43 protein-coding genes and 1 pseudogene are annotated in these 51,870 nt (G+C 39.9%); 28 read left to right on the top strand and 16 right to left on the bottom strand.

Features of this window, described 5'->3' with window-relative positions:
- The first annotated feature begins 1,090 nt into the window (after positions 1 to 1,090).
- Positions 1,091 to 1,741 (top strand): sugar transferase, encoded by a 651-nt coding sequence (locus NI455_RS08830; RefSeq protein WP_253113674.1) that lies wholly within the window; start codon positions 1,091 to 1,093, stop codon positions 1,739 to 1,741.
- A gap of 244 nt (positions 1,742 to 1,985) precedes the next feature.
- Here the strand turns inward: NI455_RS08830 and NI455_RS08825 are convergent, their stop codons facing one another.
- The 6 genes from NI455_RS08825 to NI455_RS08800 form a co-directional block, all read right to left on the bottom strand.
- Complete coding sequence (locus tag NI455_RS08825; RefSeq protein WP_253113669.1) at positions 1,986 to 3,440, bottom strand: capsule assembly Wzi family protein; 1,455 nt, start codon at positions 3,438 to 3,440, stop codon at positions 1,986 to 1,988.
- A 143-nt stretch (positions 3,441 to 3,583) separates the two neighbouring features.
- Positions 3,584 to 5,770, bottom strand: coding sequence for a polysaccharide biosynthesis tyrosine autokinase (locus tag NI455_RS08820; RefSeq protein WP_253113666.1), 2,187 nt, complete (start codon positions 5,768 to 5,770; stop codon positions 3,584 to 3,586).
- 16 nt (positions 5,771 to 5,786) lie between these two features.
- Positions 5,787 to 6,215, bottom strand: a complete 429-nt coding sequence (locus NI455_RS08815) for a low molecular weight protein-tyrosine-phosphatase (RefSeq protein WP_253113665.1) — start codon at positions 6,213 to 6,215, stop codon at positions 5,787 to 5,789.
- Positions 6,215 to 7,270 carry a polysaccharide biosynthesis/export family protein gene (locus NI455_RS08810; RefSeq protein WP_253113664.1) on the bottom strand — a complete coding sequence of 352 codons (1,056 nt, stop codon included), beginning with the start codon at positions 7,268 to 7,270 and terminating at the stop codon, positions 6,215 to 6,217. The genes NI455_RS08815 and NI455_RS08810 overlap by 1 nt, the downstream gene beginning before the upstream one ends.
- Before the next feature lie 193 nt (positions 7,271 to 7,463).
- Entirely contained in the window at positions 7,464 to 8,273 is an 810-nt protein-coding gene (locus tag NI455_RS08805) for a glycosyltransferase family 25 protein (RefSeq protein WP_253113663.1), read from the bottom strand.
- A gap of 1 nt (position 8,274) precedes the next feature.
- On the bottom strand, positions 8,275 to 9,228 hold the full coding sequence (locus NI455_RS08800; protein ID WP_253113662.1) for a polysaccharide pyruvyl transferase family protein: 954 nt from the start codon (positions 9,226 to 9,228) through the stop codon (positions 8,275 to 8,277).
- 326 nt (positions 9,229 to 9,554) lie between these two features.
- Between NI455_RS08800 and NI455_RS08795 the strand changes: the two are divergent.
- From NI455_RS08795 to galE, 26 genes and pseudogenes are all read left to right on the top strand, one after another.
- Positions 9,555 to 9,802: pseudogene (locus NI455_RS08795) on the top strand (transposase); the annotation flags it as partial.
- A 364-nt stretch (positions 9,803 to 10,166) separates the two neighbouring features.
- A complete protein-coding gene (tviB, locus tag NI455_RS08790; RefSeq protein WP_253113661.1) occupies positions 10,167 to 11,444 on the top strand; it encodes a Vi polysaccharide biosynthesis UDP-N-acetylglucosamine C-6 dehydrogenase TviB in 1,278 nt (425 codons plus the stop codon).
- 18 nt (positions 11,445 to 11,462) lie between these two features.
- On the top strand, positions 11,463 to 12,494 hold the full coding sequence (locus NI455_RS08785; protein WP_253113660.1) for an NAD-dependent epimerase/dehydratase family protein: 1,032 nt from the start codon (positions 11,463 to 11,465) through the stop codon (positions 12,492 to 12,494).
- A gap of 157 nt (positions 12,495 to 12,651) precedes the next feature.
- Positions 12,652 to 14,451 carry an ABC transporter ATP-binding protein gene (locus NI455_RS08780; protein WP_253113659.1) on the top strand — a complete coding sequence of 600 codons (1,800 nt, stop codon included), beginning with the start codon at positions 12,652 to 12,654 and terminating at the stop codon, positions 14,449 to 14,451.
- Positions 14,452 to 14,487: 36 nt separating this feature from the next.
- Positions 14,488 to 15,678, top strand: coding sequence for a UDP-N-acetylglucosamine 4,6-dehydratase (locus NI455_RS08775; protein ID WP_253113658.1), 1,191 nt, complete (start codon positions 14,488 to 14,490; stop codon positions 15,676 to 15,678).
- Positions 15,678 to 16,826 carry a LegC family aminotransferase gene (locus NI455_RS08770; RefSeq protein ID WP_253113656.1) on the top strand — a complete coding sequence of 383 codons (1,149 nt, stop codon included), beginning with the start codon at positions 15,678 to 15,680 and terminating at the stop codon, positions 16,824 to 16,826. The genes NI455_RS08775 and NI455_RS08770 overlap by 1 nt, the downstream gene beginning before the upstream one ends.
- 5 nt (positions 16,827 to 16,831) lie before the next feature.
- Entirely contained in the window at positions 16,832 to 17,968 is a 1,137-nt protein-coding gene (neuC, locus tag NI455_RS08765) for a UDP-N-acetylglucosamine 2-epimerase (protein ID WP_253113654.1), read from the top strand.
- The gene (locus NI455_RS08760; RefSeq protein WP_253113649.1) at positions 17,958 to 19,052 is read left to right on the top strand and encodes an N-acetylneuraminate synthase family protein; all 1,095 of its coding nucleotides are present in this window, start codon (positions 17,958 to 17,960) and stop codon (positions 19,050 to 19,052) included. Before neuC ends, NI455_RS08760 begins: the two co-directional genes overlap by 11 nt.
- Positions 19,053 to 19,694, top strand: coding sequence for a PglD-related sugar-binding protein (locus NI455_RS08755; RefSeq protein ID WP_168416794.1), 642 nt, complete (start codon positions 19,053 to 19,055; stop codon positions 19,692 to 19,694). It abuts the gene before it with no gap.
- Positions 19,687 to 20,763, top strand: coding sequence for a nucleotidyltransferase family protein (locus NI455_RS08750; protein WP_253113646.1), 1,077 nt, complete (start codon positions 19,687 to 19,689; stop codon positions 20,761 to 20,763). Before NI455_RS08755 ends, NI455_RS08750 begins: the two co-directional genes overlap by 8 nt.
- The gene (gene pseF / locus NI455_RS08745; RefSeq protein ID WP_253113643.1) at positions 20,738 to 21,427 is read left to right on the top strand and encodes a pseudaminic acid cytidylyltransferase; all 690 of its coding nucleotides are present in this window, start codon (positions 20,738 to 20,740) and stop codon (positions 21,425 to 21,427) included. Before NI455_RS08750 ends, pseF begins: the two co-directional genes overlap by 26 nt.
- Positions 21,428 to 21,467: 40 nt before the next feature.
- Positions 21,468 to 22,397 carry a glycosyltransferase family 52 gene (locus NI455_RS08740; protein WP_253113640.1) on the top strand — a complete coding sequence of 310 codons (930 nt, stop codon included), beginning with the start codon at positions 21,468 to 21,470 and terminating at the stop codon, positions 22,395 to 22,397.
- 20 nt (positions 22,398 to 22,417) lie between these two features.
- Entirely contained in the window at positions 22,418 to 23,374 is a 957-nt protein-coding gene (locus tag NI455_RS08735) for a glycosyltransferase family 2 protein (RefSeq protein ID WP_253113638.1), read from the top strand.
- Between the two features lies 1 nt (position 23,375).
- Positions 23,376 to 24,104 (top strand): capsular polysaccharide synthesis protein, encoded by a 729-nt coding sequence (locus tag NI455_RS08730; protein ID WP_253113635.1) that lies wholly within the window; start codon positions 23,376 to 23,378, stop codon positions 24,102 to 24,104.
- Positions 24,101 to 25,201: a glycosyltransferase family 4 protein gene (locus NI455_RS08725; protein ID WP_253113632.1), complete on the top strand. Its 1,101-nt coding sequence runs from the start codon at positions 24,101 to 24,103 to the stop codon at positions 25,199 to 25,201. Before NI455_RS08730 ends, NI455_RS08725 begins: the two co-directional genes overlap by 4 nt.
- A 5-nt stretch (positions 25,202 to 25,206) precedes the next feature.
- Complete coding sequence (locus NI455_RS08720) at positions 25,207 to 26,298, top strand: glycosyltransferase (RefSeq protein WP_253113630.1); 1,092 nt, start codon at positions 25,207 to 25,209, stop codon at positions 26,296 to 26,298.
- 243 nt (positions 26,299 to 26,541) lie between these two features.
- Positions 26,542 to 27,726 carry a hypothetical protein gene (locus NI455_RS08715; RefSeq protein ID WP_253113628.1) on the top strand — a complete coding sequence of 395 codons (1,185 nt, stop codon included), beginning with the start codon at positions 26,542 to 26,544 and terminating at the stop codon, positions 27,724 to 27,726.
- An 8-nt stretch (positions 27,727 to 27,734) separates the two neighbouring features.
- Entirely contained in the window at positions 27,735 to 28,877 is a 1,143-nt protein-coding gene (locus tag NI455_RS08710; RefSeq protein ID WP_253113625.1) for a glycosyltransferase family 4 protein, read from the top strand.
- Positions 28,878 to 29,489 (top strand): sugar transferase, encoded by a 612-nt coding sequence (locus tag NI455_RS08705; RefSeq protein ID WP_253113623.1) that lies wholly within the window; start codon positions 28,878 to 28,880, stop codon positions 29,487 to 29,489.
- Positions 29,482 to 30,138, top strand: coding sequence for a NeuD/PglB/VioB family sugar acetyltransferase (locus tag NI455_RS08700; RefSeq protein ID WP_253113620.1), 657 nt, complete (start codon positions 29,482 to 29,484; stop codon positions 30,136 to 30,138). The genes NI455_RS08705 and NI455_RS08700 overlap by 8 nt, the downstream gene beginning before the upstream one ends.
- Before the next feature lie 31 nt (positions 30,139 to 30,169).
- Entirely contained in the window at positions 30,170 to 31,345 is a 1,176-nt protein-coding gene (locus NI455_RS08695) for a DegT/DnrJ/EryC1/StrS family aminotransferase (RefSeq protein WP_253113618.1), read from the top strand.
- 118 nt (positions 31,346 to 31,463) lie between these two features.
- Positions 31,464 to 33,338: a polysaccharide biosynthesis protein gene (locus NI455_RS08690; protein WP_253113617.1), complete on the top strand. Its 1,875-nt coding sequence runs from the start codon at positions 31,464 to 31,466 to the stop codon at positions 33,336 to 33,338.
- A 12-nt stretch (positions 33,339 to 33,350) separates the two neighbouring features.
- Positions 33,351 to 34,226 carry a UTP--glucose-1-phosphate uridylyltransferase GalU gene (gene galU, locus NI455_RS08685; RefSeq protein ID WP_253113616.1) on the top strand — a complete coding sequence of 292 codons (876 nt, stop codon included), beginning with the start codon at positions 33,351 to 33,353 and terminating at the stop codon, positions 34,224 to 34,226.
- 24 nt (positions 34,227 to 34,250) lie between these two features.
- On the top strand, positions 34,251 to 35,507 hold the full coding sequence (locus tag NI455_RS08680) for a nucleotide sugar dehydrogenase (RefSeq protein WP_253113615.1): 1,257 nt from the start codon (positions 34,251 to 34,253) through the stop codon (positions 35,505 to 35,507).
- On the top strand, positions 35,507 to 37,165 hold the full coding sequence (pgi, locus tag NI455_RS08675) for a glucose-6-phosphate isomerase (RefSeq protein WP_253113614.1): 1,659 nt from the start codon (positions 35,507 to 35,509) through the stop codon (positions 37,163 to 37,165). Before NI455_RS08680 ends, pgi begins: the two co-directional genes overlap by 1 nt.
- A gap of 1 nt (position 37,166) precedes the next feature.
- The gene (gene galE, locus NI455_RS08670) at positions 37,167 to 38,183 is read left to right on the top strand and encodes a UDP-glucose 4-epimerase GalE (protein WP_253113613.1); all 1,017 of its coding nucleotides are present in this window, start codon (positions 37,167 to 37,169) and stop codon (positions 38,181 to 38,183) included.
- Between the two features lie 78 nt (positions 38,184 to 38,261).
- On the opposite strand, the gene NI455_RS08665 is transcribed toward galE, so the two are convergent.
- The 10 genes from NI455_RS08665 to NI455_RS08620 all read right to left on the bottom strand — a co-directional run bounded on the left by NI455_RS08665 (position 38,262) and on the right by NI455_RS08620 (position 49,637).
- Positions 38,262 to 39,632, bottom strand: a complete 1,371-nt coding sequence (locus tag NI455_RS08665) for a phosphohexomutase domain-containing protein (RefSeq protein WP_180040433.1) — start codon at positions 39,630 to 39,632, stop codon at positions 38,262 to 38,264.
- Positions 39,633 to 39,691: 59 nt separating this feature from the next.
- A complete protein-coding gene (gene glmS, locus NI455_RS08660) occupies positions 39,692 to 41,530 on the bottom strand; it encodes a glutamine--fructose-6-phosphate transaminase (isomerizing) (protein ID WP_253113612.1) in 1,839 nt (612 codons plus the stop codon).
- Between the two features lie 11 nt (positions 41,531 to 41,541).
- Positions 41,542 to 42,906 (bottom strand): bifunctional UDP-N-acetylglucosamine diphosphorylase/glucosamine-1-phosphate N-acetyltransferase GlmU, encoded by a 1,365-nt coding sequence (gene glmU / locus NI455_RS08655; protein ID WP_253113610.1) that lies wholly within the window; start codon positions 42,904 to 42,906, stop codon positions 41,542 to 41,544.
- 20 nt (positions 42,907 to 42,926) lie between these two features.
- Positions 42,927 to 43,448, bottom strand: a complete 522-nt coding sequence (locus tag NI455_RS08650; RefSeq protein WP_253113608.1) for a phosphatidylglycerophosphatase A family protein — start codon at positions 43,446 to 43,448, stop codon at positions 42,927 to 42,929.
- Positions 43,426 to 44,343, bottom strand: a complete 918-nt coding sequence (gene thiL, locus NI455_RS08645) for a thiamine-phosphate kinase (RefSeq protein ID WP_253113605.1) — start codon at positions 44,341 to 44,343, stop codon at positions 43,426 to 43,428. The genes NI455_RS08650 and thiL overlap by 23 nt, the downstream gene beginning before the upstream one ends.
- Before the next feature lie 17 nt (positions 44,344 to 44,360).
- Positions 44,361 to 44,810 carry a transcription antitermination factor NusB gene (gene nusB / locus NI455_RS08640; protein WP_004280924.1) on the bottom strand — a complete coding sequence of 150 codons (450 nt, stop codon included), beginning with the start codon at positions 44,808 to 44,810 and terminating at the stop codon, positions 44,361 to 44,363.
- Positions 44,811 to 44,814: 4 nt separating this feature from the next.
- A complete protein-coding gene (ribH, locus tag NI455_RS08635; RefSeq protein WP_004280926.1) occupies positions 44,815 to 45,285 on the bottom strand; it encodes a 6,7-dimethyl-8-ribityllumazine synthase in 471 nt (156 codons plus the stop codon).
- 18 nt (positions 45,286 to 45,303) lie between these two features.
- On the bottom strand, positions 45,304 to 46,419 hold the full coding sequence (gene ribBA, locus NI455_RS08630; protein ID WP_253113603.1) for a bifunctional 3,4-dihydroxy-2-butanone-4-phosphate synthase/GTP cyclohydrolase II: 1,116 nt from the start codon (positions 46,417 to 46,419) through the stop codon (positions 45,304 to 45,306).
- A 398-nt stretch (positions 46,420 to 46,817) separates the two neighbouring features.
- A complete protein-coding gene (gene exaC, locus NI455_RS08625) occupies positions 46,818 to 48,329 on the bottom strand; it encodes an acetaldehyde dehydrogenase ExaC (protein WP_253113601.1) in 1,512 nt (503 codons plus the stop codon).
- 345 nt (positions 48,330 to 48,674) lie between these two features.
- A complete protein-coding gene (locus tag NI455_RS08620; RefSeq protein WP_216986412.1) occupies positions 48,675 to 49,637 on the bottom strand; it encodes an alpha/beta hydrolase in 963 nt (320 codons plus the stop codon).
- A 293-nt stretch (positions 49,638 to 49,930) separates the two neighbouring features.
- On the opposite strand from NI455_RS08620, the gene NI455_RS08615 reads away from it, so the two are divergent.
- The gene (locus NI455_RS08615; RefSeq protein ID WP_253113599.1) at positions 49,931 to 51,631 is read left to right on the top strand and encodes an NAD-dependent malic enzyme; all 1,701 of its coding nucleotides are present in this window, start codon (positions 49,931 to 49,933) and stop codon (positions 51,629 to 51,631) included.
- Positions 51,632 to 51,870 lie beyond the last annotated feature (239 nt).

Below are 51,870 nucleotides of genomic sequence, written 5' to 3'. Positions count from 1 at the left end.
TGGTTGTGCGGTAGATTTTGTGTGTAGGCTTCTTCATTTGAAAATTATATCGCTGAAAAAGCCTTTACAGATAGGTTTGTGCAACAAAGCCCCTTACAGATAGAACTTTATTTTACAAGCCCGTAACTACAGGATTTTTCAAACGTCATTATTGAGTGATTTAGCTTGTAGCTATAATTTAGCTGAGCTAACTCCTCGTTCTTCTTCTATTCAAGCAAATAACTCACAAGATTTAAATAAAATCTATTTTTATGCAGATGTATGAAAGCATACAAACATCAGTCTAGAGATAATTCCTAATAGTAAAAATGACATATTTGATACAAATATTAAAAATATAAGTTTTTCAGTTATATAGAAAAATTTTAGGTGCTTGTTGATGCTATACACTTGCTAAATCAGTCTCTTAACGTTTTTGATGTAGTCAAAATATGGAGTCAATTGGTGAATTTAATCACAGTCTTCTTTGTTAAATCACATTTTGTCACATTTTTTTAGTGTGAGCTGTGTTGTATTTTATGAATTTTTATTTAAAAAAATTACCGCTACTTTTCTATATTTATTGAGGATATTTAATGGATACTATGAAGTGCTAATCATTCACGAAATAGCTTATTTTATTGATAGGAGAACAAAGATTTTATTGCAATATCAAATAAATTTTCATTTATAATATTTAAATTAAGGTTTTAATAAAAAAATACTAATATAAGATTATTTTTAGGTCGATAATTCCATCTAAGATATATTGCTACTTAAGAAATAAAACCCTTGATATGATTAATAAAAAATAGACATATCGAGGTGTTTATTAATGTATCTAAAAAAAGAAAAAGCTAAGATCAAAAATAATGAAGAAAATACTATTTTAATATATAAGCCTTTATCTGATAGAAAAAATACTATTATATTAAAAAAATATTCTAAAAATAAAGGAGAGTGTAAAAGTAAAATAATAAAATTTTCTTCAAAAAAAGATCAATTAGATAAAATGGGTAAAATAAAATCTAGACATTTTGTGCATAAAGATAATTGGATATCAAAAGAATCTTTCACGCCTCAAATTTATTTTTATTCTATTGCTGATTTAATGAGGAGTAAAGGAGAGGTATCTAAGCGGGTGCTTGATATAGTGATTGCATTCATGGCTTTGCTTATATTATTCCCGGTTTTTATTATTATCGCTTATAAAGTACGAAAAAATTTGGGTTCGCCTATTTTCTTTTACCAAGAACGACCGGGTAAAAATGGCAAATTATTCAGAATGATTAAATTTCGTTCTATGAGAAATGTACTAGATCAGGAAGGTAATCCTTTACCTGATAAATTTCGTATCACTGCATTTGGACAAAAGTTACGTTCTTCAAGTTTAGATGAAATGCCACAGCTGATTAATGTTTTGAAAGGAGAGATGAGTATTGTTGGGCCTCGGCCTCAAATGAAAGAATTTCTAGAGCATTATACTGATGAACAAATGCGACGGCATGAAGTTAAACCTGGTATGACAGGGCTTGCTCAGGTAAGTGGACGCAATAATTTATCCTGGGAAGAAAAATTTGCATTAGATGTACAATATGTTGAACAGCATAATATGTGGTTAGATTTTAAAATCATGTTTAAAACAGCTCAAGTGATGTTGAGCCAAGAGGGAATTAATGCTCCTAATCAGGAAGTCGGTGCTGTGCGGTTTTCGACTAAAAGTATTATCGATACCGATTTACTTACAAAAAAGTTGAAATAATTCCAATTATGAATAGGGTCTGTTGCCATTTCATAATGGCAACCAAATACAAGTAATATGCTAAAAAGACTGCCGATACATAACGTGACCCAAATAAATTACTGCCAAACCGCTGGAAACCTGATCAGAATTAAAAAAACAGGTAGGGGGTTCAGCGGATGCTTACATTAATCCTGATCTTTTTGGGTTTATAAGCATAGGCATCATTATAGTCATCACTTGAATTCTCCATTTTAAAGAAGACTTAATAGGAAAATAAGTCTTTTTCTAAGGGGAGTTCAATACCAATCGATATACCGCTATCATTGCCATGCACATCTGAGTCACTCACCCAGCCATTCAGTTTTAGTGGGATATCTGGGTGTAGATAATGTGTCCAGGTTAGATCTAGCGCTTTTAATTCATCTTGTTCTGGAAATGCGTAATTAGTAATACCTCTATCAGGTCTATTGGAAGCTTGGTCAAATTTCACAAATAATACCCGGGCATTGACACGGTTTATACGATCAAAATGAATATCGCCACCTAAAGACAGCATTTGGCCATCACCACCCATGGCATGCGCTAGGGGGTAGCCATGTTGGTAGAAACCATCAGTATAGTTGGTGTGATTATATGAAACCCCTAATGCTTTACCATTGGTACGGGTATCTGCCCATTCGGTATAGAGCTGGAAGGGCAGATTGTTATAGCTTGAAGAGTAATCTATCCCAGCCAAATACATTTTTTTGGCCGGCAAGCCTCCAGCTTCATCTTCCCCCACATATTGTGCATATATACCCATCGGAATTTGCATGAGTGGTTGTAGGTTTAACCGTGCATCAAAACCGGCAATTTGGTTTGATGGATCAGGTTCGCCTGTACCACCATTATCTTTATTGCCAACAAACGCATCCCAAAGTGAGCTCAGGCTTTCAGGCCTGTTTTCACCGCCCCACTGAATAGCACGCGATGCACCGAGTTCTAAATAGGGCACAGGTTGTGCAGTTAGGCGCAACCCAATCAGTTTTGCATCAGGTAAAGCATCGTAGTCATCCAGTTGTCCGGCAAAAGCTTGATATTGCCAAGAACCCATCCAGGACAGCCATTTGTTTGCAAAAGCATTCTGTTCGGCACGCTGCAGCGTCACCCCATAAACAGGGCGGCTGGCATCACCGCGAATTAAACTACTATCATGACTTGGTCCCCAATAGGCGGGAATCTGTCCAGCAATCAGCCATTGGTTCCATAATTTTCCAGCGATATAGGAACTTTCTACATTGATATCTTGATCAGATTCAATCTGTGGATCTTTTTCCGCATTGACACGAATTTTGGCATCCCAGTTCTGGTTACCTGCATTGAGTTCTACGCCTGACTGATATTGCGCTTTTTGCTGATCACCAAAGGCTTGAGGCATATTCTTCTGCTCAGTCTCTGCAAATAACGATACTTTGAGCAGTTGGTTATTGGCATTCAAGTGTGCCAATACCGTATCAAGCACTTTTTGTTGAGTATTATTGTTGATTTTAGCCTGAGCAAGGGCACGTTGGATTTCATCACCACTCATTGGCCAGGTTGAAGTGCTAATTTGAATCACCCCTTGCTGATTCAGCCAGTTTAAATCAGTGCGGAGGTTCTGCTCATTTAAAACGATGCCTTGGGCAAAGGCCAATGAAGAGCTTAATGCTAGGGTAGCCATCAGTGTTTTGGATAACATTCTTATCTATTCTCAGTAGTTTTAGACGGTAAGCACGATAGGGTTTTTAGTTGATTTTTTCAGCAATGATCATTTGAATTAAATATAATAAAGGGGCATTTCACACCCTGCTGAAGCAGAGTGTGAAATTTTAATAAAGTAGATTAATCCTTGTCTTTTGAAGCTTTATAGGCATAAGCATAATTATAGCCATAGCCATAGCCTGCACTTGAACGCTGAATATCATTCAAGATCACGCCATTGACCTTGACACCCACCTGTTCAAAACGATTGACTGTTAATTCCAGCTCTTTCATCTGAGTTTGTGCATAACGTGCAATCAATAAATTCACACCCGCGTGTTGCGAGATAATAATCCCATCAGTGACTGCCAGAATCGGTGAGGTATCAATCAGGATGTGATCATATTGACTGGATAATTGATTCAGCATTTCACCAAATAGTGGGGTACTGAGTAACTCTGATGGGTTTACCGGACTTTTACCCCGAATTAATAAATCTAATCCTGGAATATCAGTTGCTTTGATGACCTGATCTAAACTGGCTTGCGTATTTAAATATTCTGCCAGACCGGGTTGATGATCCTGCTTAAAGTATTTATGGATATAACCCCGACGTAAGTCTGCATCGATCAATAGCACACGTTTTTGACTTTGTGCCAATATTGCAGCCAGGTTGGTGGAAATAAACGATTTCCCTACTTCAGGTGCGGGACCTGAAATCATCACAATATTATTGCGAGCATTGCTCAAGGCAAAATGAATGGCTGTACGCATACTGCGCAGACTCTCAATCGCAATATCATCACTGTTTTTAACCGCCAGGATAGGAATATATTTTTTCTTCTTGGCCAGCTTGATATAGCTATTTTGTACAGGTGAGCGTGGTACTGTCGCATAGACAGGTAAATCCAACTCATTTTCAATTTGACTTGAATCTTTAATACCCGAATGCAACATGTGACGCAGTAGAGCCAGCAAGGTGCCCAGGAAACCGCCTATAAATAATGAAATGACTATAGTTCGCATTTTCTGAGGATTGATTGGTCCAAGTGGCTCGACTGCTGTATCTATGATACGTACATTACCAATCTCGCCTGCTTTGACAATACGAAGTTGTTGGTATGAGTTTAGAAGTGCGGTATATAGTTGCTGTTTTACTTCAACTTCACGGAATAATTGCAAATATTGACGCTGTAATTCTGGCAAGCGTTTTAAAGTACCATTTAATTCTACAATTTTCTTGTTAACAGCAGCCAGTTGAGCATTCATTTGTTGCATGGTTGGATGTTCAGTTGTATATTTGGCTGACGTTTCTGCTATTTGTTGTTCAAGTGTAGCTTTGGTGGATTCTAGTCCAATACTCTGTGAAATATAAAGGTTGGATTCTTGTGTCACATCAACAGTGTCATATTGCTCACGGAATCGGTTGAATTCACGTTCTGCAGTATCAAGTTGTTGTTTAAGTTCAGGTAGCTGATCTTCAAGGAATTTTAAAGTTTGTGCTGTTTCTGCTGTTTTTCGTTCAATATTTTGTTGACCATAAACGGCTAGAATAGCATTTAGTACTTGAGTAATATGTTCCTTATCAGTTCCTTGATAATTCAAACTAAGAATACCAGCTCCTTTACCTTTTTCATAAATTTGAAATTGGGAAAGAATAGTTGAAACAGCAGCCGGTAGATTCTGTTTACGAATATTATAGGTTGTATCAAAAGTATCTTGACTGAAAATTCCTACTTTCCATATACCATCTTCAGACTGAATTTGGCTGATCTTATTTAGGGGAGCTGAAAAAACTTCCTGCTGTGTAGATGTATCTGTAAGAATATATTGACCCTGTTCAAAACTCAAAGAAAGATTTTTGTTTGAAAACTTTGCGGGAATATCGAATTCTTGAACTTCAAAACTTTTTTGATTATCCTTGAATAATACTGATTTTTCTGAATATTGAGTTGTATATGTATTTGTTTTCAGTAAACGATTCCAAAATGAATTTTCTATTCCGGAAATTTTCATATCAAGATTTAGATGATCGATGACAGTCCCTAAGACTAAGCGTGATTTTAGAATCTCAATTTCTGCCTGAGCAGGTGACATTTGGTCAATTGCAGAAGAAAGACCTCCAGATAATACAGCTGAAGCTCCTTTACTATCCTCAACTTGTATTAGTGCATCGACATTATAAGTATAGGGAGTAATTCTCAAAGAGAGTAAGGCACATATTAAACTCAAAATAATACATAGTGTAATTAATTTCCATTGTGAAATTAGGGAAAAGAATAGTTCTTTTAAGTCGATGCTGTCTTCTGTATCAGTATTTTTGCTCATAATCGTCTTTCAGAAATTAAATATATTTTTTCCAGTCTTCAACACACTGTTGAATCAGCTGGCATGTGTCATTAAATACATTTTGGTCATATTGATAGGGGTCAGCAATATTTTGAGATCTCCAGTGGCCGAGAAGAAATGTTTTTCCTTTCGCAAAAGGCCACTGCTGCTCAATATGTTTTTGTTGGTTTTGACTCATCACGAAGATTAAGTCGGCCCATTTAATCATCTCGGTATTCAGTTTGCGAGCAACATGAGGACTCAAATCAATCCCCAAACGTTGCATGCATAAGCTGGCTTTTTCATCCGCTGCATGCCCAATCAAGCCAGCAATACCTGCAGACTCAATCTGTAAATGCGGATACTGCTGTTTTAAAAAGTATTCGGCCATAGGACTACGGCAAATATTGCCAATACAAACCACCAAAATACATTTAATCTGCATTATTGACCTAAACGCTCAAAACCTAAGAAGGTATTAGATAAAGGTAAAATTTGGTTAATAATACGTTGCCAGCGAACTAAACCAGTAGTATCTACATATACAATATCATTACTACGCATTTTAAACTGACTGGCTAAGCCAAAGTCACCAATATTACTTAGATCTAGTTGATATATTTGTGTCATTTTCTGGTTTTGTTGGCTGCGAAGGATATAAATTTTACTGCGGCTTGCAGTAAAAGGATTAATTCCTAAACTTTCACCTAATACGTCAGTCAAACTCATCTCTTCTACACGCATTTGTAAAGCCTGGTTTTTACCAGATTCACCCATGACATAAATTTTATGATTTTCTCTAGCATTCACATAAATTGTATCATTTGGCTGTATAAGTAAATTATGTAGGGAATAGCCAGCCTTTTCTAATTCAATAGTGTTTAAGCTGTAATTTCGGCCCTGTCTTATTAAATTAATCGATGCATTATCACCAATACCACCCGCCATGCCTAAAGCACTATATAAACTGACAGGTTGATCAGTTAAGTAATAGATACCACCTTTTCCAGCACTACCTTGAATCGAATAGTATTTACCTTGATAAGACAACACCCGAACAATTACATCTGGGGTTTTTAGGTAACGTGATAGCTGGTTGCGTAATTCGCGGTTAACTTGAGTCAGGGATTTGCCCGCCGCTTTGTAGTGGCCAATCATCGGGAAGTTAATAGAACCCCTTTGGTCAATTTGGTAGCCTTCACTTCCTGAAATCTCTGGATAGGCCCATAAGGAAATAGATAAAATATCACCTGGACTTAGGCTGTAGTGACGATGTGGCGTACTAAATAAATGCGCATAGTCTTGTTGAATGTTGTGTACAGCAGGCTGAACCGCAAGCATAGAATCCTGGGTGAGTTTAATCACATTGACCGACGTGCCGAGTTCGGTTTGATAAACACCTTCTACCGGTAGATCATAAGTTTGCAGACCAGAAGTCACTGCACAGCCAGTCAAAGCGAGACCATAAGTCAGAAAAAAAGCCAGTTGAATTTGTCGCACATGAGGTTCCATTATTAAATTTTTAAAATCATTTTAAATAAATTAAAGACATTTTACCGGATTTATAAAGTACGTACATAGCGATTTGAACCGTACCGGGTTTGTCAGAGACTTTTATTTAAGTTCGGCTACCTGACCTAACGGGTTAATCTTATCATAGTATATTGCCTCAAAATCAAAAGGTTATACAAAATTACAAAGGATCTTTTTTCTCTATGTATTTATAGAGTTTTAAAATTAACACCCTAAGTTTACTTTTTAAAGATCTTTTCACAATTATAGAAAAAGAGTTTTTAGCTTTGGGATAATTTATTACTTTATTTAATCCAGCAAGTTCTCTCTCTTTTTGTATGTGACTTGTAGAGAGATCTAAGGGATGATCTACAAAATCAGACAAATATATTTTCTTAATAATGCTACTTTTTGATAAATAACCCCAATCATCAGCAATTATAAAATTTGACTGAGACAACTCAATCATTTGATTAGCCAAACATGAGCTCATAAGATAACAGCAAGTTCTACATATAACATATTCACTTTTAATGGTTTTATGAAACTTTTGCCCTCCAATAAAATGATAATTTTTATTACTTTTAGTAATATGAGTTTGATTTAAGCCATTTTGCCCCCCTAGGATATAAAGCGCTTTTGGGTCTAATTTAGTATCTTGAAAAGTAGTAATAAATTTCTTGAATCTTTCATCTAAAATAACATCATCTTCTAAAATACATGCCCAATTAAGTTTGTTATCCAATATCTTTTGGTATGTTTTAATATGACTTAGTGTACATCCTATTTCGCCGGGTGTGGCCCTCTGTCCTCTCGTAAGAATTGCTCCTGTGCTTTTAGCTCTAATCGAATTCAATTCATTTTCAGAAAGCTCTTTTCCATAAACTGCATCAATAAATTCATACTGAAGGCCAAAGTCATCTAAAATCTTACCGATAGTCTTTCTTCTTTCTGTATCCTTCCTTAAGGAAACTATATAGATATTGAGCATATTATTTCTCTGCAATAGAAGTTATTTCTAAATCTTTAGTCCAGACTTTATAATATTCCGTGTTTTTTCCATAACTATTATCAATAATAGAAGAGGGTACATCGACTAAACAAGATAAAATATGACCATGTAAGCGTGATGTTACAATACTTTCATAACTTGAGAAAAATTTTGATGCTTTAAAAGTCAATGAGCAGGCATGTTTATACCAAATTTTAAAAATTAGTTTATTTAATGATTGTAGCTTTAGTATACGATTAATTTGAATTAGTCTATATGTGATAGAAAAAAATATTCTATCAAATTTAGTAATTAAATCATCCCAATCTAGACAATCATTTCCTTTAATTTTGTCTTGAATTTCAGATTGAATGGGGTTTTTTTCAATATCTTTCCTTAAAAAGTATAAAATATTTTTATTTTTTTTACTTTTGGGTAGTTCTCCATAAAGCGCATGAGCCATATCTGGCATTAAATATGTATAATTTGTGAATTCTTTAAAAATTTCATACGTCACCTGATCCCTGGCAAACATAATTATATTATTATGTTTTTGAAAAATTTTTCTTGATTTTTCTTGATTTTCATTATTGTTAAAAAAAACAGTTTGAGGCAAAATAATGATTTTATTGTCTGGGAATTCTTTTACTATCTTTTCTCTTAAGTTTTGGTGAGCGGTATAAATATCTCCAAAATTACCCCCACCCTGACATATTATCGTAATATTTTTAGTAATTATATTGGCTATATTAATATCATTAAAATTAATAGTTGATAAATATAATTTCACATTAATAGAATTTTTCTTAAAAAAGTTTATTGTTCCTGCCAATATCAGCAAATCTCCAACATTGTAGTAAAATGGGAAATCTACAAAAATCACATCATTCTTATCTTCTATAAAATCTAAAATTTTATTAAGACGTTCCTTTAATACAATCATATTGTTGAGCAAGATTATCTCCATTTTAAAAGATTAGCGTATTCAAATACGAAATACGACACATTTATATTTAGCTGAAAAAGTTAAGTGTATTAGAGTTATTGGGATTTTTTCAATTTATAATTGTAAAACACCCCATGAAACAATACGCCCAATGTTTTCAAGAAGAAAGATACGAAATTTATGTTTCTTTTAAAAGTAATTTTTCAGTTTTAACTCTCACAAGAGAGCTAAGTCTGAATAGCCACTAGAAATTCTAGCGTACATAACCATCTTTTGGACTGCCACCATTCTCCTAGACAAATATCGTCTATTCTTTTTGCATAAGAGAGAACATTATGAGTGGACAACGATATACTCCAGAATTTAAAGATGAAGCTGTTAAATTGATTACTGAACGTGGCTGCTCTGTCCCAGATGTCGCAGAACGTTTAGGTGTATCACAGCACAGATTTATAAATGGCTAAAGGCAGTACAACCTTTAGGTAACAACCCTGATGAACATGAATTGCTCGAAGCAAAGAAAGAAATCCTTCGTCTTAAAAGTCAGCTTAAACAAACTGAAGAGGAGTGGGATATCTTAAAGTGAAAGCACTGCTTTCACCCCGCATTTCAAGCCTGCTAAAGTAAAGTATCAGTGTATCCTTGAATACACCATCAATTTAAAATGATATGTAGAGTTCTAAAGATTGCTCGCGTTGGCTATATGAACAATAGACTTCTTGCGTTAGTCAAAATTTAAACAGCCCAAAGCTACATTTTATAAGGTTTTAGCCAATTCAAGAATTAGGTAAAACGATACTTTCGCAAGAGGTCTAATACGCCCTATACATTAGACCTATTTTTTGTTTTTTGGTGTTAAATCACAACAGAATTTTCATGTTTTTCTGCTAGTATACCTACCGAAAGATTTGCTCTTTATAAGTACAGTATATTAATAAGGCGTTGAAATGCTATCTATTGCAGATTTGAAAATTGCGGTGATTGGTTTAGGTTATGTGGGCTTACCACTTGCAGTTGAATTTGGGAAAAAAGTACTAGTGGTCGGGTTTGATATCTATCAAAAGCGGATTGATGAACTAAAAAGTGGTCAAGACCATACCCTTGAAGTTTCCCCAGAAGAACTCAAACAGGCAAATCAGCTCAGTTATTCAGCAAATCTAGAAGATTTAAAAAGCTGTAACTTTTTTATTGTCACTGTACCTACCCCTATTGATGAATTCAAACAGCCAGACTTAACGCCACTTGTTAAGGCTTCGACTAGCATTGGTCAGGTGCTTAAAAAAGGCGATGTGGTGGTGTATGAGTCTACTGTCTATCCGGGTGCAACTGAAGAGACCTGTATTCCGGTTCTGGAACAGGTATCAGGCCTGAAGTTCAATCAGGACTTCTTTGCCGGTTATAGTCCGGAGCGAATTAACCCGGGCGATAAGCTGCACCGTGTCACCAATATTCTGAAAATTACCTCAGGTTCTACGCCTGAAGTCGCTGAGTTTGTCGATCAGGTGTATAACCTGGTGATTGAAGCAGGTACGCATAAAGCAACTAGCATTAAAGTGGCTGAAGCAGCAAAAGTCATTGAAAATACCCAGCGTGATGTCAACATTGCCCTGATTAATGAGCTGGCCGTGATCTTTAATAAAATGGGAATTGATACGGAAGCAGTTTTGCAGGCTGCCGGTACCAAATGGAATTTCTTGCCATTCCGTCCAGGACTGGTAGGTGGACACTGTATTGGTGTCGATCCCTACTATTTAACGCATAAAGCGCAGTCTATCGGTTATCACCCTGAAATTATTCTGGCAGGCCGTCGTTTAAATGACGGTATGGGGGCTTATGTAGTGACCCAGCTGGTCAAGGCAATGATCAAGAAAAAAATTCAGGTCGAAGGTGCCAAAGTTCTAGTTTTAGGCTTAAGTTTTAAAGAAAACTGCCCGGATATTCGTAATACCAAAATTATTGATATTGTCAATGAGCTGACAGAATACAATATTGCTGCCGATGTGTATGATCCATGGGTAGATGCAAGCGAAGCTCAACATGAATACGGAATTACTCCAGTCGCAAATCTGGAACAGGATCAGTATGATGCTGTGATTCTGGCCGTTGCCCATGATCAGTTTAAAGCCATGGGTGCTGAAGCATTACGTGCCTTGGGCAAGTCCGCACATATTTTATATGACCTGAAATATGTACTGGATCAATCTGAATCTGACCTTCGTCTGTAATTTATAGGGACCCTAAACATGAGCCAATATCAAACTGTATGTGAGCAATTACAACAAGCACCAAAAACCTGGTTAATTACCGGTGTGGCAGGCTTTATTGGCTCAAATTTACTGGAAACCTTGTTAAAGCTGAATCAAAATGTGGTGGGTCTGGACAATTTTGCCACAGGTCATCAGCATAATCTGGATGAGGTGCAAAGTCTGGTCAAGCCTGAACAATGGGAAAACTTCAAGTTTTATGAAGGTGATATTCGTAATTTTGCAGACTGCCAGACCGCATGTGCAGGGGTGGGCTATGTCTTACACCAAGCCGCTTTAGGTTCTGTACCCCGTTCGATTGCGGACCCGATTACCACCAATGCAGCCAATATTACCGGCTTTTTAAATATGCTGACCGCTGCACGTGATGCACAAGTCAAAAGCTTTACCTATGCCGCCAGCAGTTCAACTTATGGTGACCATCCGGCATTACCTAAAGTCGAAGAAAATATTGGAAAGCCACTTTCGCCTTATGCAGTCACCAAATATGTCAATGAGCTGTATGCTGAAGTATTTGCACGGACTTATGGTTTTAAAACCATTGGCCTGCGTTACTTTAATGTTTTTGGCAAGCGCCAGGACCCGAACGGTGCCTATGCAGCTGTGATTCCAACGTGGACCGCGGCCATGATTGCTGGTGATGACGTTTTCATTAATGGTGATGGTGAAACCAGTCGTGATTTCTGTTTTATTGAGAACACTGTTCAGGCCAATATTCTGGCAGCTACTACACAAAATGATGAAGCTAAAAATCATGTCTATAATGTGGCAGTGGGGGATCGTACTACGCTGAATGATTTGTTTAATGCCATTAAAGCTGCATTAAATGAAAATGGTGTGATTTATGCAAAAGAACCAATATATCGTGAATTCCGGGCAGGAGATGTACGGCATTCGCAAGCTAGTATTAACAAAATTAAAACCTTATTAGGTTATGAACCTGAGTTTTTGATTTCTCATGGTATAGAGAAAGCAATGCCTTGGTATATACAGTTTTTAGGAACAAAGTAAAAGAGTTGTATTTGTTCTATAACTCATTTTTATATAGTTGGCTATTATGATTCCATGTTTAAATAACAACCTTTTTAGCTTTGATATCTTAATTTATGTATTTAAAGAATGTATGTGTGTTATTAATAATTTAGTTATTTTAAAATAGAGTTGTAGAATGTTGAAAATGATTCAAGAGCTATTTTCTCTCCTTAATGCTCGCCAACGAAACCAGTTTTATATTTTGCAAGTTTTAGTAGTAATTATGGCATTCGCAGAGCTTGTAGGTATTGCATCTATAGCTCCTTTTATGGCATTGGTTGGTGATATCAGTTTGCTAGAAAAAGAGGGTATCTATTCAAGTTTGTATCAGTTATCCGGTCTTAATAATCCAATGGATTTTTTATTCTATTTGGGTTTGTCTGTATTATTTGCTCTTGGATTTTCGACAATTATTTCTATGTTTACTGTTTGGCGATTATCTTTATTTGGTGCAAAAGTCGGGGTGGAGATCGCAGATCGATTGTATGAGCACTATATGCAACAAAATTGGTTGTTCCATGTAGGTGGAAGTAGTGCTCAATTGACAAAACAAATTTCAACAGAAGCAACACGAGTTACCAGTGGGATAATTCAACCATTAATGCAATTCAATGCAAAAATGGTGTTGGTTATCTTTATTACAATTACAATACTTATGATTGATCCCGTAATTGCACTCACGGGGTTGATGATATTTGTGAGCGCATATATTTTATTATACAGGTTGGTAAGAAAACGCTTACAAAAAAATGGAAAAAATTTATCTAATGTCTCTACTGAGCGTTTTCGATTAATGAATGAAGGCTTTGGTGGTATCAAAGATGTTTTGCTGCTTAATCGTCACTATGATTTTATTGAGCGTTTTCAAAAAACTGGACAAATATTTGCCAATGCTCAAAGTGGTAATGCTTCAATAGCTATGTTGCCTCGCTATTTTATGGAGCTCATTGCATTTGGTGCAATGATAGGCTTGGTATTATTGCTCATTAAATTGCACCAAGGCAATTTGGGGGAGGTGCTTCCAATATTAGCAGTTTATGCTTTAGCATCTTTTAAGTTACTTCCTGCATTGCAGCAGATTTATGGGAGTATTACCCAAATGAAAGGAAGTGCAGCAGCATTTGAGTCGATTAAAAAGGATCTTGAGCTGTCTCTAAAAACTCCACAGTCATCAATAAAGGACTCCGCATTACAACATATACAGCTAAAAGAAAAAATTAGTCTGCAAAATATAACCTTTAGTTATCCAGGTAAATCAAAGCCTGCCGTTCATAACTTAAATATGGTAATACCTGTCAATAGTGTTATAGGAATTGTTGGGTCATCAGGCTCTGGAAAATCAACAACAATAGATCTGTTGCTTGGCTTACTCACTCCGCAACAAGGCGATATCTATATTGATGACATACCTATTACAGAAGTTAATAAGTGTGCATGGCAACAATCTTTAGGCTTTGTGCCACAAAGTATTTATTTAGGTGAGGGAACAATTGCAGAAAATATTGCATTTGGTTTACCTGCCAAAGATATTAATCTAGATCAAGTACAGAAAGCTATTGAGTTAGCTAACTTAACCGAATTAGTAAAGCAATTGCCTAATGGTGTAAATACAAAAGTCGGGGAGCGTGGTGTACAGCTTTCAGGGGGGCAACGCCAGCGTATTGGTATCGCAAGGGCACTTTATCATGAGGCGAATGTACTTGTTTTTGATGAAGCAACTAGTGCTTTAGATGGAATTACTGAAAAAATTATTATGGATGCGATTCATGATTTTAGTGGTAAAAAAACGATTATTATGATTGCCCACCGACTAAAGACAGTGCGTAAATGTGACGTTATTTTCATGATGGAACAGGGTAAAATTGTTGATCAGGGGACTTATCAGCATTTGTTAGAAACTAACCCAAAATTTAAAGAAATGGCTGAGCATGCTTAGTCGTTATATTCATACAACTTTTATTAATGGTCTATTATGAGCAGTATTTTAAATTTAATTGGTCGCTCACAAGAACTTTTTACAAATGATATCCAAGCATGGGATGAAAAATTAAAAGAGATTGTCGCATCTTCGAAGTTTTTAGTACTTGGCGGTGCTGGATCTATTGGTCAGGCTGTAGTTAAAGAGATTTTTAAGCGTAACCCGGAAAAACTTCATGTAGTTGATATATCAGAAAACAATCTCACAGAAGTTGTCCGAGATATTCGTAGCTCTTATGGGTACATAGACGGCGATTTTCAAACTTTTGCATTGGATATTGGATCTGATGAGTATGATGCTTTTATCCAAAATGATGGTGAGTTTGACTATGTTCTTAACTTATCGGCATTAAAGCATGTACGTAGCGAAAAAGATCCTTATACTTTGATGCGCATGATTCATGTAAATATTCTGAATACTGAAAAAACAATAAGACAGTCAATAGAGAAAGGTGTTAAAAAATATTTTTGTGTTTCAACTGATAAAGCGGCTAATCCTGTCAATATGATGGGTGGCTCTAAACGTATTATGGAAATGTTCCTAATGCGTCAAAGCCAATATATTGATATTTCAACTGCTCGTTTTGCAAATGTTGCATTTTCAGATGGTTCTTTATTACATGGTTTTAACCAGCGTATTCAGAAAAACCAGCCAATTGCTGCGCCAAATGATATTCGCCGTTATTTCGTTACTCCAAAAGAGTCAGGTGAGCTGTGTCTCATGTCTTGTTTACTAGGTGAGAATAGAGATATTTTTTTCCCTAAACTTAGCGAGCACTTACACCTCATTACTTTTGCTGATATTGCAGTCAAATATATTAATAACCTTGGATACGAGCCGTATTTGTGTGAGTCTGAGGATGAAGCGCGTAGCGTAATTGAGACTTTACCAAAACAAGGTAAATGGCCATGTTTATTCACAGGAAGTACAACGACTGGTGAGAAAGATTTTGAAGAGTTCTTTACCAACAATGAAACTTTAGATATGCAACGTTTTCATAATTTAGGTGTTATTAAAAACGAACTAAATGTTGAAGAAGACAAGTTGCATGTATTTGAAGAAAAAATTCATGCAATGCTTTCAAATAAGCAGTGGAGTAAAGAAGAAATTGTTGATCTATTTAACTATATGATGCCTAACTTTGGACATAAAGAAACAGGTTTATATTTAGATGGAAAAATGTAATGGATACTTCTAAATTTAATCAATTTGTTCGGGATATTTATTGTACTAATAATTTTATTCCCTTACATGAACCTCGTTTTCTTGGTAATGAAAAGAAATATGTATTAGATACGATTGATAGTACTTTTGTTTCTAGTGTTGGTGCCTATGTAAATGACTTTGAAGCCAAGGTTCAACAATTTACAGGCTGTGCTAAAACTATTGCGACTGTGAATGGAACAGCTGCATTACATATTGCTCTTTTACTCGCTGGTGTAAAGCGCGACGATATCGTAATTACCCAAGCTTTGACTTTTGTCGCAACGTGTAATGCCTTGTCTTATATCGGTGCAGAGCCATTATTTATTGATGTTTCATTGAAGACACTTGGTTTGTGTCCAAAGGCATTAGATGTTTATTTGCAAGAAAATGCTTTTATTGATGACCAAGGTGTATGTAAACACAAAGCAACTAATAAGCGTATTTCTGCAATCGTTCCAATGCATACATTTGGTCATCCTGTTGAAATTGATGAGCTTCAACAGGTCGTAACCAAGTGGAATATTGCATTAGTTGAAGATGCTGCTGAAAGTTTAGGTTCTTACTACAAAGGTAAACATACTGGAACTTTTGGTCTAGTTTCAGCACTTAGTTTTAATGGAAATAAAGTCATCACTACAGGTGGTGGTGGTATGGTCTTGTGTCAAGATGAAGAACTTGGCATAAGAGCGAAGCACATTACGACAACTGCAAAAATACCACATCCGTATGAATTTTATCATGATGAAAATGGTTTTAACTACCGTTTACCTAATTTGAATGCTGCTTTAGGTTGTGCACAAATGGAAGGCTTGGAAGGTTTTCTGGCTAAAAAGCGTGATTTAGCTCAGCAATATCAAGATTTCTTTAAAGATAGTGATATTTCATTTGTTGTGGAACCTGAAGACTGCCGATCTAACTATTGGTTAAATGCCATTGTTTGCAAAGATAAGGCTCAACGAGATTTGATTTTGGATGAAACCAATTCAAATAAGGTTATGACTCGCCCAATCTGGACTTTAATGACCAGATTGCCAATGTACCAAACTGCATTACAAGGCGATTTAACTAACTCATTATGGTTGGAAGAAAGAGTTGTAAATATTCCAAGTTCGGTTCCTTTGGAGTAATGAGAATGAAAAAAATAGCCGTTTTTACAGGAACTCGAGCTGAATATGGTTTGCTGTATTGGTTAATGCGAGATATTCAGCAAGATTCAGAGCTAGAGTTACAAATTCTAGCTACGGCTATGCATTATTCACCTGAGCACGGTGAAACTTGGAAAACTATTGTTCAAGATGGTTTCGAAATTACCGAATCGGTAGAAATGCTACTGTCATCTGATACATCGTCTGCTGTTGTGAAATCAATGGGTGTTGGCTTACTTGGATTTGCAGATGCATTGAAACGAATGCAACCTGATTTATTAGTTGTTTTGGGTGATCGTTTCGAAGCTTTAGCAGTAACGCAAGCTGCTTTAATCATGCAGGTACCTGTTGCACATTTGCATGGTGGTGAAATCACTGAAGGTGCATATGACGAATCAATTCGTCATGCGATCACTAAAATGTCTAATATTCATTTTGCCGCGGCAGAGGAATATAAGAAACGAATTATTCAGTTAGGCGAGCAACCAGAAAAAGTATTTAATGTCGGCGCACTAGGCTTAGATCATATCCAGCGTACAACATTTAAAAATAGTGCAGAATTGAGTGAATTATATGATTTTGATTTTTCAAAACCATATTTTCTCATTACTTATCATCCTGAAACTAATTTACTAGAAGAAAATGTTGCACCGTTATTTGATGCACTTAAGCAAATAAAAGATGTCAATTTTGTCTTTAGTTATCCAAATGCAGATAATGGTAATACTAATATTGTGAGAGCAATGCTTGATTTAAAAGCACAATTGCCAGATCGAGTATTGCTTGTAAAGAGTTTTGGTATTCAAAACTATTTAAGTGTTTTGAAAAATGCTTTAGCTATGGTTGGAAACTCATCAAGTGGCTTATCAGAAGCTCCAGCATTACAGGTACCAACAGTAAATATTGGTGATCGTCAAAAAGGACGCTTACGTTGTGAGTCTATACTTGATGTTAGATTAGACGAAAGTGAAATTTTAGAAGCATTGCAAAAAGCAATTAATTTCCCAGACGATGAATTGAGTAAAGTTGTTCCACCATTAGGGTTAGGCAATACTTCTCAGAAAATAATTGAACTTATTAAAACGACGGATTTTAAAAAGAAGGCACCATTTTATGATCTTTAATCAAGACGAAATTTATGTCATTGCAGAAATTGGTGTAAATCATAATGGCTCTGTAGAGTTAGCAAAAGAGCTTATTTTAAAAGCCAAAGAATGCGGTGCGAATGCCGTCAAATTTCAAACATTTAAAGCAGATAGTTTGTTATCTGATCAAACTGAAATGGCTGCATATCAAAAAGAAAATACTGGTTCTAGTCAAAGCCAATTAGAGCTTGTAAAAAGTTTAGAGCTCACTTATGAGCAGACAGAAGAAATACAGAAATTTTGTGATGAGCATCAAATTACTTTTATTTCAACGCCGTTTGACGCTGATAGTTTGAAGTTCTTGGTGAATGAGATCGATGTACCTTACTTGAAAGTATCATCTGCTGATATTTCAAATTTACCGTTTCTCTATGAAATTGCATGTTCAAAAAAGCATGTCATTTTATCTACAGGAACAGCTAGCCTAGGTGATATTGAACAAGCATTATCAGTATTTGCTTTTGTTATCGATAAGGGAACGGAAGTTCGACCATCTCAGCAGTTATTTAGAGAAGCTTATTCTAAAATTTCAGTACGTAAACAGTTGAAAGAACAGGTTTCTATTTTACACTGTGTGACTCAATATCCAGCATTATTTGAAGAAAGTAATCTTAAATCCATTTCAACTTTAAAAAATGTATTTGATTTGGCAACAGGTTTTTCTGACCATACGCTTGATGAATATGCAGCGGTTATTGGTGTAAGTCTTGGTGCTCGCATCTTTGAGAAGCATATTACATTAGATAAAACGATGGCTGGTCCAGACCACGCAGCATCAATGGAACCAGATGAGTTTAAACATTATGTCGAAATTTTGCATAAAACATATGCAGCTTTGGGCGATGGTATTAAATTTATGCTAGAGCAAGAGAGCGATAACTATTATCTAGTACGTCGTAGCATTGTGGCTAAAACAGATATTGCGGAAGGGGAGCTTTTAACCTCTGACAATGTCACAACAAAACGAGCAGGTCGCGTTTGTTTAGAACCAAATAAGTATTGGGATGTTGTTGGTACAAAAGCAAAACGTAGCTTTAAAAAGAACGATTTTATTGAAATTTAAATGAAAAAACTGGCAATTTTTGGTTCAGGTGGCTTTGCAAAAGAGCTAGTAGATTTAGCAATAGATCAAGGCTACCGCCATATATTTTTTTTAGAAAGAAATGCCAAAGATGGCGACACCTTACTTGGTTTCCCCATTTTGCCAGAATCAGCAATATCGACATTAACGGATACGGTATATGCGATAGGTGTTGCTGATCCAAAGATTCGTAAAAGAATATATGAAGCTTATCCCGATTTACCTTATCCCAATTTGATTCATTCTCAATCATCACTTGGGTATGGTATTCGAGAGCTGTTAGAACATAGTAGAGGTGTGGTAATTGCGGCTGGAGCGAGAATTACAAATTCATGTCGTTTTGGTCATTTTATTATAGTAAGTTTTAACAGCACAATTGGGCACGACTGTATTCTAGAAAACTACGTTTCTGTCATGCCAGGTGTTAATGTGTCTGGTTGTATTCATTTGAAGCAAGGCACTTACATTGGAACAAATGCAGCTATTTTGCCGGGCAAAAGTCCAGAGCAATTGAAATATTTAGGTGAAAACTCCGTTATAGGCGCGGGTGCTGTGGTTGTGAAACATACGGAACCGAATAAGGTCTATATTGGATCACCTGCTAAGGAATTAAGTCGTGACTAGAGATGTTAATAATATAATTTTGCATAAAAATGATTCAATTTTGAAAGCATTAGAGCTACTTGATTTATATGCTTTAAGAATTGTTTTGGTCGTTGATGATCATAATCAATTGATCGGAAGTATTACAGACGGTGATATTCGTAGAGGGCTTTTAAAAGGCCAAGATGTGCATGCAGCTGTTGAAACAATCATGCATACTAATCCTTATAGTATTGAAGAAGGTAGCTTAAATAACCGCCAGATTTTCGAGATTATGCGTGAAAAAAGCTATCTGGCATTACCTGTAATTAAAAATAATCAACTCGTTAATATTATTACGCTTGATGATTTGATTCGTAAAAAACGTAAAGAAAATCCAGTGTTTATTATGGCTGGTGGTTTTGGAACTAGATTACGCCCTTTAACAGATAACTGTCCAAAACCCATGCTTCCTGTGGGGGGGAAACCTTTACTAGAAACAATTATTTCTAGCTTAAAGATTCAAGGTTTCTATAAGTTTTATATTTCAACCCATTATTTGCCTGAAATTATTCGTGAGCATTTTGGCAATGGCGAAAAATTTGATGTTCAAATTCAATATGTGCATGAAAATGATCCACTGGGCACGGGTGGAGCACTTGGTTTATTGCCAAAAGATAGACCTAACTTACCGATTATTATGATGAATGGTGATGTTCTAACTAAACTAAATTATGCAGAGCTGTTGAGTCACCATGAAAAAAATAAATTTGATGCAACTCTTTGTGTGCGTGAAGATGAGTATCGAGTACCTTTTGGGGTTATAGAAACAGAAAATCAACTGATTATTAATATGGTCGAGAAACCGACGTATCATTATAAAATCAACACAGGTATTTATGTTTTAAACCCTGAAATTATTGATAGTGTACAAGTAGACCAATATATTGATATGCCTACCTTGTTGGAACAGCATAGGAAGGATAATAAGCGTATTGGAACTTATACCAGTTATGATTACTGGTTAGACATCGGGCAAATGAAAGATTACCATAAAGCGCAACTAGATATTGAAAGGCTTTTTAATGAAGATAGCGATTATTCCTGCTAGGGGCGGGAGCAAGCGGTTACCAGGAAAAAATATTAAGTTATTGGCAGGTAAGCCAATGATTGCTTGGACAATTGAAGCTGCATTAAAAAGCAATGTGTTCGATCACGTATTTGTGAGTACTGATGATCAGGAAATACTAGATGTATCTAAAAAGTATGGTGCTGAAGTACCTTTTTTAAGACCTATTGAATTAGCATCAGATGATGCAACGACTAATGATGTAGTAACTCATTTAGTCGAATGGTTTGAGCAAAGTAGTGGTCAACAAGTAACGACAGTCACGATTCTTCAGCCAACATCCCCATTAAGGAACAGTCAGCATATAAAAGAAGCTATGCAATTAATGGAAGATAAAGCTAGTAAGGCTATTATTTCAGTTTGTGAACTAGAGTATCCAATACAATTTTGTAATCAACTTGGATTTAATCACTCTATGGATGGTTTTGTTAAATCAGAGAATATTAAACGTACACAGGAATTAGATTCTTATTATCGATTGAATGGGGCTATATATATATTTGATAGAAAATATGTCGGTCGATTAATTGACCTATATAGTAAAGGAACACATGCTTTTATTATGCCTACAAAATTTTCTATTGATATTGATACTGAAGACGACTTTTCTTTGGCAGAATTCTATTTTGAAAGGGTAATAAATTAGTGTTCACTTTTGATTTATTAAAAATATTAGGCTTTGAAAAATGAAAGCACTCTTAGTGATTAGAACCCCATTTCAAGCTTGGTTAGCTCAGAAGGTTTTAGAAAAAGAAAAAGTTAGCAATTTTGATCTTGTATACTTTACTCAGAATAACTCTGATGAAGATAAATATTATTATGCTCAGCTTTCTATACAAGCAAAAAGATCACAATATATATTTATTCAACGTCAACGTTTTGATATATTCTCTCATCTTTTATTTAAGATAAAAGCAATAAAATGGTATTTTTTTAAAAATTATGATCTTGTAATGTATGCTAGTATTAATGCATTAGTTCCCAATTCTTTAGTATCTAAATATAATCAATCAGAACTTATTACGTTTGATGATGGTGCTGCGAATATAGTTAAGCAGGGTATTTTTTATAATGAACCAGATACATTAAGAGCTAAATTATACCGGATTATTTTAGGTGCTAAATCACTTGATTCTATAAAAAAAAGAATTAAAAAGCATTATTCAATTTATCCTCATAATCCAAATATAGTTGAGTCCGACAGATTAATTCATATTGATGGTTGGGAGAGTGATTCTAATAGATTACCAGTTGAGATACGTACTTATTTTATTGGAGCACCATTTGAAGAAGTTATGAATTCTGATCAAATAGCGAGAATGGTAGATTATTTGAGGCAATTAGATATAACAGCTTATGTGAAACATCCTAGAGAACGAAATATTTTAGATCTTGGTGTAAAGCAGCTTAACAAGAATAGTCGTATTGCTGAAGATGCTATTATTGCTGATGCACAGGGTAGGTCGATTAGATTGATTGGATGGTTTAGTAGTGTGATGTTTAGTTTAGAAGCTGTATGTGTACAAAGGATCATTTTGCTTCCTAAAGATTCTTCTCAAAGTGTAGAACTTGCTGAGATATGTAAAAAATCAGGATGTCATCCAATATTTATTTAATGAAATATAGAGTGCTTTAAATGTTTAGTGTGGTAATACCCTTATATAATAAGGAAAAGTACATAGGTCGTGCTGTCGAAAGCGTATTAGCTCAAACCTATCAAGACTTTGAATTAATAGTGGTTGATGATGGCTCAACTGATTCTAGCTTGCAAACAATTAATAATATTACGGATCCTAGATTAAAAATAGTCACCCAAAATAATCAAGGTGTGAGTGCTGCTCGAAATACAGGCATTAAAACAGCAACTCAAAACTGGATTGCTTTTCTAGATGCAGATGATGCATGGTTAGATTACCATTTAACTGAGCTTAATAATATTATTAATACATATCCAGACGTGGGTATGGTGTCTACAAAAATTAAAGAAGTATTGGATAGTAGTGAAGTTTCAAATTTAACTGTACTCACAAAGAGTTTATTTCGCCACGTTGACTATTTTGATGAAGCATCAAATTATATAGGTGTAGTAAATAGTTCAGCTGTAGCAATAAAAAAAGAATTTTTTAATAATCTTGGAGGTTTTATTGCTGTTAAAGCTGGAGAAGATTTAGAATGCTGGTCCAGAGTTGCGCTACACTATCCTGTTGCTTTGTCTGATCGTATCACTTGTTATTATTTCAGAGATACAGGAGGCGTGATGCAATCACTTGCTGCTAAAAAGTCTACAAAACCAGTAACGACTTTGTCAGATATTTCTCCTTCAGTAAATATGTTGGTTCAACAAAGTAAAAGAGATTCCTCTATTCTCCATAATCAAAGTATTCGACGATATATCAATAGTCGCCTTTTTAATGGAGTCAAGGCAAGTTTGTTTAAAAATGAATATTTAAATGCAAAGAGTGTCTCTAGATTAGCACTACCTCAGTTGAATTTTTTATACACCTTGCTTTTTATCTTCTCTTATACCCCAACCTTTTTTTTAAAAGCCGGTGTAAAATTAGTACAATTTTTAAGGAATAAGAAGAGAGGGTAATATGATACAGCGTAAAATATTTTGTTTTTGGACCGGGGATAATGAAATCCCAGAGATTAGAAGAAGAGGGGTTGAGTCCCTTGCCGACTCTGGGCTTGAGGTTGTTTTAATCACAAATCGTAATCTTCATGAATTTATCCCACAAGAAAAACTGCACCCAGCATATTATGCTTTGAATTTAGCCCATAGAGCAGACTATTTAAGAGCTTATTTTATGCACCATTTTGGCGGAGCATATTGTGATATCAAGCCATTAACAAGCTCTTGGATCGCTACTATTGAACAGTTGGAAAATAATAAATTTCTTCTAGCTGCCGGATATCCAGAGGTTGGCCGTTGGGGTGTTGGGAACTGTTACCAAAGTGCAATTCTATTAAATGAGGGTGGAATATTTAATAAGTTATACTACTACGTAAAATACCGTTTTTTGCAGTTAAACTATACTAAGCTTATTGGTAATGGAGCTTTTATATTTAAGCCTAAAACCTGTATTACTCAGGCATGGTGGAATGAACTCAATTCTCGATTAGATAAACTACATGATAAGTTATTAGCACATCCTGCTAAATATCCAAAAGAGCGTATGGGACATGTTTATGATGGAGTTGTTTCCCAGTACCCAGTGCCATGGAGTTATTTATTAGGTGATATTCTCGCTCCCATTATATTAAAACACTCCTCTAAAGTACTAAAAAATTTACCTCCACCATCATTTGAAAACTATGAATGATTTATAAATTAAATATAGGCGATTTAAAAATGATATGTATTTATTCCCCGAGTTCGAATATATGGGGTGGGGGACAGATTTATATAGAAAACTTATGTCGTTATATGAATGAGCATGGCTTGCCTACAGTTATTTCAACATCAGAGCCAGAGACTTTTTCTTGTCCAACTATATCTATGCCAGCAGTTTCCTCTAAAATTAAACGATTATCTACATCATTTTCTTTAGCGAGGTCACTCAAGAATCACGGTATTAAGATTATAGTACTGAATGATCTTTCATCGCTTTGGTTGGCACCTATATTTCGATTATATGGTTTAAAAGTGGTTTCACTCTTACATATATATTTACAGAAGCAAAATTCTGCGGGTTTAGGTCATGGAACTATAGAATATTATTTATTAAAATTTTCCAGTTTCTTCTGTAATAAAATATTTACTGTTAATAAGGAAAATATGAGGGTATTCCCTAAAGATATGGAATTTGTAGGGAATTTTATCTCTCCGTGGTTTTTTAGTTCACCTATTCAGCCTAAAAAATATGATATAGCGATTATCTCAAGGCTTTCAAGAGAAAAGAATATTCCTTTATTTATAAAATTGGTTGCAAAATTAAATACAATAAGTAGCAAGCCGATTAAAGCATTGATTCTTGGTAAAGGAAGTGAACGAGAAACAATCCAAAAAGAGATTGAGACTCTAAATCTCCAAGATAATATTGAGTTACGTGATTGGGCAGATCGAAAAGACTTACCTGCTATTTACGATAGTATCAAGTGTTTTGCGATTACCAGTCATCATGAGGGGTTTGCGACTACTTTACTTGAAGCTCATGCAAGAGGAGTGCCAGCAATAACGACCAAGAGTGCAGGTTATTGTGCTGAATTCTTAGAGAATTTGGGTGTAGTTACCGGACTGTCTTTTATTCCTGAAGATGTGGCAGATACCGAATTTCAAAAGAAGATGCTTGTGTTGATTGATAATGCCCAAGATTACCACGATGCCTGTATTGATAAGGCAAAGCTGTTTAGCGAGGAAAATGTTTTGGGGAAAATCAGTACTGGTATTGAGTCCCTTTTGAAAAATACCAAAGAGTGATTTAAATGAAAATTCTAATGATCATAACCGGGTTAGGGATGGGCGGGGCTGAGCATCAGGTGTGTAACTTAGCAGATGACCTAACGTCCCGCGGTCACAGTGTTAAAATTGCTTATTTGTTGAAGCCTGTAATCGTAAAACCTAAATCGGAAAAAATTGATTTAATTTGGTTGGGGGGGGGTAAATCATCACTCTCTATATTCAGCGCTTTTTTTTGTTTAGTAAAAATTATCAAAAAATATAAGCCTGATATTGTTCATAGCCATATGTTTCACTCCAATATTTTGTCGCGTTTAGCGAGAATATTTAGTTTTATTCCACGTTTAGTTAATACTTCCCATAATACTAATGAAGGCGGAAAATTAAGAATGTTAGCCTATCGAGCTACAGATCGGCTGTCTGATGTGTTTACTAGTGTAAGTTTAGAAGGCGTTCAAGCTTTTGAGAAGAAAAAAGCTTCATTTATTGGAAAAATGATTTTTGTACATAATGGAATTAATACGGATCACTTTAAATTTAAGCTCGATAGTCGGAATAATATAAGAAAAGAATATAATTTAGAAAAAGAAATAGTATTTATCGCAATTGGTCGGTTTCATGAACAGAAAGATTATTCTAATTTAATCAATGCTTTTTATCAGTTGCAAATAAATCAACCACAAATTCACTTATTAATAGTAGGTGATGGTGTTTTACGTACTAGTATTGAGAATATGATTATAGATAAAAAACTAACTGAAAAAATTACTTTGTTGGGTATTCGAGATGATATTCCTGACTTATTATCTGCAGCAGATGTATTTGTTTTATCTTCAGCATGGGAAGGTTTTGGCTTAGTTGTTGCAGAAGCTATGGCTTGTGAACGTACAGTTGTTGCGACAGATTGTGGTGGAGTAAGTGAAGTAGTTGGTGAAGCTGGCTTTCTTGTTTCACCCAAAGATTCTAAAGCTCTTGCTTCTGGACTGGATCAAGCTTTGAAATTAAACCCTGAGGAGCGAAAAAAATTAGGTGAAACTGCACGATTTAGGATTGTGCAACACTATGGATTAGAGGCAGCGACAGAAAAATGGTTGTCAGTTTATTCAGCACGATCATGAAATGTAGTGATTGAATCAAATCATGTGTTTGAGATTTAACCTTACATAACTAAATTAAATATCAGTTATGAATAGTATAGTTTGTGATGTTTTTAAATATTTTATTCTGAATGTTAGTATATTGATTTGTTTAATTCAATTTACTATAAGTGATCATTCCTGTTAAAAACACATCCTATTTAACCTTGATTATTCGTATCAGTCTTATTTTAATACGGATCTCATTAATAATAAGTGGTATTCATGGCACTATTTTCAACAGCATGGCATTTAGTTGGGATATTTTTTGTTTTCTTGTTAGGGGCATTAATTGCTCTTAGTATAAGGCGTTTGTTTTATTGTAATCCTGTTCGCACATTAGCTCTTTATTGTTGGCATGCTTTTTTTTCAATAGTCTATGCAATTTATGTTGTGAATAAAGGGGGAGATGCAACTAGATACTATAATAATAGCTTATTAGATGGAACAAGTTTTGCGTTCGGAACACGTGGTATAGAGTTCTTTACATCATTTTTTAGTCAAGGTTTAGGGCTATCTCTTCTAGGTACTTTTTTTGTCTTTCAAATTTTTGGTTTTATTGGTTTATTGGCTTTTGATGCAGCTTTAAGAGAGGTCACAAAGAATAAAACAAAAAAAACCCGCCAGCTTGCAAGTTTGATAGTTTTTTTACCATCAATTAGTTTTTGGTCAGCTGCTATAGGTAAGGATTCTTTATCCTTTATGGCAACTGGTTTAGCATTATGGGCAGCTTTAAAGCTTAATAAGCGTATTGCCACTATGGCTGTTGCTATATTAGTTATGTTATTTGTTAGACCACATATAGCGGCAATGATGGTAATTGCTTTAGCTGGCTCATTTGTTTTTCAATCTAACATTCCTACTTTGCAGCGTATTTTTTTCGGTTCTATTGCTTTGGTTTCAACAGTCATGTTAGTGCCTTTTGCCCTAAACTATACTGGGATTGGAGATAATGCTGGTGCAGAAGACGTAATGACTTATATTGAAGGTCGACAAGCTGAAAATTTATCTGGTGGTTCAAGTGTTGATATTGCCAATATGAGTCTTCCAATGCAATTATTTACTTATTTGTTTCGCCCTATTATTTTTGAGGCAAGGAGTATTTTTTCTTTATTAGCGGCTATAGATAATTTAATTTTACTTTATTTGTTCGTTATCGGTTTTAAAGCCGTAATTAAAAAACCTTTACCTATTCATTTATTAGAACATAATAGAATGTTTTTATGGATTTATTCTTTATTGGCATGGTTTATATTGGCTTCGACTACAGCCAACTTGGGAATTGCAATTAGACAAAAATGGATGTTTACACCGATTCTAATTTTCTTATTGATCTCACTGATTGGTAAAGAAAGAAAAATGAATAAAGGGGATGATCTTGCATCCAATAAACTCTCTTTTAGAAAGTGAAATAATTTATGAAGTTTTTAATCATTTCAAGTTTTCTCCCTTCCGTCTTAAACTTCCGTGGAAAGTTACTCGAAGCGATCCGTCAGCAATGCTATGAAATCCATATTATTGCACCTGATTTACCTTCTTTCCCTACCGAACATGAAAAACTCCTAGATTTAGGTTATTTCATACATGAAGTTTCCATGCAACGCACAGGCACTAATCCAGTAGCAGACTTAAAAACCTTACAAAGCATGTATACGCTCATAAAAAAAATCAAACCTGATTATGTTCTATCTTATACGATCAAGCCAGTGATCTATGGAACACTCGCCGCGTGGCTCGCTAAAGTACCGAATCGGTATGCCTTAATTACAGGTTTAGGCTATGCATTTCAAAATGTAGAAACTCAGACTAAGCGTAGTATTTTCCAGAAACTGGTTCATGGTTTATACCAGCAGGCATTGTCGCGCAGTCATAAGGCATTTTTCCAAAATCCGGATGACTTAAAACTTTTTCAGGATTTAAAGCTTTTAGCCGTTCAAACGCCTACAGTGGTAGTGAACGGTTCTGGGGTTAATGTTGCCGACTTCAATGTATTGCCTTTACCTCTAACTGCTGATCAAAAAATTAAAATATCCTTCTTGCTGATTGCACGTTTACTGGGAGATAAAGGTGTTCGTGAATATGCCGAAGCAGCAAAAATTATCAAACATAAATATCCGCATGTAGAATTTAATCTGGTGGGCTGGATTGATGAAAATCCTTCGGCCATTCGCCAGCAAGAATTGGATCAATGGGTGGCCAGTAACACATTAAACTACTGGGGGAAACTATCCGATGTTCGCCCTGCAATTGCAGAAAGCTCAGTGTATGTCTTGCCGTCGTATCGCGAGGGCACACCCCGTACAGTTTTAGAAGCCATGGCAATGGGCCGGGCAATTATTACCACGGATGCCCCAGGTTGTCGTGAAACTGTTACGGATGGCGATAACGGCTTTCTGGTTGAAGTAAAATCCGTAGAAAGTTTAGTAAAAGCAATGGAGAAACTCATTCTTCAACCAGAGCTTATCGCTAAAATGGGAAGTCGCTCCCGAGAAATCGCACTTCAAAAATATGATGTCCATCAGGTAAACACACATATGATGCAAGAAATGGGTTTGATCTAAATGCTAAAACGCCTTCTCGATATTATCATCGCTTCCATCGCCCTGATCCTGCTTTCACCACTTTATGCCTTTGTTGCTTACAAAGTGAAAAAAAATCTGGGCTCTCCGGTCTTGTTTCGCCAGGTGCGTCCCGGTTTACAGGGCAAGCCGTTTGAAATGATCAAGTTCCGGACCATGAAAGATGCTATAGACGAGCAGGGTAACCCATTGCCGGATAGTGAACGTTTAACGCCTTTTGGTCAAATGCTGCGTTCTACCAGTCTGGATGAAATGCCAGAACTGTGGAACGTGATTAAAGGCGATATGAGTATTGTTGGCCCACGCCCACTGTTGATGGAATACCTGCCGCTTTATAGCCCCGCACAGGCCAAACGCCATGATGTACGACCGGGCATGACGGGGCACGCGCAGGTCAATGGCCGCAATGCGATTGGCTGGGAAGAAAAATTCAAGCTGGATACCTGGTACGTCGAAAATCAGTCCATTTGGCTCGACTTCAAAATCATGTTTAAAACGGTACATAAAGTTTTAGCAAAAGATGATATCAGTGCCGAGGGTGAAGCGACTATGACCAAATTTACCGGTACAAAAACGGACAATCTCCATGACTGAAATCTATGCAGTCTATGGCGCTTCAGGTTGTGGCCGAAGCTTGATGCCTGTGGCTCGCCAGCAATTACAGCGTCAGAATATAAATGCCGAAATCTATTTTATAGATGACAGTCTGATCGAAGAAATGACGGTTAATGGACATAGAGCGTTAAATTATGCAACATTTAAAAATCTAAAGGCTGATAGAAAGTCAGTTCTCATTGCGATTGCCAATAGTCAGATCCGTGAAAAAATAGCTAAAAAACTTGAACAAGATGCAATTGAGCTATGGGCAGTTCAGGCAGATAATGTCGTGCGCATGGATGCAATAGAAATTGCCCCCGGTGCTGCTTTAAGCCCGTTTGTGACCCTGACTTCCAATATCAAGATTGGTAAATGTTTTCATGCCAATTTATACAGTTATGTTGAGCATGATTGCATCATTGGCGATTACGTCACCTTTGCTCCCGGAGTGAAATGCAATGGCAATATCCATATCGAAAATCATGCCTATATTGGTACAGGTGCTGTGATTAAACAGGGTACACCTGACCAGCCTTTAGTGATTGGTAAGGGGGCGGTGGTCGGTATGGGGGCTGTGGTCACCAAGAGCGTTCCACCGGGCGTAACGGTGATTGGCAATCCGGCAAGAATTCTAGAGAAAAAATAAGTTTTTAAATTTTAAAAATTCAGGAAACATCATGTTAAACACTGCATTTGAACCATGGCCAAGTTTTACTCAGGAAGAAGCGGATGCGGTTTCCCAGGTTTTGTTGTCGAATAAAGTCAACTACTGGACCGGACAGGAATGCCGCGAGTTCGAAAAAGAATTTGCCCGGTTCGCAGAAACCCGGTATGCAGTGGCCTTAGCCAATGGAACAGTAGCACTTGATGTCGCATTGAAGGCATTAGATATTGGCGCAGGGGATGATGTGATTGTTACCTCACGTACCTTTCTGGCCTCGGCCAGTTCTATTGTCACGGCTGGGGCAAACCCGGTCTTTGCCGACGTCGAACTGGACTCCCAAAATATCTCCCGCCGTACCATTGAAGCGGTCATCACACCCAATACCAAGGCCATTATCTGTGTGCATCTGGCAGGCTGGATGTGCGACATGGACCCGATCATGCAGCTGGCTACCGATAAAGGCCTGTATGTAATCGAAGACTGTGCACAGGCGCATGGCGCGAAATATAAAGGTAAATCTGCTGGTTCAATCGGTCATGTTGCGGCCTGGTCCTTCTGTCAGGACAAGATTATGACGACAGGCGGTGAAGGCGGCATGGTGACCACCAATGATGAAATCCTGTGGAAAAAAATGTGGTCCTATAAAGATCATGGCAAGAACTTTGACAGTATTTATAACAAGCAGCATCCACCGGGTTTCCGCTGGCTGCATGATTCATTTGGGACCAACTGGCGCATGATGGAAATGCAAGCGGTGATTGGTCGTATTCAGCTGAAAAAAATGCCGGAATGGACTGCAAAACGCCTTGCCAATATGGAAAAAATTTATGCGGCATTTGCAGACAGCCCATATTTTAGCGTACATCGTCCATCCGATGATTATGTACATGCTGCCTATAAATGTTATGTGCAGGTCAATATCGATGCTTTGCCTGAAGGCTGGTCACGTGACCGCATCATGCAGGAAATCAGTGTGCTGAATGTGCCTTGTTTCAGTGGCTCCTGTTCAGAAGTTTATCTCGAGCATGCGTTTGATGATACGCTATGGCGTCCAGCACAGCGTTTGAAAAATGCGCAGCAATTGGGTGAAACCAGTCTGATGTTTTTAGTTCATCCTACTTTAAGTGATGAAAGTATTCACAAAACAGTCACCGCAATTCAACAAGTTATTAATAGAATAGTTGCTTAAACTTTTAGAATATAAGTGCACCGTATTCGGTGCATTTAACTTATATAGAATATGTTTTTAAGTTACTCATCGCATTGTGACTTATTAAAAATTTATTAGAATTGAGACAACGCATCCAGTGAAATCGATCATTACGCCTTTCGTAGAATCACCACGAGCCGCCAAACTTGCATTTTTAATTATTCTAGATTTTTGTGCTTTTCCTGTCTTGATCTGGCTATGTTATGCCATTCGCCGTTTTGATTTAGGCGCAGAAGTGGTACCGAATCTGGCTCTTGGTACGCTATGGGTCAGCGTAATTGCAGTAGCCTCACTTTTTATCTGTGGGGTGTATCGCTTTATTGTCCGTACTTATAATGAAGTGTTTATGATCAAGATGGGGCTGGCGACGGCATTGACTGTCGCTGGTCTTTATGCCCTGGCTTATTTTACCCCGGCATTTATTCCGACCTCTATTCCTCTGATGTTCGGCTTTATGATGTTTGCCTGGATCTGGTTTAGCCGGGGCATCATCCGTTTTATTATCCGTTCCTACTTGCAGGCCGACGTACAGAAAAAACGCATTGCGATTTATGGTGCGGGTCATGCCGGTCAACAGGTTGCTGCTGCACTGTATCGTTCCAATGAACATTTGCCGATCATGTTTATTGACGACAAACGCTCGCTGGCGGGACAGCAGCTGGGTCGACTTAAAGTCTATGATGCCCAGACTGCCTTAAAACTCATGCGCAAGCAAAAAATTGACGAAATCCTAATTGCCTTGCCTTCGGTAGGGCGGGTCCGTAAAAGTGAAATCATCAAGTTTTTAGAACCGGCTCATTTAAAAATTACTGAAATTCCAGGTCTGACCAAACTGGTGGATGGTGAAATCCGAATTTCTGATATTCAGGAAGTAGATATTATTGATTTACTGGGGCGTGATCCGGTTCCGCCGGTTCCTGAGCTGCTGGCCAGAAACATTAAAGATAAAGTGGTGATGGTCACAGGCGCGGGTGGTTCGATTGGTTCAGAGCTGTGCCGCCAGATCATTAAAAACCAACCGGCCAAAATTATCATTTATGAACTGACTGAATTTGCGCTCTATAGTATTGAAAAAGAGTTACGCCTCACGGCAAGCTGTGAAATTATTCCGATTCTGGGCTCTGTACTGGATGAATCCAAGCTGGAACGGGTGATTGAACAATATGGCATACAGACTGTTTATCATGCTGCCGCCTATAAACATGTACCGCTGGTCGAGTGTAATCCTCTGGCAGGGCTAAAAAACAACGCTGTCGGAACCGCCTTTAGTGTGAATGCAGCGGTGAAGAAAGGCGTCGAAACCTTTGTGTTAATTTCAACCGATAAGGCGGTACGTCCAACCAACGTGATGGGGGCGACTAAACGTATGGCAGAGTTGTACTGTCAGGCTATGGCAGAGGCTCAGGATCAGACTCAGATCAGTATTGTGCGCTTTGGCAATGTACTTGGTTCTTCGGGCTCGGTGGTGCCGCTGTTTAAACAGCAAATTGCCAAAGGTGGTCCGATTACCGTGACTGATCCAGAAGTGACTCGGTTCTTTATGACTATTCCGGAAGCCTCACAACTGGTAATTCAGGCGGGTGCTTTGGGTACAGGAGGCGACGTGTTCCTGCTGGATATGGGCGAGCCAGTACGGATTCAGGATCTAGCTCGTCAAATGATTGCCCTTAGCGGACTCAAAGTCAGAGATAATAAAGACCCGAATGGTGATATTGAAATTCAATATACTGGGCTACGTCCAGGCGAAAAACTCTATGAAGAACTGCTGATTGACGAAGAAAATACAGAAATTACTGCGCATACGCGTATTCTACGATCTGTCGAAAAACATTATCCATTGGCAGAAATTCTGGCAGTATTTAACCGTATACATGAACTTACCGCGACTCAGGCTGATATTGAATGGGCACTGGCACAACTGGAATATTATGTCGACGGTTATGTACGCGGTAACGAAATTAAAGTGAACTAGGTTTTTAGAGATATGATTAAGAAAGCAATTCTCCCTGTGGCTGGTTTAGGTACGCGTTTCTTACCTGCCAGTAAATCTATTCCCAAAGAGATGGTGACTGTCGTGGATCGCCCTGCGATTGAATATGTGGTGCGTGAAGCAGTTGCTGCCGGGATTGAGCAGATTATTCTGGTGACCCATTCTTCCAAGGCCTCGATTGAAAACTATTTTGATCGTAACTTTGAGCTTGAAACCACCCTCGAGCAAAAAAACAAGACCGACTTACTCAAAGAAATTACTGAAATCTTGCCTGCAGGTGTGAGTGTGATTAGTGTACGTCAGCCTCAGCCTTTAGGCTTAGGCCATGCCGTACTATGTGCCAAAGCGGTGATTGGTGATGATGATTTTGCGGTATTGTTGCCGGATGTGCTGGTCAAGGATCAGGATGTGCAAAATGATCTGGCACGTATGATTCAGCGTTATGCTCAATCTCAGGCTTCACAAATCATGGTGGAAGCGGTGCCTGAACATCTGGTCGACCAGTATGGCATCGTGGATGTTGCTGCATCGCCTGAGGAAGGTGAAAGCATCGTCATGCAAGGCATTGTCGAGAAACCGGCAGTGGGTACCGCACCATCAAATCTCTCAGTCGTAGGTCGTTATATTCTGCCGGCCAAAATCATGCAGCTTTTAGAGCAGACACCACGAGGTGCAGGCAATGAAATCCAGCTCACAGATGCGATTGCCATGCTGCAGCAGACAGAAGCTGTAGAAGCATATCGTATGAAAGGCCAGACCTTTGACTGTGGTAGTAAGTTAGGTTATCTAAAAGCTGTTTTACATTATGGCGTCGATCATCCTAAACTCGGTAGCGAGTTTAAAGCATTGATTCAGGAACTGGCTTTGTAAGAAAAAATAAGAAAAAGGAATATCATGAAAGTCGCAGTATTGGGGAAAACCTTATTTTCCGGAGTCATTTCAGCTCTTTTATCTGAATGTGGTCATCAGGTGGTCTGGTGTAATAGCTTCAATGTAGATGAGTCAGCTCGGCCCTACTTCCAGGATGAATCTCTTCAGCTATTACTGCAAAAACAGGAAAAATCTGGTTTTTTAAACTGTTGCGATTTTCAGCATCTGGATTTTAATCAGGATGCTTTTTTCTTTAGTTTTAATGCGACTGAAGAGCAACAGGCGTTTCAGATGCTGGACACGATCCGTCATGGCTGTTTTGCTCATCCTAAACTGATGGTAAATGCTTCAACCTTTGGCTTGCACGGGACTCAACGATTCCAGCAACTTTTGCCGAATGATGACTGGATTTATCTGCCAGATATTATTCAGGAAGGTAATGCACTGCGTAGCTTTACTCAGGCCACCCAGCTGATTGTGGGCTGTGATCATGCAGATATCCAGCCTAAAATCAAAGAACTCTTACGTCCATTATTTCCACGCGCGCAGCAGTATCTATTTATGCCGGTTCTGGATGCCGAATTTACCAAGTTGAGTATTTCCGGCATGCTGGCCACCCGGATCAGTTATATGAATGATCTGGCCAGTGTGGCAGAAAAGCTTGGCATTGATATTGAACAGGTACGGCAAGGCATGGCTGCGGATAACCGGATTGGTTCTGCCTATCTGTTCCCCGGCGTTGGTTTTGGTGGAGAGAATTTCTCCCATGATATCCGGACGCTTACTCACGCCGTGGCAGATTCAGGGGTAAAAAACCAGTTGCTGGAACAGGTCTGGGACATTAACGAACAGCAAAAAGAATTACTGTTTCGTAAACTCTGGAACTATTTCCGTGGAGACTTGAAGGGTAAAGTCATTGCGATCTGGGGTGCAGCCTTTAAGGAAAATACCCCAAGTATCCAGCAGTCTCCGGTACATGCCATGCTGACCGCTTTGTGGGCGCAAGGCGTGACGGTCAAGCTGCATGATCCTCAGGCAATCGCAAATATTGAAAAGGTCTATGGGCCACGGGAAGACCTGATCCTGTGTAAAGACCAGTATCAGGCTGTGGAAGGAGCGCATGCCTTGTGTCTGATTACGGCATGGAAACAGTACGGCAGTCCGGATTATCCGTATTTAATCAAGCTAATGCAGCATCCCCTGATTCTGGATGGGCGTAATCTGTATGATCCGACGTATGTCAAGACACGTGGTTTTAATTATATTGGGGTGGGACGTTAATGTTGAGCCATTTTAATCCAAATCTCGACACTGAAACTGTGTGTCAAAAATTAGCCTCAAACAAAGAACAACTTCAATCTGAGCATCTGCGGGAACTGTTTGCTGCTGACCTGGAGCGCTTTAATCGATATTCCATTCAGTTTGAACAACTGCTATTTGACTATAGCAAACACAGAATCAATCAAAATGTGCTACAAGGCCTGATCGAATGGGCCGATGCACAAAACCTCAGATCCTGGATTGGCTCCCTATTTTCCAATCAGGAAATCAACTATACCGAGCAGCGTGCTGCCATGCACTGGGCACTGCGCCTGCCCAAACAGGATCAACAGCATGCTGATCTGGCAGCTGATGTACATGCCCAGCTGGAACGAATGTATGCGCTGGTGGAACAGATTCATGCCGGACAGCGTCGCGGTGCCACCGGGGAAGTCATTCAGGATGTGGTCAATATCGGGGTAGGGGGATCAGATCTGGGTCCCTTGATGGTCACGCATGCTTTATCTGATTTTAAATACCAGTCTGCTCAGCCACTGAACGTACATTTTGTTTCAACCATGGATGGCAGTCAGCTGTCCGAGCTGTTGCATCAGCTGCGTCCGGAAACGACACTGTTTATTATTTCCTCCAAATCCTTCGGCACCATTGATACCCTGACCAATGCCCAGACGGTACGCCTGTGGCTGGAAAAGGCATTAGGTCAGCATCCTTATATCCTCAAGCACCATTTTATTGGGGTATCGACCAAGCCGGAAAAAATGACCGCATGGGGCATTGCGCCGGAAAACCAGTTGCTGCTCTGGGACTGGGTCGGCGGGCGTTATTCACTCTGGTCCTGTATCGGACTGCCAGTTGCCTTGAGTATCGGAATTGAAGGCTTTAAGCAGCTGCTGGCTGGCGCCTATGCCGTGGACCAGCATTTTCAGTACCAGCCTTTTGAACGCAATATTCCAGTATTGATGGGATTATTGGGGGCCTGGAATACCAATTTTCTGGATATTCAGACCCATGCAATTCTGCCTTATGATGGTCGGTTGAAATACTTTGCATCTTACTTGCAACAGCTGGAAATGGAATCCAACGGTAAGTCGATCCAGCGTAATGGCGAAAAAGTCCAATTCGATACCTGCCCAATTATCTGGGGTGAGGTGGGTCCGAATGCCCAGCATGCCTTCTATCAGTTATTGCATCAGGGAACTCAGTCAGTCAGCTGTGATTTTATTGCGCCGGTAGAGCGTTATAACAGCCAGCAATATACTTATGCAGACAGTGCCGAAGCATTGGTAGAACAACATCATTTGGCCTTATCTAACTGTCTGGCGCAATCGCGCTTACTGGCTTTTGGCAATGAAGCACTGGATCAGGCTGAATTGGCAAGCTTGCCGGCCTATAAGCAGTATGAAGGTAATCAGCCAAGCAGTACACTGTTGCTGCAAGAGCTCAATCCATACAGTTTAGGTATGCTTATTGCACTCTACGAGCATAAGGTATTTGTCCAGTCGGTGCTGTGGAATATCAATCCGTTCGACCAGTGGGGCGTAGAAAAAGGCAAGGAAATTGCCAACCAGTTACTGCCCATCCTGAATGGTGAACAGACTGATCTGAATGGTCTGGATGGTTCAACCCAAGGTTTAATTAAAGTTCTATTAGGAAAGTAAAATGGCGAAAATTCTGGTCACAGGCGGGGCAGGCTATATTGGTTCACATACTTGTGTAGAATTGCTGAATGCCGGACATGAGGTCGTTGTACTGGATAATCTGTGTAATAGCTCCTCGGAGTCCTTAAGCCGGGTAGAAAAGCTGACCCAAAAAAGCCTGACATTTATACAAGGTGATATCCGTGATGCTCAATTATTAGATCAGGTATTTCAGCAACACTCGATTGATGCAGTGATTCATTTTGCCGGTCTGAAAGCCGTCGGAGAAAGTCAGCAGATTCCATTGGCTTATTTTGACAATAATATTGCCGGTTCAATCAGTCTGGTACAGGCCATGCAACGCGCACAGGTTTTTAAACTGGTGTTTAGTTCCTCAGCAACGGTGTATGGCGAAAATAATCCTTCACCTTTAAATGAAGAAATGCCTACCGGAATGCCGACCAATAACTATGGCTATACCAAACTTATTGTTGAGCAGCTCTTGGAAAAGTTGTCTGTGGCGGATGAACGTTGGTCGATTGCCTTATTACGTTATTTTAATCCGGTCGGCGCGCATAAAAGTGGCCAGATTGGCGAAGATCCACAAGGTATTCCGAATAATTTAATGCCTTATGTAACTCAGGTGGCAGTAGGGCGACGTGAAAAACTGTCGATCTTTGGTCATGATTATGACACGGTGGATGGGACTGGTGTGCGCGATTATATACACGTAGTCGACTTGGCCAATGCACACTTATGTGCTCTCAATAATCGTCTAACTGCGCAAGGTTGCCGTGCCTGGAATATTGGTACAGGGAATGGGATTTCAGTGCTACAAGTTAAAGATACGTTTGAGCAAGTGAATGGTGTGGCGATTGCATTTGAATTAGCCCCTCGTCGTGAAGGCGATGTGGCCACCTGTTTTGCAGACAATACCCGTGCAGTCCAAGAGTTGGGCTGGCAACCTCAGTATGGTTTAGAGGATATGCTCGCTGACAGCTGGAACTGGCAGAAGCAGAATCCGAATGGTTATCGCTAAAATCTTTATAGCGATATAAATAAAAATGGGAGCTTTTGATGAACAGCTCCCATTTTTATTGTACTGTATGCGTGAAGATTAACTCTGAATCAGCTGAGTCAATTCATCGACATAGTCCTGCATTGGTCGTGGATTATGATCACGACGGCTTTCAATATTTAGACGCAATAGCGGTTCAGTATTCGATGCACGCACATTAAAACGCCATGCACCAAAATTAAGGCTGACCCCATCGGTCTGATCGATCTCCGGCTGCTGATCGGCATAATGATCGAAAAGTTTTTGGATGGTTGCTTGGGTATCGGCGACTTTAAAGTTGATTTCACCACTGCATGGGAACTTGGCGATCATCTCCTCCACCAGAGAAGATAAGGATTTTCCTGTTTCAGACAGTACTACTATCGCCAGTAACCATGGAATCATGCCGCTATCGCAATAGGCAAAGTCACGGAAATAATGATGGGCACTCATTTCCCCACCATAGGCCGCATTATGCTCACGCATCACATCTTTAATAAAGGCGTGACCTGATTTTGACTGAACCGTGATCCCTTGGTATTGCTCTACAATATCCAGTGTATTCCAGACCAGACGTGGATCATGTACAATTTTTTCGCCAGATTGCTTCAGCAAGAACGCTTGAGCCAGAAGGCCGACAATATAATAGCCTTCAATAAACTGGCCTTTTTCATCGAACAGGAAGCAGCGGTCAAAGTCACCATCCCAGGCAATGCCCATATCTGCGCCATGCTGAATGACCGCATCACGGGTGCTATCACGGTTTTCAGTTAAAATCGGGTTGGGAATCCCGTTCGGAAAATTGCCGTCAGCTTCATGATGAATCTTGATAAATTCAACCGGAATATTGAGTTGTTGAAATTTTTGTTCAATCGCATCGACCACATGGCCTGCTGCACCATTCCCGGCATTCATGACCAGTTTCATCGGACGGATTTTTACCGGATCAATATAGCTCATCAGGTGATTTACAAATTCAGGCAGAATATTGTATTTTTCAGTATTGCCTTTATTGCTGACGTCAATAAATTCATCTGATTCTGCTAAAGCCTGAATCTCTTTAAGACCAGTATCGGCACTGATTGGACGGGCATTTTCACGTACCAGTTTCATGCCATTATAGTCCATCGGATTATGGCTGGCCGTGATTTCAATACCACCTTGCACATCCAGATGGAAGGCGCCAAAATAGACTTCTTCCGTGCCGGTCATGCCCAGATCCAGAACATTGACACCCGCATCATTTAAACCGTGAATGGTGGCCTGTTTTAAACCTTCACTGCTGAGCCGGATGTCACAGCCAATGACCACCGTTTTAGGTTGATAAATCTGTCCATAAGCACGGCCAATTTTATAGGCAATCTCTTCATTGAGCTCGGTGCCGAGTTTGCCGCGAATGTCATAGGCTTTGAAGCAAGTCAGTTTGGTCATTTATAGGCTCTCCATTCAGAAGAAAAAAGGCCGGTTCCCCAGCCCTGATTCAATTTTAATTATTCTACCGTAACCGATTTTGCCAGATTACGTGGCTGATCGACATCTGTACCACGCAGCACTGCCACATGATAAGACAGTAACTGCACCGGGATGCTATATACAATCGGTGCCAGCACTGCATTGATTGCCGGAATATGTACCACATGCTGACGCTCTTTGGCTTTAATGCCGCTGTTTTCATCGGCAAAGACAAACAGTTCGCCACCACGTGCCTGAACTTCTTCCATATTGGATTTCAGTTTATCCAGCATGTCATCTTGCGGTGCCAGAATCACCACCGGCATGTCATTGTCGACCAGTGCCAATGGGCCATGTTTCAACTCACCTGCAGCATAGCCTTCAGCATGAATATAGGAAATTTCTTTCAGCTTGAGTGCACCTTCCAGTGCGATCGGGAAGTGCGTACCACGGCCCAGGAACAGGCAATGCTGCTTTTCAACAAACAGCTCAGACAGACCTAAAATTTCATTATCATGACGTAAAGTGTCCAGAATCACTTTAGGCAAATGCCAGAGTTCTGTGCTGATCTTCGTCATCTGTTCTGTAGAAATGCTATTTTTGACCGAACCAATTTTTAATACCAACAGCATTAAAGCAGCAAGCTGGGTGGTAAAGGCTTTGGTAGACGCCACACCAATTTCAGGGCCTGCCAATGTCAACAGACTATGCTGGGTCTCACGTACCATCGATGATGTAGCGACATTACAGATAGTCATCGTAGTGATGTCTAGCCCTTTGGCCGCCGCACGTTTCTGTGTATCACGTAATGCAGCCAAGGTATCGGCAGTTTCACCGGATTGGGAAATACACACATAGAGTGTGTGATTCACAATGACTGGCGTACGATAACGGAATTCGCTGGCAATCTCGACCTGACACGGCAGATCAATCAGCTGTTCAAACCAGTATTTCGCAATCATGCCGGCATGATAACTGGTACCACAGGCAATAATCTGGATTTGCTGGATTTTTGCGAAGTCCTGTTCTGCACTGGCAAGGAAGTCTTCGCGCAAGTCATTACCATTTAAGGCTTGGGAAATGGTCTGTTTGATCGCTTCAGGCTGCTCATAAATTTCTTTGAGCATGTAGTGCTTATATTCACCTTTAGAGGCATTGCTGACCGCAGCATCCAGTTCCTTGACCGGACGATCGACCAGTTGACCATCGACAAAAACTTCAATCGTGGTGCGGGTCAAACGGGCAATATCACCTTCTTCCAGGTAGATAAAACGGTTGGTAATCGGGAGCAGCGCCAGCTGGTCAGAACTGATAAAGTTCTCGCCAATCCCCACACCAATGACGAGTGGCGAACCTTCACGTACGGTAATCAGTTCATCTGGATGATCAGTATGTATGATACCCAGTGCATAGGCACCTTTCAGTTGTGGAACGACTTGGCGTACAGCTTCTAATAGGCTCGGGGTAGATTTCAGTGCATCATTGATCAGATGGGCAACCACTTCAGTATCAGTCTGTGAGGTAAACACATAGCCCAAAGCTTCAAGATCATCTTTGAGTTCCTGATAGTTTTCGATAATTCCGTTATGCACCACTGCCACATTTTCAGAAATATGCGGATGGGCATTTTCTTCAGTCGGTTTACCATGGGTCGCCCAGCGTGTATGCGCGATGCCGAGTGAACCGCTAATCTGTGATTCATTCACAGCTTGTTCAAGGTTCGCGACCTTACCGACACGGCGTTCACGTAGGACTTGGCTATTATTGATAAGTGCCAAACCTGCTGAATCATAACCACGGTATTCCAGGCGTTTTAAGCCTTCGATCAAAATATTGGTAATGCTACGTTCTGCAATGCCACCAACGATACCACACATATTTATTCCCCTTATTTCTTGATTTTTTGTGGACGTGGATAGTTTTCTTTGGCAAATTGCTTAGAGCGTTCTACTGCCAAACTGTTGTCTTCCACATCACGGGTAATCGTTGAGCCTGCACCCACTGTAGCACCATTGCCAATTTTCACAGGTGCAACCAATGAACTGTTCGAACCAATGAAAGCCTGATCACCAATGATGGTTTTAAATTTATTCGCACCATCATAATTGCAGGTAATGGTACCTGCACCAATATTAGAACCGGCACCGATTTCAGCATCACCGAGATAGGTGAAGTGGTTGGCTTTAGAGCCTTGACCAATCGTGGTATTTTTGACTTCAACGAAGTTACCGATATGTACCTCAGCTGCGAGTTTTGCACCTGGACGGAGTCGTGCAAAAGGTCCAATCTGGGTATCTTCACCAACGATGGCGCTATCGAAAATGCTATATGGCTGAACCTTGGTGCCAGCTGCAATCTTGGTATTCTTGATGATACAGCCGGCGCCAATTTCGACATTGTCGCCCAGCTCGCAATCACCTTCGATAATCACGTTGATATCAATGCGAACATCCTGGCCGACAGTTAAATTACCACGCAAGTCAAAGCGGCTTGGATCAATCAGATGTACGCCTTGCTGCATCAGCTGTTTGGCTTGATAAGCCTGGAACTGACGCTCTAAAGCAGCCAACTGCACACGGTCATTTACCCCTTCAACTTCAAAAGCCTGCTCAGGTTCTACAGATGCAACTTGCATACCATCTGCCAAAGCCATCGCGACAATATCAGTCAGGTAATATTCACCCTGCGCATTGTCATTGCTTAAATTTGGCAGCCATTCATGTAATTTAGCATTGCTGACGGCATAAATACCGGTATTGATTTCCTTGATCTGACGCTGTTCTTCGGAAGCATCCTTGTGCTCCACAATGGCCTGGATTTCACCATTTTCACGTACAATACGACCATAACCATTGGCATCCAGCAGGGTAAGCGTCACCAGACCAATACCGGTTTCTGCAGTGGCATCGAGTAATTTTTGCAAGGTCACAGGATTAATGCAGGGTACATCGCCGGAAAGAATCAGCGATACGCCGTCGTGAGGCAGGACAGGCAAGGTCATCTGTACCGCATGTCCGGTACCCAGCTGTTCAGCCTGTTCTACCCATTTAATATCCTGTTGTGCAAATGCTGTTTGAACAAGGTCACCACCATGACCATAAATGGTAATAATATTATCTGCGTTTAATTTTTTTGCCGTTTCAATGACATGACCCAGTAAAGGACGTCCTGCAAGAGGTTGTAATACTTTCGGTAAGCTTGAACGCATGCGCGTGCCTTTACCTGCAGCAAGAATAATAACAGTCGTTGACATGTTCTAATCCTAAATATGGCTTATGCCACGGTGAAGTAAAAATAAAGCAAAATACAAATAGCTGCCCAAAGGCCGGCAATAATGTCATCCAGCATGATGCCGAAGCCACCGTCCACTTGACGGTCAACCACCCGGATCGGCCAAGGTTTCCAGATATCAAATAATCTGAATAGCGCAAAACCGATGAATAACCATAACCAGTTCATCTGACCTAAGTAGATCAGGGGCAAAAATGTGATGGATTGTCCTGCAAATTCATCCCAGACGATGCGGCCATCATCATGAACACCCATGACCTTGGCAGTATGTCCGCAGATATATATGCCAATCAGGGACATGATAGCAATGGCAAAAACACTGTTTAGAAAACCAAGATGCAGCCAAATAGGAATAAATAAAAGTGCAAAGGCCGACCCAAATGTACCGGGTGCTTTAGGTGCCAGACCGGAACCAAAACCAACCCCACTAAAGACAATCAGTCGGTCGATCCATGACATGGCTTTAAAATTAATCGCAGGTTTATGCAAAATGTTGATACCCATTAAATTGAAGTGAATGATCTACGCCATCTTTTTCAAAAGTTAAGCCGTGTTGCTGCTGAATTGTGCCGATCATACTAATCGAAACATCAAGTTGTTTTTGCAATAATTTTTCGTAATTTTGCGGGCTTATTGTAAAGCATAATTCGTAATCATCGCCACCAGCGAGGGCATATTGCCATTTTTGCTCATCGTTTAAAGCATGCAGGGTGGGACTGATCGGCAGGTTTTCAAGTTGCAGCTTGGCACCGACTTGAGAGGCTTTGAGAATATGTCCAAGATCTTGGGCCAAACCATCCGAGACGTCAATCATGCTATGCGCCAGACCTTTTAGGGCAGCACCGAGCTGACAACGTGGCGTTGGATAGTCCAGACGTTTTTGCAGTGGATGACCAAGATGCTGGAGTGCAAAAGCTGCATCACCGACAGTTCCACTGACACAGATCAGATCACCGGGTTTCGCACCTGAGCGTGGAATGGCTTGACCAATATCCACCCAGCCCAATGCTGTGACAGACAGGGTTAAATGAGGACTTTGAGTGGTATCACCACCGATTAAGCTCACACCAAATTGATCGCAACAATCATATAAACCCTGACTAAAAGCTTTTAGCCAGTCATGATCAATTTGGGGTAGGCTCAATGCGAGTAAAATACTGTGCGGGGTTGCGCCCATCGCGGCAATATCAGATAAATTGACAGCCACAGATTTCCAGCCAATCGCATGCGGATTGGTATTCATTGGAAAATGGCGTCCAGCAATCAGGGTGTCGGCACAGATGACCAGTTGTTGCTGAGGAGGAGGGGTGAGCAAGGCTGAATCGTCACCGACGCCCAGATCGACAGAATGGGCATTCTTGCGATTGAAATAGGTGTCGATAATCGAAAATTCAGCCATACAACAAATCTACGCTATTAGTTAGACTGCTGTTTTTCTGCTGCACGCAAAGTTGTCGCTAAACGATCCAATACACCATTGATGTATTTATGGCTATCGGCACCGCCAAAATGTTTAGCCAGCTCGATCGCTTCATCTAGAACCACGCGATATGGAATCTCAAGATGTTCTTTGAGTTCATATGCACCAAGACGAAGGGTCGCAAGTTCAACACCGTCAAGTGCTGAAAGTTCGCGATCGAGTACCGGGATTAAGAGCGCATCCAATGCTTCATGATTGGCAACCACTTGAGTCAACAATTCATGATAATAGCTCAGATCCACTTTGTGCATGGCATTTTCCACACGAGTACGTGCTTCAATCTCATGCACCGGATTGTGGCTCATTTGCCATTCATAAATTCCTTGTACAGCAAAGCGACGTGCTTTACGTTTTGCTGCATAAGTTGCTTGAAGTGTTTGCGACATAGCGTTAAATAGCCTTTAACAAGTTAACCATTTCAATCGCAGTCAGGGCAGCTTCGCTACCTTTATTGCCTGCTTTTGTTCCAGAGCGTTCAATCGCTTGTTCAATACTGTCCGTAGTGAGTACACCGTTAATGACAGGCAAGCCAGTGTCGAGGCCAACTACGCCCAAACCTTTGGCACATTCGCCTGCAACGAAATCGAAGTGAGGCGTGCTACCACGAATCACGGCGCCAAGCGCGATGATGGCATCGAAACGATCTGAAGCTGCCAGTTTTTTCGCAACGACAGGAAGTTCCCAGGCACCAGGTGCATGAACAACAGTGATATTATCCTCTGATACACCATGACGTTTCAATGTATCAATGGCACCTTCTAACAGATGTTCAACCACAAAGCTGTTAAAACGACCAACTAAAATCGCATAACGGTCTTCGTTCGCGAGATGTAACATACCTTCAATACGGCGAACTGCCATAACAACCTCGATGATTTCTTAAGATGTTTGTTGTGCGGTGATGTATTCCACCACTTCTAAGTTAAAGCCTGAAAGGGCATTGAAACGCAATGGAGAGCTCAGCAGCTTCATTTTTTCAACGCCTAGATCACGCAAAATTTGTGCACCCACACCAATGGTCTGATACTGCTGAGACAGTGCAGAATTTGATTTTACATTTTTTGGCGCTTTAAGGGTATCTAATGCTGGACCCAAATCCTGTAAATGGCGCTGGCCAATCCAGACCAAGACACCACGATCACTATTGGAAATTTCTTTCAGGGCACGATCCAGGTTCCAGGCCGGCTCGCCATCCTGTTTCTTCAGTTTGAGCAAGTCGCGGGCCGGGTTAAAACCATGTACACGTACTGTGGTCACACCCTCTTTAGGCTCACCTTTGACCAGGGCCAGATGGATATCCGGGTTACCCAGTTCACGATAGCGGTACAGGTCAAAGCTGCCGTATTCAGTCTCAATACTTTGTTGATCGATACGCTCTACCGTTTGCTCGTTGGTCATGCGGTAATGAATCAGATCGGCAATCGTACCGATTTTCAGGCCATGCTTTTCAGCAAACACTTCAAGATCGGGACGGCGCGCCATCGTGCCATCTTCATTGATGATTTCACAAATGACTGATGCTGGTTCCAGTCCTGCTAAACGAGAAAGATCGCAACCTGCCTCAGTATGTCCGGCACGGTGCAATACACCGCCTGGCTGCGCCATCAGCGGGAAGATATGTCCCGGCTGTACAATATCTGCCGGTTTGGCATGAGCAGCCACAGCAGTTTGAATTGTATGGGCACGTTCAGCCGGAGAAATACCGGTAGAAATACCTTCAGCCGCTTCAATCGACAGGGTGAAGTTGGTTCCATGCTGGGCACCGTTGGCATCTACCATCAACGGCAGATTCAACTGCTGACAACGCTCTTTACTTAAAGTCAGGCAGACCAGACCACGTGCATGGGTGATCATGAAGTTGATATCTTCAGGACGTACGTGTGTGGCAGCAATCACCAAATCGCCTTCATTTTCACGGTCTTCATCATCCATCAGGATGACCATTTTTCCTGCACGGATATCTGCTACAAGCTCTTCAACAGTATTGAGCGGCATCAACCTTCACCTTCTTTTTTGATCTTGATCAGACCGAATCATGACATTATTGGGTACATAGTCTAACGCTTTTTGCGTAATTTTGCCTATGCTTATTGCTTTCCCTCTAGTGGTTCATTGTTATACACAGTCTTGATAAACATGAAAAGCCGACTTTAAATGAAAGCCTGAGCTTTATGCAGGTTTTTTGAGCAATTAAAAAGCATAAAAAATGAGAAACTTAGGTGAAATCAACATAAGCCCAGACATTAAGGCGTTTTCAGAAAGTATTTTAATTTATTGTCAGTCATTCAATGGAATTCTGGACGAACAATGCTGGAAAATTTTACCTAGTATTAAAATTTTAAAAAATATCAGGTTAAAAGCGAACCGAAGTCCGCTTTTAATCATCAGGTTGTTTAGAAGAAACCAGCAGGCTTGGTCGAATAGCTGACTAGCAAGTTTTTAGTCTGCTGATAATGATCCAGCATCATTCTATGGTTCTCGCGTCCAATGCCGGATTTTTTATAGCCACCGAAAGCCGCATGCGCCGGGTAGATATGATAACAGTTGGTCCAGACCCGACCAGCCTGGATGGCACGACCGGCACGATACGAGGTATGTGCCGAGCGCGACCAGACCCCGGCACCGAGTCCGTAAATGGTATCGTTGGCGATCTTGATTGCATCATCGAAGTCTTTAAAGGTAGTCACGGCCAGCACGGGACCAAAAATTTCTTCTTGGAAGGTTTTCATATTGTTGGTGCCCTTAAAGATGGTCGGCTCAATATAGAAACCTTGACCCACTTCCTGACGCGCCTCACCGCCTGTGAGGATTTGTGCGCCCTCTGCACGGCCAGTGGCAATACAGCCGAGAATCTTGTCCTGCTGTTCCTGAGAAGCTTGCGCGCCAATCATAGTATCAGTATCCAGTGGATGACCGGTTTTAATGCGTTGTACCCGTTCTACTGCACGCGCTAAAAACTCATCGGCAATACTTTCCTGTACCAAGGCCCGGGAAGGGCAGGTACAGATTTCACCCTGGTTAAGGGCAAACATGGCAAAGCCTTCCAGAGCTTTGTCCAGATAGTCATCTTCCTGATCCATGATGTCGGCAAAGAACAGATTCGGTGATTTACCCCCCAGTTCCAGCGTCACCGGAATAATATTTTCGGTGGCATATTGCATGATCATCTGACCGACGGCGGTGGAACCGGTAAAGGCAATCTTGGCAATGCGTGGGTTGGTGGCTAGCGGGCGACCGACTTCAACCCCATAACCATTGACGATATTCAGGACACCCGGTGGCAAAATATCCTGAATCAGTTCAGCCAGCACCAGAATGCTGACCGGAGTCTGTTCTGCAGGTTTCAACACAATGCAGTTGCCCGCAGCCAGGGCAGGTGCCAGTTTCCAGGCAGCCATCAGAATCGGGAAGTTCCAGGGAATGATTTGTCCGACTACACCAAGCGGTTCATGAAAATGGTAGGCGATGGTATCTTCATCAATTTCGGAAATGCCGCCTTCCTGTGCACGGATACAGCCGGCAAAATAACGGAAATGGTCAATGGCCAGCGGAATATCGGCAGCCAGCGTTTCACGGATCGGTTTGCCGTTGTCCCAAGTTTCTGCCACAGCCAGCAGTTCCAGATTTTGTTCCAGATGATCTGCAATTTTCAACAGAATATTGGAGCGGGTGGTCGGTGATGACCGGTTCCATTGCTCTTTGGCTTTGTGTGCTGCATCAAGCGCCAACTCAATGTCTTCTACAGAGGAACGCGGCACTTTGGTAAAGACTTTGCCATCTACCGGAGAAATGTTGTCAAAGTATTCACCTTTGACTGGAGCGACCCATTCGCCGCCAATGAAATTATCGTATTGTGCTTTAAATTGAATTTTTGAACCGTCAGTATTGGGGTCTGCATAACGCATAATCTATTCCTTTATATGATTGTTAGTGGTGCAGGCTGCGCGCATGTTGCCGATCAAAAAATATAGGCGCTTCTGCATTCAGCTCTACTATAAAGAGGGAAAAAGACGGGCGGTTGTTTGTTTACAGGCTTGCTACAAAAGACAATATTTGGAGACAAGCAGTAGAAGAATAAAAGTTATAAATTCTCAAGTCTTAAATTTAAAAACAAGGGTTTATAGCACTTATAAACCATCGAAAAATTGGCATATTTTCAATGTGCTTAATTACATTCCAACCTAATAAGGATTCAAAAGAAGCCAAGCAGGAGAAATGAGGGCAAGTTTCATTTCTCCTTTCGCATTTATCTAAAGCCCTTTGTCATGCAGCCATTGAAACAGTTGCTGATAAACCTGCTCACGCACAGATTGCTCTGAAAGTACCAGATCATGTAAACCGTTCCGGATACTTTGAACCGTGACATCGCCTTTAATTTTTTTGGCATATTTCTGAATGTCTTTAATCCCTAAAATTACATCGCTGCTCTGTGCGGCTTTACCCCATTTTTTAGGATATAAAGTCTGATGTGAATGCATGATAAGTACCGGAATATCGAGCTGAACACCGCGATGAATTTCTTTCTGTGCCTCATGAATGGCACGAATAAAACTGATCCGAACCATCGGGTAGCGGGTCTTTTTCCAGTCCAGACTGAAGTCCCATTCGCCTTTTAAATCCTTATGCAGGCTGGTGGCATACCACTTGTTCAGCTCGCTTGGAAATTTAAGATTGGGAAAAATTTTAGCCAGTCTGCTCAGTTGCGGAATGCCAAGCGCACGTTTGATTGGATTCATATTGAAGTCATAAAATGGACTATTGACCCAAAGCGCTTTGATTAAAGGGTGCTGCGGATGATGTGCCGCATATAAGGTCGTGGTCAGGCCGCCGGTAGAATGACCACAGAGCAGGGCAGCATCGTGGCCCTCAGCTGCTATAATGTCGAGGGCTTGGGTAATTTCTGCATCATATTCAGCTAGGTCATACACGTTATAATATTTTTGATGCGGCAGAATCGAACGTCCGTATTTTCTTAAATCCAGCGCATAAAAATCAAAACCATGCTGATTAAAGCGCTCTGCCATTTCAGTCTGAAAAAAATAATCGATAAAGCCGTGAATATATAGAACTGCTTTTTTTGTAGGTTGGGCTGCTTTTTTACGGATCAGGGTTGCTACGACTTTGCCCTCATAATCATCGGGAAAGTTTAAGGTCGCTTGCTCATAACCTGTCCCCAAAATATCGGGCTGATAAAGCGGTTGCAGTTCACTCATTGTTATACTCGTTGGTCTTATTAAATTTATGCTTTATCCTTGATGAGCTGAGGTTTTTTGTCAAACAGATCTTGCTGCCGATTTAAATTAAAAATACGAATAGGGATTAATTTTAGAAACCGTCCAAAACCTAGGCCGAAAATGAGTGTTATCAGATTATAAAATCCTGCTACAAGTATTATAAATTTGCTAAATGACCTAACAGCTTAAAATCAGGCTAAGCTATATAAAATAAACAAAGTGATGTGACTATTTTGGCAGAACTGCCGAAGATTGATTAGATGAGTTAAATAATGCCCAGAGAAAATTTGAACAGTAAACGCCCTTTATATATTCCTTATGCTGGAAATACTCTGCTAGAACTCCCACTACTCAATAAAGGCTCTGCATTTTCTGAAGAAGAGCGTAGAAGCTTTAACTTGCATGGCTTGATTCCTCATGTCACCGAGACGATTGAAGAACAAAGTCAGCGTTCTTATCAGCAGTATTGTGCTTTTAGCAGTGATATTAACAAGCATATTTATTTGCGGAATATTCAGGATACCAATGAGACCCTGTTTTACCATCTGATTGAAAATCACCTCAGTGAGATGATGCCGATTATCTATACCCCGACTGTGGGTGAGGCATGTCAGCGCTTTTCTGATATTTATCGCCGTCATCGTGGGATCTTTATTTCCTATCCTGACCGTGATCAGATCGACCAGATTATTCACAATATCAATAAAAAGAACGTGAAAGTGATTGTGATTACAGATGGTGAGCGCATTTTGGGTCTTGGAGATCAAGGCATCGGTGGTATGGGGATTCCCATTGGAAAACTGGCACTCTACACCGCATGTGGCGGGATCAGTCCGGCCTATACCTTACCGATTACTCTTGATGTCGGTACCAATAATCAGCAGTTGTTAAATGACCCGATTTATATGGGCTGGCGTGAACCACGAATCAGCGGCGATGAATACTATGCTTTTGTCGAGACGGTGATTCAGGCGATTCAACAGCGCTGGCCAGATGCCTTAATTCAGTTTGAAGACTTTGCACAGAAAAATGCCATGCCTTTACTGGAAAAGTATCGTGATCGAATCTGTTGTTTTAATGATGATATTCAGGGCACCGCAGCAGTGTCTGTCGGCAGCCTGATTGCTGCTTCGCGTGCAGCCGGTAAACACCTCAAAGATCAGGTGGTTACTTTCCTGGGTGCTGGTTCAGCTGGTTGCGGGATTGCAGAACAGATCATTAAGCAAATGGTTGCTGAGGGCTTAAGTGATGTTGAAGCACGTGCACGCGTGTTTATGGTTGACCGTTTTGGTCTGATCACGGAGAATCAGCCGAATTTACTGGACTTCCAGCGCAAACTGGCACAGCCGCTTGAAAATGTAGAAAGCTGGGCAGATGCTGAGAGCATGATTTCTCTGCTGGATGTGGTCAAACGTGCCAAGCCGACAGTATTGATTGGCGTATCTGGACAGCCAGGTTTATTCACTCAGGAAGTGATTGAAGCCATGGCTGAAAACAGTGTGCAACCGATTGTTTTCCCTTTATCCAACCCGACTTCCCGCGTAGAAGCTGTTCCGGCTGACATCTTGCAATGGACTAATGGCAGAGCATTGATTGCGACGGGTAGCCCATTTGCCCCAGTGAATTATCAGGGACACATTCATCATATTTCACAATGCAATAACTCTTATATTTTCCCGGGTATCGGTTTGGGGGTAGTTGCTTCAGGTGCGAAACGTGTCACGGATAATATGCTGATGGCCTCGAGTAATGCCTTGGCGGACTGTTCTCCGAAGCTGAAAGATCCTCAGGCAGATTTATTGCCGAATCTGGATTGTTTACAGTCAATTTCGAAGCAGATTGCCTTAAAAGTGGCACTTGCTGCGATTGAAGATGGGGTAGCACCGAAAATCAGTGTAGAAGAATTACAGCTAGCAATAGAGCATAATTTCTGGACACCGCAATACCGTGACTATCAGCGGATAACCTTTTAATTGAACTCAAGATGAACGCTATGTCGTCGCTAGTGGTTTGCTCACCAGAGTTCATCTGATGCATGGATAGAATTTAAAAAAGCCCTGATCTTTTGATGAGGGCTTTTTTTTACATCTAGAGGTGAGAAAGGAGATTCGAACCTCAGACTTTGAACTTAAAAAATACTGTTTTTTATGATTACTGACTAAGGTGGAAAATGATTGAACAGAAGTATTACCGGGCTAGTTTGTTTTTGGTT

The sequence above is a fragment of the Acinetobacter lwoffii genome, assembly GCF_024129435.1.
Taxonomy (GTDB): Bacteria; Pseudomonadota; Gammaproteobacteria; order Pseudomonadales; family Moraxellaceae; genus Acinetobacter; species Acinetobacter lwoffii_F.
Note: the sequence above shows the minus strand (reverse complement) of the source record. Positions and strands in the feature narration are given on the sequence as shown.

Bases quoted from the DNA above. Each gene is read 5' to 3' on its own strand.
- NI455_RS08665 (WP_180040433.1), bottom strand. From the start codon at position 39,632: ATGACCAAACTGACTTGCTTCAAAGCCTATGACATTCGCGGCAAACTC.
- NI455_RS08815 (WP_253113665.1), bottom strand. From the start codon at position 6,215: ATGCAGATTAAATGTATTTTGGTGGTTTGTATTGGCAATATTTGCCGT.
- NI455_RS08650 (WP_253113608.1), bottom strand. From the start codon at position 43,448: ATGGGTATCAACATTTTGCATAAACCTGCGATTAATTTTAAAGCCATG.
- pseF (WP_253113643.1), top strand. From the start codon at position 20,738: ATGAAGATAGCGATTATTCCTGCTAGGGGCGGGAGCAAGCGGTTACCA.
- neuC (WP_253113654.1), top strand. From the start codon at position 16,832: ATGAAAAAAATAGCCGTTTTTACAGGAACTCGAGCTGAATATGGTTTG.
- pgi (WP_253113614.1), top strand. From the start codon at position 35,507: ATGTTGAGCCATTTTAATCCAAATCTCGACACTGAAACTGTGTGTCAA.
- NI455_RS08780 (WP_253113659.1), top strand. From the start codon at position 12,652: ATGTTGAAAATGATTCAAGAGCTATTTTCTCTCCTTAATGCTCGCCAA.
- NI455_RS08770 (WP_253113656.1), top strand. From the start codon at position 15,678: ATGGATACTTCTAAATTTAATCAATTTGTTCGGGATATTTATTGTACT.
- NI455_RS08700 (WP_253113620.1), top strand. From the start codon at position 29,482: ATGACTGAAATCTATGCAGTCTATGGCGCTTCAGGTTGTGGCCGAAGC.
- NI455_RS08820 (WP_253113666.1), bottom strand. From the start codon at position 5,770: ATGAGCAAAAATACTGATACAGAAGACAGCATCGACTTAAAAGAACTA.
- NI455_RS08680 (WP_253113615.1), top strand. From the start codon at position 34,251: ATGAAAGTCGCAGTATTGGGGAAAACCTTATTTTCCGGAGTCATTTCA.
- NI455_RS08615 (WP_253113599.1), top strand. From the start codon at position 49,931: ATGCCCAGAGAAAATTTGAACAGTAAACGCCCTTTATATATTCCTTAT.
- NI455_RS08740 (WP_253113640.1), top strand. From the start codon at position 21,468: ATGAAAGCACTCTTAGTGATTAGAACCCCATTTCAAGCTTGGTTAGCT.
- NI455_RS08735 (WP_253113638.1), top strand. From the start codon at position 22,418: ATGTTTAGTGTGGTAATACCCTTATATAATAAGGAAAAGTACATAGGT.
- NI455_RS08830 (WP_253113674.1), top strand. From the start codon at position 1,091: ATGAGGAGTAAAGGAGAGGTATCTAAGCGGGTGCTTGATATAGTGATT.
- NI455_RS08705 (WP_253113623.1), top strand. From the start codon at position 28,878: ATGCTAAAACGCCTTCTCGATATTATCATCGCTTCCATCGCCCTGATC.
- NI455_RS08825 (WP_253113669.1), bottom strand. From the start codon at position 3,440: ATGTTATCCAAAACACTGATGGCTACCCTAGCATTAAGCTCTTCATTG.
- NI455_RS08805 (WP_253113663.1), bottom strand. From the start codon at position 8,273: ATGCTCAATATCTATATAGTTTCCTTAAGGAAGGATACAGAAAGAAGA.
- NI455_RS08620 (WP_216986412.1), bottom strand. From the start codon at position 49,637: ATGAGTGAACTGCAACCGCTTTATCAGCCCGATATTTTGGGGACAGGT.
- galU (WP_253113616.1), top strand. From the start codon at position 33,351: ATGATTAAGAAAGCAATTCTCCCTGTGGCTGGTTTAGGTACGCGTTTC.
- exaC (WP_253113601.1), bottom strand. From the start codon at position 48,329: ATGCGTTATGCAGACCCCAATACTGACGGTTCAAAAATTCAATTTAAA.
- NI455_RS08695 (WP_253113618.1), top strand. From the start codon at position 30,170: ATGTTAAACACTGCATTTGAACCATGGCCAAGTTTTACTCAGGAAGAA.
- NI455_RS08710 (WP_253113625.1), top strand. From the start codon at position 27,735: ATGAAGTTTTTAATCATTTCAAGTTTTCTCCCTTCCGTCTTAAACTTC.
- NI455_RS08730 (WP_253113635.1), top strand. From the start codon at position 23,376: ATGATACAGCGTAAAATATTTTGTTTTTGGACCGGGGATAATGAAATC.
- NI455_RS08755 (WP_168416794.1), top strand. From the start codon at position 19,053: ATGAAAAAACTGGCAATTTTTGGTTCAGGTGGCTTTGCAAAAGAGCTA.
- ribH (WP_004280926.1), bottom strand. From the start codon at position 45,285: ATGGCAGTTCGCCGTATTGAAGGTATGTTACATCTCGCGAACGAAGAC.
- NI455_RS08715 (WP_253113628.1), top strand. From the start codon at position 26,542: ATGGCACTATTTTCAACAGCATGGCATTTAGTTGGGATATTTTTTGTT.
- NI455_RS08775 (WP_253113658.1), top strand. From the start codon at position 14,488: ATGAGCAGTATTTTAAATTTAATTGGTCGCTCACAAGAACTTTTTACA.
- thiL (WP_253113605.1), bottom strand. From the start codon at position 44,343: ATGGCTGAATTTTCGATTATCGACACCTATTTCAATCGCAAGAATGCC.
- NI455_RS08725 (WP_253113632.1), top strand. From the start codon at position 24,101: ATGATTTATAAATTAAATATAGGCGATTTAAAAATGATATGTATTTAT.
- glmU (WP_253113610.1), bottom strand. From the start codon at position 42,906: ATGTCAACGACTGTTATTATTCTTGCTGCAGGTAAAGGCACGCGCATG.
- NI455_RS08720 (WP_253113630.1), top strand. From the start codon at position 25,207: ATGAAAATTCTAATGATCATAACCGGGTTAGGGATGGGCGGGGCTGAG.
- NI455_RS08785 (WP_253113660.1), top strand. From the start codon at position 11,463: ATGAGCCAATATCAAACTGTATGTGAGCAATTACAACAAGCACCAAAA.
- ribBA (WP_253113603.1), bottom strand. From the start codon at position 46,419: ATGCCGCTCAATACTGTTGAAGAGCTTGTAGCAGATATCCGTGCAGGA.
- glmS (WP_253113612.1), bottom strand. From the start codon at position 41,530: ATGTGTGGTATCGTTGGTGGCATTGCAGAACGTAGCATTACCAATATT.
- NI455_RS08760 (WP_253113649.1), top strand. From the start codon at position 17,958: ATGATCTTTAATCAAGACGAAATTTATGTCATTGCAGAAATTGGTGTA.
- tviB (WP_253113661.1), top strand. From the start codon at position 10,167: ATGCTATCTATTGCAGATTTGAAAATTGCGGTGATTGGTTTAGGTTAT.
- nusB (WP_004280924.1), bottom strand. From the start codon at position 44,810: ATGTCGCAAACACTTCAAGCAACTTATGCAGCAAAACGTAAAGCACGT.
- galE (WP_253113613.1), top strand. From the start codon at position 37,167: ATGGCGAAAATTCTGGTCACAGGCGGGGCAGGCTATATTGGTTCACAT.